This window comes from Nostoc sp. FACHB-152, from assembly GCF_014697475.1.
In the GTDB taxonomy this organism is placed as follows: Bacteria; Cyanobacteriota; Cyanobacteriia; order Cyanobacteriales; family Nostocaceae; genus Nostoc_B.
Map to the genome: position 1 here is coordinate 115,344 of NZ_JACJRV010000007.1, position 57,671 is coordinate 173,014.

50 protein-coding genes (2 of these 50 cut by a window edge) are annotated in these 57,671 nt (G+C 41.2%); 19 read left to right on the forward strand and 31 right to left on the reverse strand.

What is annotated here, in order from left to right:
• Both H6G76_RS08980 and recF read left to right on the forward strand, forming a co-directional pair.
• Positions 1 to 2,730, forward strand: partial view of a cation-translocating P-type ATPase gene (locus tag H6G76_RS08980; protein ID WP_190698622.1) — the 3' portion only. Its footprint begins 132 nt before the window's first position; the window shows 2,730 of its 2,862 coding nt (coding positions 133-2,862); its start codon lies beyond the left edge, outside the window; its stop codon occupies positions 2,728 to 2,730.
• A 146-nt stretch (positions 2,731 to 2,876) separates the two neighbouring features.
• Positions 2,877 to 4,043, forward strand: a complete 1,167-nt coding sequence (gene recF, locus H6G76_RS08985; protein ID WP_190698865.1) for a DNA replication/repair protein RecF — start codon at positions 2,877 to 2,879, stop codon at positions 4,041 to 4,043.
• Positions 4,044 to 4,050: 7 nt separating this feature from the next.
• On the opposite strand, the gene H6G76_RS08990 is transcribed toward recF, so the two are convergent.
• The gene (locus H6G76_RS08990) at positions 4,051 to 4,218 is read right to left on the reverse strand and encodes a hypothetical protein (protein ID WP_190698624.1); all 168 of its coding nucleotides are present in this window, start codon (positions 4,216 to 4,218) and stop codon (positions 4,051 to 4,053) included.
• A 50-nt stretch (positions 4,219 to 4,268) separates the two neighbouring features.
• On the opposite strand from H6G76_RS08990, the gene H6G76_RS08995 reads away from it, so the two are divergent.
• Positions 4,269 to 4,685, forward strand: coding sequence for a hypothetical protein (locus H6G76_RS08995; RefSeq protein WP_190698626.1), 417 nt, complete (start codon positions 4,269 to 4,271; stop codon positions 4,683 to 4,685).
• A gap of 214 nt (positions 4,686 to 4,899) precedes the next feature.
• Here the strand turns inward: H6G76_RS08995 and H6G76_RS09000 are convergent, their stop codons facing one another.
• Entirely contained in the window at positions 4,900 to 5,358 is a 459-nt protein-coding gene (locus H6G76_RS09000) for an MgtC/SapB family protein (RefSeq protein WP_190698628.1), read from the reverse strand.
• Positions 5,359 to 6,030: 672 nt separating this feature from the next.
• Here H6G76_RS09000 and H6G76_RS09005 point away from each other — a divergent pair.
• Complete coding sequence (locus H6G76_RS09005; protein ID WP_190698630.1) at positions 6,031 to 8,364, forward strand: putative PEP-binding protein; 2,334 nt, start codon at positions 6,031 to 6,033, stop codon at positions 8,362 to 8,364.
• A 166-nt stretch (positions 8,365 to 8,530) separates the two neighbouring features.
• On the opposite strand, the gene H6G76_RS09010 is transcribed toward H6G76_RS09005, so the two are convergent.
• From H6G76_RS09010 to petN, 13 genes are all read right to left on the reverse strand, one after another.
• Complete coding sequence (locus tag H6G76_RS09010; protein ID WP_190698632.1) at positions 8,531 to 9,373, reverse strand: hypothetical protein; 843 nt, start codon at positions 9,371 to 9,373, stop codon at positions 8,531 to 8,533.
• A gap of 48 nt (positions 9,374 to 9,421) precedes the next feature.
• The gene (locus H6G76_RS09015) at positions 9,422 to 10,597 is read right to left on the reverse strand and encodes a hypothetical protein (RefSeq protein ID WP_190698634.1); all 1,176 of its coding nucleotides are present in this window, start codon (positions 10,595 to 10,597) and stop codon (positions 9,422 to 9,424) included.
• 183 nt (positions 10,598 to 10,780) lie between these two features.
• Positions 10,781 to 10,963: a hypothetical protein gene (locus H6G76_RS09020; RefSeq protein ID WP_190698637.1), complete on the reverse strand. Its 183-nt coding sequence runs from the start codon at positions 10,961 to 10,963 to the stop codon at positions 10,781 to 10,783.
• A gap of 212 nt (positions 10,964 to 11,175) precedes the next feature.
• Positions 11,176 to 11,847, reverse strand: coding sequence for a DUF1361 domain-containing protein (locus H6G76_RS09025; protein WP_190698639.1), 672 nt, complete (start codon positions 11,845 to 11,847; stop codon positions 11,176 to 11,178).
• A 507-nt stretch (positions 11,848 to 12,354) separates the two neighbouring features.
• Positions 12,355 to 13,494 carry a hypothetical protein gene (locus tag H6G76_RS09030; RefSeq protein WP_190698641.1) on the reverse strand — a complete coding sequence of 380 codons (1,140 nt, stop codon included), beginning with the start codon at positions 13,492 to 13,494 and terminating at the stop codon, positions 12,355 to 12,357.
• Positions 13,495 to 13,658: 164 nt separating this feature from the next.
• On the reverse strand, positions 13,659 to 15,563 hold the full coding sequence (locus tag H6G76_RS09035; RefSeq protein ID WP_190698650.1) for an iron uptake porin: 1,905 nt from the start codon (positions 15,561 to 15,563) through the stop codon (positions 13,659 to 13,661).
• A gap of 191 nt (positions 15,564 to 15,754) precedes the next feature.
• The gene (locus tag H6G76_RS09040; RefSeq protein WP_190698868.1) at positions 15,755 to 16,228 is read right to left on the reverse strand and encodes a hypothetical protein; all 474 of its coding nucleotides are present in this window, start codon (positions 16,226 to 16,228) and stop codon (positions 15,755 to 15,757) included.
• A 196-nt stretch (positions 16,229 to 16,424) separates the two neighbouring features.
• Positions 16,425 to 17,189 carry an energy-coupling factor ABC transporter ATP-binding protein gene (locus H6G76_RS09045; RefSeq protein WP_190698651.1) on the reverse strand — a complete coding sequence of 255 codons (765 nt, stop codon included), beginning with the start codon at positions 17,187 to 17,189 and terminating at the stop codon, positions 16,425 to 16,427.
• A gap of 31 nt (positions 17,190 to 17,220) precedes the next feature.
• Positions 17,221 to 17,889, reverse strand: coding sequence for an energy-coupling factor transporter transmembrane protein EcfT (locus tag H6G76_RS09050; protein WP_190698653.1), 669 nt, complete (start codon positions 17,887 to 17,889; stop codon positions 17,221 to 17,223).
• Positions 17,882 to 18,805 (reverse strand): energy-coupling factor ABC transporter permease, encoded by a 924-nt coding sequence (locus tag H6G76_RS09055; RefSeq protein ID WP_190698655.1) that lies wholly within the window; start codon positions 18,803 to 18,805, stop codon positions 17,882 to 17,884. Before H6G76_RS09055 ends, H6G76_RS09050 begins: the two co-directional genes overlap by 8 nt.
• Before the next feature lie 558 nt (positions 18,806 to 19,363).
• The gene (locus H6G76_RS09060; RefSeq protein ID WP_190698666.1) at positions 19,364 to 22,483 is read right to left on the reverse strand and encodes a GAF domain-containing protein; all 3,120 of its coding nucleotides are present in this window, start codon (positions 22,481 to 22,483) and stop codon (positions 19,364 to 19,366) included.
• Between the two features lie 203 nt (positions 22,484 to 22,686).
• Positions 22,687 to 22,860, reverse strand: a complete 174-nt coding sequence (locus H6G76_RS09065; RefSeq protein WP_190698669.1) for a hypothetical protein — start codon at positions 22,858 to 22,860, stop codon at positions 22,687 to 22,689.
• 7 nt (positions 22,861 to 22,867) lie between these two features.
• Positions 22,868 to 22,957 (reverse strand): cytochrome b6-f complex subunit PetN, encoded by a 90-nt coding sequence (gene petN, locus H6G76_RS09070; protein ID WP_083468698.1) that lies wholly within the window; start codon positions 22,955 to 22,957, stop codon positions 22,868 to 22,870.
• Between the two features lie 283 nt (positions 22,958 to 23,240).
• On the opposite strand from petN, the gene H6G76_RS09075 reads away from it, so the two are divergent.
• The 6 genes from H6G76_RS09075 to H6G76_RS09100 all read left to right on the forward strand — a co-directional run bounded on the left by H6G76_RS09075 (position 23,241) and on the right by H6G76_RS09100 (position 28,192).
• Positions 23,241 to 23,687 (forward strand): hypothetical protein, encoded by a 447-nt coding sequence (locus H6G76_RS09075; protein ID WP_190698672.1) that lies wholly within the window; start codon positions 23,241 to 23,243, stop codon positions 23,685 to 23,687.
• 57 nt (positions 23,688 to 23,744) lie between these two features.
• Positions 23,745 to 24,308, forward strand: a complete 564-nt coding sequence (locus tag H6G76_RS09080; RefSeq protein WP_397333657.1) for an exonuclease domain-containing protein — start codon at positions 23,745 to 23,747, stop codon at positions 24,306 to 24,308.
• A 345-nt stretch (positions 24,309 to 24,653) separates the two neighbouring features.
• Positions 24,654 to 26,036, forward strand: coding sequence for a cytochrome P450 (locus tag H6G76_RS09085; RefSeq protein ID WP_190698677.1), 1,383 nt, complete (start codon positions 24,654 to 24,656; stop codon positions 26,034 to 26,036).
• A gap of 91 nt (positions 26,037 to 26,127) precedes the next feature.
• Positions 26,128 to 26,466: a carbon dioxide-concentrating mechanism protein CcmK gene (locus H6G76_RS09090; protein ID WP_190698870.1), complete on the forward strand. Its 339-nt coding sequence runs from the start codon at positions 26,128 to 26,130 to the stop codon at positions 26,464 to 26,466.
• Between the two features lie 64 nt (positions 26,467 to 26,530).
• A complete protein-coding gene (locus H6G76_RS09095) occupies positions 26,531 to 27,697 on the forward strand; it encodes a pyridoxal phosphate-dependent aminotransferase (protein ID WP_190698679.1) in 1,167 nt (388 codons plus the stop codon).
• A gap of 57 nt (positions 27,698 to 27,754) precedes the next feature.
• The gene (locus tag H6G76_RS09100; RefSeq protein ID WP_190698683.1) at positions 27,755 to 28,192 is read left to right on the forward strand and encodes a secondary thiamine-phosphate synthase enzyme YjbQ; all 438 of its coding nucleotides are present in this window, start codon (positions 27,755 to 27,757) and stop codon (positions 28,190 to 28,192) included.
• 209 nt (positions 28,193 to 28,401) lie between these two features.
• Here the strand turns inward: H6G76_RS09100 and H6G76_RS09105 are convergent, their stop codons facing one another.
• From H6G76_RS09105 to H6G76_RS09115, 3 genes are all read right to left on the reverse strand, one after another.
• Entirely contained in the window at positions 28,402 to 29,202 is an 801-nt protein-coding gene (locus H6G76_RS09105; RefSeq protein WP_190698686.1) for a PD-(D/E)XK nuclease family protein, read from the reverse strand.
• Between the two features lie 101 nt (positions 29,203 to 29,303).
• Positions 29,304 to 29,477, reverse strand: a complete 174-nt coding sequence (locus H6G76_RS09110) for a hypothetical protein (RefSeq protein WP_190698688.1) — start codon at positions 29,475 to 29,477, stop codon at positions 29,304 to 29,306.
• 111 nt (positions 29,478 to 29,588) lie between these two features.
• On the reverse strand, positions 29,589 to 29,828 hold the full coding sequence (locus tag H6G76_RS09115; RefSeq protein ID WP_190698691.1) for a hypothetical protein: 240 nt from the start codon (positions 29,826 to 29,828) through the stop codon (positions 29,589 to 29,591).
• Between the two features lie 547 nt (positions 29,829 to 30,375).
• On the opposite strand from H6G76_RS09115, the gene H6G76_RS09120 reads away from it, so the two are divergent.
• Positions 30,376 to 33,921, forward strand: a complete 3,546-nt coding sequence (locus H6G76_RS09120) for an NB-ARC domain-containing protein (RefSeq protein WP_190698694.1) — start codon at positions 30,376 to 30,378, stop codon at positions 33,919 to 33,921.
• 68 nt (positions 33,922 to 33,989) lie between these two features.
• Here H6G76_RS09120 and H6G76_RS09125 read toward each other — a convergent pair whose 3' ends face one another.
• Both H6G76_RS09125 and def read right to left on the reverse strand, forming a co-directional pair.
• A complete protein-coding gene (locus tag H6G76_RS09125; protein ID WP_190687843.1) occupies positions 33,990 to 34,193 on the reverse strand; it encodes a hypothetical protein in 204 nt (67 codons plus the stop codon).
• A gap of 10 nt (positions 34,194 to 34,203) precedes the next feature.
• A complete protein-coding gene (gene def, locus H6G76_RS09130) occupies positions 34,204 to 34,767 on the reverse strand; it encodes a peptide deformylase (RefSeq protein WP_190698695.1) in 564 nt (187 codons plus the stop codon).
• A 279-nt stretch (positions 34,768 to 35,046) separates the two neighbouring features.
• Between def and H6G76_RS09135 the strand changes: the two genes are divergently transcribed.
• The 3 genes from H6G76_RS09135 (at position 35,047) to H6G76_RS09145 (ending at position 39,081) form a co-directional block, all read left to right on the forward strand.
• Positions 35,047 to 36,558 (forward strand): AAA family ATPase, encoded by a 1,512-nt coding sequence (locus tag H6G76_RS09135; RefSeq protein WP_190698698.1) that lies wholly within the window; start codon positions 35,047 to 35,049, stop codon positions 36,556 to 36,558.
• Between the two features lie 137 nt (positions 36,559 to 36,695).
• Complete coding sequence (locus H6G76_RS09140) at positions 36,696 to 37,166, forward strand: SH3 domain-containing protein (protein ID WP_190698701.1); 471 nt, start codon at positions 36,696 to 36,698, stop codon at positions 37,164 to 37,166.
• Between the two features lie 388 nt (positions 37,167 to 37,554).
• Positions 37,555 to 39,081 (forward strand): peptidoglycan-binding protein, encoded by a 1,527-nt coding sequence (locus tag H6G76_RS09145; protein WP_190698704.1) that lies wholly within the window; start codon positions 37,555 to 37,557, stop codon positions 39,079 to 39,081.
• 43 nt (positions 39,082 to 39,124) lie between these two features.
• On the opposite strand, the gene sbcC is transcribed toward H6G76_RS09145, so the two are convergent.
• Positions 39,125 to 42,151, reverse strand: a complete 3,027-nt coding sequence (gene sbcC, locus H6G76_RS09150; protein ID WP_190698706.1) for an exonuclease subunit SbcC — start codon at positions 42,149 to 42,151, stop codon at positions 39,125 to 39,127.
• 569 nt (positions 42,152 to 42,720) lie between these two features.
• The gene (gene leuS / locus H6G76_RS09155) at positions 42,721 to 45,345 is read right to left on the reverse strand and encodes a leucine--tRNA ligase (RefSeq protein WP_190698873.1); all 2,625 of its coding nucleotides are present in this window, start codon (positions 45,343 to 45,345) and stop codon (positions 42,721 to 42,723) included.
• 79 nt (positions 45,346 to 45,424) lie between these two features.
• Between leuS and H6G76_RS09160 the strand changes: the two genes are divergently transcribed.
• Positions 45,425 to 45,892 carry a gamma-glutamylcyclotransferase gene (locus tag H6G76_RS09160; RefSeq protein ID WP_190698709.1) on the forward strand — a complete coding sequence of 156 codons (468 nt, stop codon included), beginning with the start codon at positions 45,425 to 45,427 and terminating at the stop codon, positions 45,890 to 45,892.
• 17 nt (positions 45,893 to 45,909) lie between these two features.
• Here the strand turns inward: H6G76_RS09160 and H6G76_RS09165 are convergent, their stop codons facing one another.
• From H6G76_RS09165 to H6G76_RS09175, 3 genes are all read right to left on the reverse strand, one after another.
• Positions 45,910 to 46,536 (reverse strand): anti-sigma factor, encoded by a 627-nt coding sequence (locus H6G76_RS09165; RefSeq protein ID WP_190698712.1) that lies wholly within the window; start codon positions 46,534 to 46,536, stop codon positions 45,910 to 45,912.
• Between the two features lie 158 nt (positions 46,537 to 46,694).
• Entirely contained in the window at positions 46,695 to 47,351 is a 657-nt protein-coding gene (locus tag H6G76_RS09170; RefSeq protein WP_190698875.1) for a sigma-70 family RNA polymerase sigma factor, read from the reverse strand.
• Positions 47,352 to 48,040: 689 nt separating this feature from the next.
• Positions 48,041 to 48,265, reverse strand: coding sequence for a hypothetical protein (locus H6G76_RS09175; RefSeq protein ID WP_199337309.1), 225 nt, complete (start codon positions 48,263 to 48,265; stop codon positions 48,041 to 48,043).
• Positions 48,266 to 48,474: 209 nt separating this feature from the next.
• Between H6G76_RS09175 and H6G76_RS09180 the strand changes: the two genes are divergently transcribed.
• Complete coding sequence (locus tag H6G76_RS09180; RefSeq protein ID WP_190698715.1) at positions 48,475 to 49,248, forward strand: L,D-transpeptidase; 774 nt, start codon at positions 48,475 to 48,477, stop codon at positions 49,246 to 49,248.
• A 138-nt stretch (positions 49,249 to 49,386) separates the two neighbouring features.
• Here H6G76_RS09180 and H6G76_RS09185 read toward each other — a convergent pair whose 3' ends face one another.
• From H6G76_RS09185 to H6G76_RS09210, 6 genes are all read right to left on the reverse strand, one after another.
• A complete protein-coding gene (locus tag H6G76_RS09185; RefSeq protein WP_190698718.1) occupies positions 49,387 to 49,932 on the reverse strand; it encodes a late competence development ComFB family protein in 546 nt (181 codons plus the stop codon).
• A 109-nt stretch (positions 49,933 to 50,041) separates the two neighbouring features.
• Positions 50,042 to 50,950, reverse strand: coding sequence for a M23 family metallopeptidase (locus H6G76_RS09190; protein WP_190698721.1), 909 nt, complete (start codon positions 50,948 to 50,950; stop codon positions 50,042 to 50,044).
• A gap of 382 nt (positions 50,951 to 51,332) precedes the next feature.
• Entirely contained in the window at positions 51,333 to 52,304 is a 972-nt protein-coding gene (locus H6G76_RS09195; protein ID WP_190698724.1) for an AEC family transporter, read from the reverse strand.
• Between the two features lie 323 nt (positions 52,305 to 52,627).
• Positions 52,628 to 53,335 (reverse strand): DevA family ABC transporter ATP-binding protein, encoded by a 708-nt coding sequence (locus H6G76_RS09200; protein ID WP_190698726.1) that lies wholly within the window; start codon positions 53,333 to 53,335, stop codon positions 52,628 to 52,630.
• A gap of 69 nt (positions 53,336 to 53,404) precedes the next feature.
• The gene (gene devC, locus H6G76_RS09205; protein WP_397333656.1) at positions 53,405 to 54,580 is read right to left on the reverse strand and encodes an ABC transporter permease DevC; all 1,176 of its coding nucleotides are present in this window, start codon (positions 54,578 to 54,580) and stop codon (positions 53,405 to 53,407) included.
• Positions 54,581 to 54,666: 86 nt separating this feature from the next.
• On the reverse strand, positions 54,667 to 55,863 hold the full coding sequence (locus H6G76_RS09210; protein ID WP_190698728.1) for an HlyD family efflux transporter periplasmic adaptor subunit: 1,197 nt from the start codon (positions 55,861 to 55,863) through the stop codon (positions 54,667 to 54,669).
• A 382-nt stretch (positions 55,864 to 56,245) separates the two neighbouring features.
• On the opposite strand from H6G76_RS09210, the gene H6G76_RS09215 reads away from it, so the two are divergent.
• The 3 genes from H6G76_RS09215 to H6G76_RS09225 all read left to right on the forward strand — a co-directional run.
• Positions 56,246 to 56,863: a TetR/AcrR family transcriptional regulator gene (locus tag H6G76_RS09215; RefSeq protein ID WP_190698730.1), complete on the forward strand. Its 618-nt coding sequence runs from the start codon at positions 56,246 to 56,248 to the stop codon at positions 56,861 to 56,863.
• Between the two features lie 343 nt (positions 56,864 to 57,206).
• Complete coding sequence (locus tag H6G76_RS09220) at positions 57,207 to 57,449, forward strand: DNA-binding transcriptional regulator (protein WP_190698732.1); 243 nt, start codon at positions 57,207 to 57,209, stop codon at positions 57,447 to 57,449.
• A gap of 57 nt (positions 57,450 to 57,506) precedes the next feature.
• A protein-coding gene (locus H6G76_RS09225; RefSeq protein WP_190698734.1) for a VWA domain-containing protein crosses the window boundary here: on the forward strand, positions 57,507 to 57,671 show its 5' portion. It continues 1,665 nt past the right edge of the window; the window shows 165 of its 1,830 coding nt (coding positions 1-165); it begins with the start codon at positions 57,507 to 57,509; its stop codon lies beyond the right edge, outside the window.

Below are 57,671 nucleotides of genomic sequence, written 5' to 3' on the forward strand. Positions count from 1 at the left end.
TACGGCACCAATGAATTAGAAGAACACGGTGGCCGTAGTGCTTGGGAGATACTGCTAGATCAGTTCAAAAACATTATGTTGTTGATGCTGATTGCAGTGGCTTTTATTTCCGGTTTTTTGGATTTTACCGCTTGGCAAGCTGGTGAATTAAAGCCAGGAGAAGTGCCATTTAAAGATACAATTGCGATTTTGGCAATTGTGATTCTCAATGGCATCCTTGGTTATGTGCAAGAAAGCCGGGCGGAAAAAGCTTTAGCTGCACTCAAACAGATGGCTTCTCCCTTAGTGCGAGTCATCCGCGATCGCAAACTGTTGGATGTAACAGCTAAAGAAATCGTTCCAGGAGATATCATGCTCCTGGAAGCAGGGGTGCAGATAGCCGCAGATGGACGCTTAATCGAACAGTCCAATTTACAAGTACGAGAGTCAGCACTGACAGGTGAAGCGGAAGCTGTTAATAAACAAGCAAATTTACAACTACCAGAAGACACATCTTTAGGCGATCGCCTGAATTTAGTCTATCAAGGTACAGAAGTTGTCCAAGGGCGCGGCAAGGTTCTGGTGACAAACACTGGCATGACAACAGAACTAGGTAAAATTGCTGAGATGTTGCAGTCGGTGGAGAGTGAACCGACACCGCTACAACAACGAATGACCCAACTAGGCAATGTCTTGGTAACAGGTTCCTTGGTTTTGGTGGCGATCGTTGTTGTTGGCGGTGTCATCCAAGCCGGAGGTTTTAGCCCCCTCAAGGATTTATTAGAAGTTTCTTTGAGTATGGCGGTGGCGGTAGTTCCCGAAGGTTTACCCGCCGTTATTACCGTTACCTTGGCATTAGGAACCCAGCGCATGGTACGTCGCAATGCCTTGATTCGTAAATTGCCAGCAGTAGAAACATTAGGTTCAGTCACTACGATTTGTTCTGATAAAACAGGCACACTGACACAGAACAAAATGGTGGTGCAATCTATATTTACCAACAACAAAACTTTTAAAATCACAGGAGAAGGTTATGCTCCTGTTGGTGATTTTCAATTAGATAGTCAAAAAATTCCCGTTGAAGATTATGCTGAAATCCCAGCGTTGTTAGTTGCCTGCGCCGTTTGTAATGACTCAGTATTGCAAAAAGAAAAAGGCGAATGGGCAATTTTAGGCGACCCCACCGAAGGTGCATTGGTGACATTAGCCGGAAAAGCTGGCATTGAAAAAGACCAGTGGAACAGTAAGTTACCGCGTGTGAGTGAATTTCCCTTCTCCTCAGAACGCAAACGCATGAGCGTGATTACTCAGGTAGAAGAAGTAGCCACAGGGGAACCATCATTAACAGGGATTGATCCAGCGATCGCAGGTTTTGTCAACTCTGAATCTTACCTGATGTTTACCAAAGGTTCACCAGAGTTAATTTTGGCGCGTTGCACACAAATTCGTTTAGGTACAAACACAGCACCTCTGACTGAAGAACAACGCAGTCAAATCCTAGCAGCAAACGACCAAATGGCAAGTAAAGGCTTGCGGGTGCTAGGTTTCTCTTACAAAGCCCTGTCAGCAGTACCGCCAGAAGGCTCAGATGAAGAATCTGAGAAAAATTTGGTTTGGCTGGGATTGGTGGGAATGCTAGATGCACCACGCCCAGAAGTGAGGGACGCAGTGGCAGAATGTCGCCAAGCAGGTATTCGCCCAATCATGATTACAGGCGACCACCAGTTAACAGCACGCGCCATTGCTACCGATTTGGGAATTGCTCAAGAAGGCGACAGAGTCCTGACTGGTCAAGAATTGCAACGCATGAGCGACCAAGAACTAGAGCAACAAGTTGACTTAGTAAGTATCTATGCCAGAGTTTCCCCAGAACACAAACTACGGATTGTGCAAGCATTGCAACGCCGGGGTAGATTTGTTGCCATGACAGGCGATGGTGTTAATGATGCCCCAGCCTTAAAACAAGCAGACATCGGTATTGCGATGGGCATCACTGGTACTGATGTGAGTAAAGAAGCCAGTGATATGGTGTTGCTAGATGATAACTTTGCGACAATCGTTGCCGCTACTAAAGAAGGTAGAGTTGTTTACACCAACATCCGCCGTTTTATTAAATACATCTTGGGTAGTAACATCGGTGAAGTTTTAACGATTGCCGCCGCACCTATCTTAGGTTTGGGTGGCGTTCCTCTCACACCATTACAAATTCTGTGGATGAACTTGGTGACAGATGGTTTACCAGCCTTAGCCTTGGCAGTGGAACCACCAGAACCAGATGTGATGAAACGTCCACCATTCAGTCCCCGCGAAAGCATTTTTGCTAGGGGTTTGGGTTCTTACATGATTCGGATTGGGATTGTGTTTGCGGTTATTTCGATTATTCTTATGGCTTGGGCATATCGCCATTCTCATGCAGTCACAGGGCCAGAACTGAGCCAGGATCGTTGGAAAACAATGGTGTTCACAGCCTTGTGTATTGCCCAAATGGGTCATGCGATCGCAATTCGTTCCAACAATCAACTCACCATTGAAATGAATCCCTTTTCTAATCCCTATGTACTAGGTGCAGTTGTGGTGACGACGATTTTGCAACTGATGCTTGTTTATGTTCCACCCCTGCGCGATTTCTTTGGCACTCACTGGCTACCGCCTACAGAGTTGGCGATTTGTTTTGGTTTTAGTGCCTTAATGTTTGTCTGGATTGAAGCTGAAAAAATCTTCTTCCGTTTAATGGGTAAGAGGACTGTGTAAAACATGGGAATAGGGAATTGGGAGTAGGGAATAGGAGATAATTTTTTCTCAACTAACCTAGGTTTCGCCAGTTGTTTTAGGTTGGGAAACCTACCCAAAACACTGGCTTACTATTGACTATTGACCCTTGACCCTTGACCAAATTTATGTATCTCAAAACTTTACACCTGAGACAATTTCGGAATTACCATGAGCAAAAAGTTGAGTTTGATGCTGCCAAAACAATTTTGGTAGGCAATAACGCTCAGGGTAAGTCGAATTTGTTGGAGGCGGTAGAGTTATTGGCGACATTGCGATCGCATCGGGTGACACGCGATCGAGATTTAGTTCAAGATGGAGAAACCTTTGCCCAAATTAATGCCACCCTAGAACGAGAAATTGCCCTTACTGATTTAACATTAACCCTCCGCAGTAATGGTCGCCGCAGCGTTGCAATTAATGGCGAGACAATACGCCGGCAAATGGATTTTTTGGGTGTTCTTAACGCCGTACAATTTTCTAGTTTGGATTTAGAACTCGTGCGCGGTGGCCCCGAAGGTCGGCGCAATTGGTTAGATACTCTGTTAATTCAACTTGAACCTGTTTATGCCCACATTTTGCAGCAGTATAACCAGGTATTACGCCAGCGCAACGCCTTTTTAAAAAAACACCAAGACTCAGCACATAGTATTTCAGAAAATCAATCCCCTCAAGCCAGTAAGCCCGTCCAGGCGGCTGGTGCTTCAGAACTCGCTTTGTGGAATGCACAGTTAGCCACCACAGGCACTAGAGTAATTAGAAGACGCGATCGGGCTATTCAAAGATTAGCTCCTCTAGCAGCTGCTTGGCACGCCAGTATTAGTGGCAGCACAGAAATCTTAGAAATTAAATATTCACCAAACGTTCCTTTATTACAAACCCAACCAGAAGAAATCCAGCAAGCTTTCTTAACTAAAATTCAGCAACGTGCCGTAGCCGAACTGTACCGAGGTACTACCCTTGTCGGCCCTCATCGAGACGAAGTAGAATTGACTATCAATCAAACACCGGCTCGGCAATATGGTTCTCAAGGTCAGCAACGAACCTTAGTCTTAGCCCTCAAACTCGCAGAATTACAGCTAATTGAAGAAGTCGTTAAAGAGCCTCCACTGCTATTGCTTGATGATGTCCTAGCCGAATTAGACCCATCCCGCCAAAATCAATTGCTCGACACTATTCAAGACCGTTTTCAAACCCTAATCACTACTACTCACTTGAGTTCTTTTGATTCCCAGTGGTTAAATTCTTCACAAATCCTGTATGTGAAAGCAGGGCAAATAGTCAATGGTCAATAGTCAATGGTCATAAACAAGGGTGTAGGGTATGGGGACACCCCGTGCCTGAATCTTGTTTCTTTGTTGCTCCGCCACTGGAAACAAATATTTCTGTCTCTCCACGACTAAAGTCGGGGGCTTCTGATGGGGTGCGTAACTGAGTTTTCCCTACACCCCACACGCCGTTTTCGGTCAAAATAACCGATGATAAATCACAAATGAAGAATGACAAATGACAATTCATTTATGCAAAAAACAAATCACATATTAGCTCAACATGAAATTGCATCACTAGGTGCATCATTACGACCAATTGAGCAAAAGCTATTAAAACAAAGCCGTAAAGAAGGGTATACCAAAATTTGGTTCCAAGGAGAAGAACCTTATTTTGATGTGTTTTTTGAATTTGCTCGTGAAGAAATAGTTTGGTTCCAATTTACTTTGCGTGGGAAATCGGTTTCTTGGGATATCCAAAAACCAGAATTGCAAACAGGCAATACTAATGAATTATGTGATGATGTTAGTTTCTATGCAGCTAGTAAAACTATAGAAAATGATAACCAAATAGATGGAGAATTTATTAATTTGGTAAAATCTATTTTAGAAACTAGAGCAGAAGACAAGGTTTTTGCTAAAGCATTAGCATTGTTTAAAAGAGACTAGAGTTTAGAGAAGAAGAGAGTAAAATTTTCGGCTTTTACTAGAGGATAAGTAACAGATGAAAGATGACTCAGTTAAAAGCTTTTTTGTCTCTAAGTTTTATCATTTACCGATGTTCTCAATACCTGGGGTATTGTTTATTAGTCAGCACTTGTTCAGATCAGCTACTTTGGAGAAAAACTCACAAATAAATCTGAAAAACTTCCTTTCCTAGCCGCTAGCCTCTAACCTCTAGTCTCTTAAAAAGATATAACACTAAAAAAATTAAGATAGCAGCTATTAATCCTAATTGCCATAAACCACACCCGGCAGTAATTCCTAAAGCAGCTGAAGCCCAAATAGCTGCTGCTGATGTCAGCCCGTGAATTTCAGCACGTTGTGATTGTTGGGAAGATTCGCGGACAATTTCTCCAGCACCAAGAAATCCCACGCCTGCTGCAATACCTTGAATTACACGACTGAGAGCATCAGCGTTGGTTTCTTGCATACCTGCTTGCAAAGGGATGAGTGTAAACAAGGCAGAACCAAAACTTACCAGCATATGAGTTCTTAAACCTGCTGGCTTATGTCTAATTTGGCGTTCTATACCAACAACCCCTCCTAGCAACAAAGCTAGGCATAGCCTAAAGATGATGTTTAGGAAATCATTTGGCGCAAGGTAGTAAGGATTTAACAATGACGTTTTGAGAAAATAGTGATACTCTATTTTAGAAATAAGTTGTACTAGTGCAATCCTATCTGAGTTGTAAAAAATATTCTTTTTAACGAACCGCAAAGGACGCATAGACGCACTTTACTCGGCTTCCCGTTCGCGCAGGGTCTCCGTTAGGAGAAGGATAGGGCAAGAAGAAGGAGAATAAAGAGAAGAAAAATAATTTCACGAATGATTTAGGACTGCTATAGTGCAATTTGTTCAGATCTATAGCATTTACGAATCCGCTATTTCTACTAGAATAGCTGGAATTAAACTGAAATTTTATGGCAATATTAATAATCTATACTAATGGCACAGAAGTAAAATTTATAGACTAGTTATTTGAATGTTATAAGTGTTTAATAAGTAACATTTTAACTCAAACTTATAAATTTAGCCATAAACGCAATACTTAAACGCTGTATATATATTTAGGATTTTCTAGGATAATTGCACAAAAAATCTCAATTTATTAAGGGGTGAAATTACTGTTAAACCTAGTGTAAGTAAGAATTAATGATAACTAGGTGAGCATCAATAATCGTAAATAGAAAGAACTTCGCTCGGCAGATAATCTTAGTAAATTCCCTCTGAGCATTGAACTAAAAGAATAGCCTGGATTGGCAAATTGACAACTGATAAAAAATAAAGTGAGTGGAAAAAGTCTACTGGCTCGACCAAATTAAACTGCAAGACCGCGCCAAAATAGGTGACAAAGCATTTTACTTAAGCAGAATTGTGCAGCGTGGCTACTCTGTTGTACCAGGTTTTGTAATTTCAGCAGAAGTTTTGCGACAGTTTCTAGAAACTATTAACAGTTCAGAGTCTTTAGCTGCGGATTTGCCTGATTCTTCGTTGCACCTTGATGTAACTAATTGGCGACAACTTCAACTAGTGGCGGGTCGCTTACGTCAAGAAATTATGGCTGCGACTGTACCGCCACATTGGGTGAGTAAAGTTGTCACAGCAGCTAGAGAATGGCAAAGCAAATATTTAATTTTGCGACCATCTGTTTCAGTATCAAATGCTGGGCAATGGGTACGAAGTACACCTGGGTTAATGGAGTCGATTTTTTGTGGTTGCGATGAAGATGCGATCGCCTTAGCGTTAAAGCGCACCTGGAGCCAGCTATTTCGCGCTAAAAGTTTACTTTATTGGCAACGATTAGGAATTGACCTACAACAAATTAATTTGGCTGTGTTAGTGCAACCAATCCAAAATGCGATCGCCAGTGGTTCACTCAATGTTGATTCCTCTGGGTGGACAATTGAAGCAACTTGGGGATTAGGAATGGCACTGACCAGAGGTGAAGTTCTGCCAGATATGTACTATATCCAACAAGAAACAGGTATTGTCTTAGAGCGACATTTAGGTAATAAGTTGCTGGCTTATCGTCTAGATGATGGAACTGAGAAATCAGATCCATCTATACTCCAGTCAGTACTGACATATGAGGACACCACCCTAGTAGCTCACTTAGTTACAGAAGACCAACAAAAACAATACGCTTTAACAGAGCAAGACCTGCAACGACTGATTGCGTTGGGGAATCAATTGGTAAGTGAACTGGGCAAAACTTTTACTGTTAAATGGACGATCTCTGATGCAGAGCCAGTTTCCCATCTTCAAATCACAGAAGTCAGCACTCCGCCATTAGCAATTCCTAATTTACATTTAATCAAAGGTCTAGGCGCAGCCACAGGACGGGTCACAGCTACGGCTTATGTAATTAATTCTCTAGAAAAACCCGAAAATATTCCTCAAGGAGTTGTGCTTGTCGTCCCTGCGATCGCACCTGATTGGTTATCTTTGATGCATCAAGTAGTGGCAATTGTGACCGCGCAAGGTGGATTGACGAGCCATGCTGCAATTCTTGCCAGAGAATTAAGTATTCCTGCTGTCGTCAGTGCAAAAGATGCTACAACTTTAATTCAAACTGGAGAAAAATTGCTTGTGGATGGTGACAGAGGAGAAGTTTATCGTCTGAGAGAAAGCAAAACCAGCAATGGCGAGAATCAGGTAGTAAATTCCACTATCCCCGCCTTCTCCTCATATCACCCTGTTAATCAGGCTACTCTACCCATGATTGCTACTCAACTACTGGTTAACCTGAGTCAACCTAGTTTAATAGAGCGATCGCAAAACTTACCTGTTGATGGTGTGGGATTGTTACGCTCAGAATTAATGTTGTTAAATATCTTAGAAGGGCGACATCCTAGTACCTGGGTTCTAGAGGGTCGTCGGGCTGATTTGTTGGAGTTATGGTCACAGCAAATTATGCAATTTGTTCGGGCTTTTACTCCCCGCCTAGTTTTTTACCGTTCCCTAGATTGGAGATTTCACGAGTTTCCCTCGCTGAGTCATACTTCAGCATCTACGACACATTCGATTTTGGGCGATCGCGGCACATTTAGTTATGTCAACAATCCCGCAGTTTTTGAGTTGGAATTGGCAGCTTTAGCAACTGTGCAGAAAGCTGGATACAGTAATTTGCGGCTGTTATTACCATTTGTGCGGAATGTCTCTGAGTTTACCTTTTGTAGGCACAAAGTTGAGCAAGCAGGGTTAACTCAGGTTTCACAGTTTCAATTGTGGATCATGGCAGAAGTACCGAGTGTATTATTTTTATTACCAGAGTATGTCAAAGCAGGTGTAGCTGGCATTTCGATTGGCACGAATGACCTCACACAACTGTTGTTAGGAGTAGATCGAGAACAAGGACAGCTAACAAAAATATTTGATGAACGCCATCCGGCAGTTATGGGTGCGATCGCGCAACTAATTCAGATGGCAAACAAAGCTGGCATACCCTGTTCAATCTGCGGTCAAGCACCAGCACTGTATCCTGAAATTATCGATCAACTAGTGGAATGGGGCATTACTTCCATTTCTGTAGAACCAGAAGCAGTAGAGCGAACACACCAAGCGATCGCTCGTGCCGAACAGCGTCTACTATTAGCAGCAGCGCGCCGAAAAATTAATTCGTAATTACTAATTCGTAATTCGTAATTATAATTATAAATTAGTAATTATTTAGTTAAGTAGCTCAACCTAAAAAAACAGAAAATTTAGCGCAACGCACCATTATGATATCTGGAACTCAACTTTCTTAATTACGAATTACGAATTACGAATTACGAATTACAAATTGCTATTACTTGATATAGCCAGTTTCGCGGAGAAACTTGCGTACATCAGCAAAATATTGGTTGCGTTGGCGCAGCCCGCCGGAGGCATCGCTTTTTGTATAAGCTTGTCTTACTCGTTTCCAACCATCCTCTCCTTGACCGAGTAAATACTTATCTGCTATGTACGCAGCTAAAAATCCTTTACCATCATCACCTTGCTGGCGAATCTCGGTGTAAGTTTTCCATAAATCTGCGGCATGGCTATAAATTAACTTGGGATAACGGCGAGTCACATTTACCATCTTGCCTTGGCGATATTGCCAAATTTGCAGAGGATAAGCCGAAGCAGCATATGCTGTAAAAGCATAGGCAAAGCGATCGTCTCGACTCTCAAATTCTAGTAATCCGTCTTTGTCTACATCATTGAATCGATAACCACCATTCCCCCACTCATGACGAATTTGAGCGTACTTTTGGGATTTTTTGTCATAGCGATAAATCAAAGAATAAGTACAGCAGTGTGCGCCGCCTGTAAAGAAATCGGCAACTATTTCTGGTTCTTTGTCACCGTCCAAATCTACCACTGGTAACTTATTTTCTTGCTCGTTGAAATCTCCAACAGGCCGATCATATTCACTTTCTTGAGGCAGTTTTTTATCTAAAATCGTTTTACCGGCTCGGCTAATTTGCAAACGTACATTTTTATATTGATATTCCTCAGGCTTGTCATAAGATATCTCTGCACGAACATTGCCTGATTGCCCAGCAATAGTCTCTGCACTACTTGGCTGGGCAAGTACAGCCATTTGGCTAAAAACAGCTAAACCGATAAAAGATTGACTCAGCAAAGCACGTAGATTATTCAGCATAAGTGTTGTATATAGCTTGTTCAACTGTATACAACACTACAGAAATCATCAATATCGAAAAATTGCGGCCACCTGTGCTTGGTTTGGTATTTTTTCTGGTTCTACTGCGTAAACCTTACCACCATTGAGAATAGTGTGAATTGCGGCAAAATCTAACATATCTTCATCATCTGGCTCTGGTTCTACGTGGATATCTACATTCATCGCCTCTGGGTCAAACTTGCCCCAGATTTGTTGCCCTACAGGTACAAACAAAGTATCAACTCTTTGGTAGTAAGCCGCAGAAGCAATTTCCTTGAGATCACTAGAAGCTGTCCCAGTACCTTCCCCAGCCAGTTGTTGATAGAGTTCCATTGCTTGCTGTTCTGTCTCATGGAATAGAGGCTCGACAATTTCCCAAGCGTCCGCGTGTAATTCGTCAGCTTGAAAAAGTTCTGGTCTGCGGGTGATGCCTTGTTCTAATAAATGGCTATAAGTATTGGCTTCGCGGTAAATGGGATGCAAATAATCTACACCAGCCAAAATTAGTGGTGCTGTTTCTTCACGGAGTTTTTCATGAAGTTCAGAGTTGACTATGTGGAAGAATTGCAGAATAGCTTCTTGGTGTTGATCTCGGTCTGGGCTTCCCTGTCCGTGAAATGCACCTGGCTGTGAGCGCGAAAAAGGACTAGTATTGCTGCCTTTTTGGCTGGCAATGCGAAATTGCCCATCTTTAGCAGTTTCGTCATATAAAAGAGCTTCATCTAGGCTCTTAGGCAGATTTTCTAGCTCTACCTCATTCAGTCCAGAGCGTGTACCTTCAAAAAATTTCAAATCTTGTTGGCTTAAAGCCAAAACGTAGAATTTGCCATCATTATTCATTAAATGTAGTAATGGCTTAATGTGGAAGCGATCGCTCATAACTACCAATTCTTGAAACTCCATTGGTAGTTGATAATAATGAAATACTTCAGGAGCAATAAAAATAGCTAAACCGTGGTCTTGATGTTCCCAAAACTCAGCTTTATCAAGTTCCATCGCTGGGCCAAGAAACTCACTGGCTTCTGCTTCGCTCATTTCCATCGCTTCTAAGCGTGCTTGAGCTTCGCGGATTAAATTTTTAAACCGAATGGGATTTTGCCGAATCTCTGGCCCTGCCTTTTGCATCGGCATATACAGAGAAACACAGGGTTTATCAGTATGTTCAGTTAAATTTCTGAGTTCATCAATAGATAATAGGGTCATATTATAAAACTCCTATCTAAAGTCATGCAATTTGCATCATTTAGATTTATTTCAGAACTAGGAGCCAGAAAATTCATCTTTCTTTTGGTAAAAAAAACTACCGCTTTACCATTCTTTAGATGGATAAATAGGTATGGCAGGAGGTAGACGTATTATTATTGATTATTTTTAGGATTTTCGCTTTCAGAATGCCCTAATACCGTTTAACCCAATACGGTACGGATAAGCATTTTGAACTAAGAATTGTTTTGGGGAAAAGGTGAGCCAGCGACGGGTACGTAGGGGAGCCACTGCGTTGGACGGGTTTCCCGGCTTGTTCGCGTAGCGTCTCCGATTAGGAGAAGCACGTGGCGTGGTTTCCCCCATGAGCGACTGGCGTTAGCGAGCTTGCGAGCGTCACCCCGAAGGGGTTACTGGGTTTTTTCTTCCCCTTTCCCTCTTCGCCTTTACCCTTCAACCGAACCGTATTGCCGTTTAACCCTTCACCTGGTGATGAATAGCGATTGAAGATAAAAAATACGCCTAGTTAAGGCGTATTAATTCAAATATATATTTACACTCTGAGTAATATTTTGCATTTATCCGGCATTGGGCGTGTCAGTATTACCTGAAGGTAAATTTCCAGGGATTCTACATTGAGATGGATGCACAAAACCTAAACTTACGCGTTTCATAAGCCAGTGCAAACCAAGGAGAATCACAAAAGTAGCTGTAATAATTACTAATGGCTGTTTACCAAGAAGTTCTTCTACACCTTTAGTTAATAAGGCATCAGGTTGAGTAATAAAATCCCAACTGTTAAACCGCAAAAACCTGCCCCAATAAATCCCAATAGCACATAGGATATGGGTCATTAATTCAACTCGAAAAATCCATTGACTTTTGCCAATGCGGTGTAAGTAGTAACCTAAATTTATTAACGATATAACATAAGCTTCAAACCCAGCGATAATTACCAGCAAATAGACGGGTATCAGTACTAAAGTAATCATCCATACTGATTGGATTGTGCGGATATCATCTATGAGATGAATGACATCAGTTAATAAATATGGTGCATTTGGTAAAAAAGCATAGAATACGATAAAACCTAGCCACCAAACCCAAGAGCGACCACGTTTAATGCGAAACAGCCAAACACTTAAAGCCAAAGGTATAAAAGCTAGAAACAGGTTCCACGTCATCCAATCCATGTTGATGCGTAAAACCTGTAAAACTCTAGCTATTAATTCAATCAATTCTTCTTTCATAAAGATTCACTGGCAAGATGTGTGATTGATGTAGTTGAGTTCTATTGTTTTAATTTCAGTGATTTGACTGATAAGTTGGGAAATTTATAACTGTGAGATTTTTAGTATATTCTCTGTTGAGGTTTAAAACTCTAACGCTAGGCAGATAAATAAAGTATCTATTATAAATCGCCTCAAACTGATTATACAGGTTCTTTCATTTCATACTTCAGACTTGATATTTTTCGTACTAGTATAACTAGAAATTTATCAAGTATAAATCCTACAGAAATACTGGAAGTTTGGGCAGCAAACTGCTACTCAACTTCCAGTATAATTTGATTCTAGGAGGTCGTACTTTTTTTCGTCTTGATTTAGATACAACTACCTTTTGAGGTATTCCTGAATAGTTGAAAATGTAATACAGATAAAAGGCTAGTACACCACGGCGGAAATAAGCAAACCATTGAAAAGTCCTGAACAGCTTATTCCATAATACTTTTGACTTTTTACTTCCGCCTTGCGGTACTAGCGTATCAGCACTCGACTGCGGGGGCCAATTGCTTGTTTAGCAGCAGTAACTTGTGGGCGACAATTAAAAGAATTTTGATGGCAAATGTTGGCAGCGACGGCAGAAACTTCTAAATTTAGGGCATTAGTGGTGAGGGAATGCCCACTACTAAACTCCATATTAGAATCGGTCGAGGGCGACGGATGATTAGATTGACTAGTGTTAGCAAGAACTTGATTAAATGTACTACCACTATTAGGTTGTGTAGGAGTAGTGGCGATCGCACCACTATTTACTGATGCTGTTACTGGCGTACTGGGAACTGGTGTGGGAGTAGTTGCGATCGCACCACTATCTACGGATGCTGTAACTGGCGTACTGGGAACTGGTGTAGGAGTCGGATTAGTAGTGACTACAGGCGTAGTAGGAGTTGAGTTATTGTTATTGCTGGGAGTGATGGGGGTGGCGTTTGCAGGTACGGTAATTGTCAACCTCACTAAAGGAGTATTTTTCATCTGATAAGTGGTGACACTTGGTTTGCCTGGAATATCAGATCTATAATCAAATACCGTTGGACTTTCACCACCGTTGCGATCGCTGTATCTTGGCCCTTGTCCATTCAGTTGAAAAGTACCTTGATATTGCTGACCAGTTTTCGGGTCAGTTACAACACCAGTGTAAAAAGCTCTGGTTAACCCAAATTCATCTTGCACTACACCTTGAAAAGAAGTGTTGGGGATTTTGCCTTGATATGTAAAGGCTTGTAATTGACCACCAGACAGTGCAGGTGAATTCAAAATACCATTAAAAGAAATCACTGGGATGCCTTTAAAGTCAACAAAGTAACGCAAGCTACCATCTGTACGAGTTTCTACCTTGACATAATTTGACTGATAGACTGGTACATAATTTGGCTTGTTCCTATAACCTATATTGCGTTGATACACACCTTGGGAATCAGTATCAATGCGAGTCACTCTGTTATTAAAATTAGGATTAAAACTAGGAAGTTGCAGTGTTCCTGATAATGTACCAGTGCTTTGAATAATTAGTTGAGCCGAAGCATTAGTTGCCCCAAAGCCGAGGAAAGCTGCTGCTAACCCGCTACTACCCAAAACTGCACAGCTTAACTTTGTTACTGATGGCTTTAATTGCATAAAAAATTTGCTCCTTAATTAAGCATGAAAAACCACACGCGTAGGAGTCCTACAGCGTGAGAAAAAAGTTTAAAATCTGCTTACTTAAAGTTGCTGATAGTTAGGAGTAAGGAACACGGGGTAAGGGTTTCAACCCTTGTATTTACATTTACATGAATACGGAATTAAAACCGGAAAGTCGCTCTCAATGCGCCAACTATCAGAGTGTCATTAGCAGCGTTGTGATCGGAATTAAAAATAACTAATAAACCCGGTGTGAGAGAAAGATTTTTATTTAGCTGGGTACGATAAAAAAGTTCTAGATGTAATGATGTATCAGTACGACCGCCAACTTTTCCCCCATCAGAAAAGTTAGGGAAATTATAGCCATCGGGTAAGTTACTAGAAGTAATTTTGGGTGGTTGTCCGACGAGAACGCCGCCTAAATTGCCATTACCGCCCAAATTTGGCAATGCAGCAAATACCATCCAGTTAGTTGTTTCGACGCTACCAGAAAGATTGACTGGCTTGGAATAAGTAAAACCACCCCAACCGCCTAATTGCAAGTTCTCGTTAACGCGCCATGCCACAGTAGCACCGACAGCGTGGGTATTAAAAGCTGTAGTAGGTGCGAAAGGTGAAATTAATTGAGCGTCACCAATACCAGTGCCGAGTAAATCATTCGGAGAGTGGGAATATATGTAATGTATGCCAACATCGATATCATCTGTAGGTGCAAAAGTCAGTTGTGCGCCTGCGGTATATCTGCCACCAAATAAGCCGCCAGCATTGCTATTGCCGGGAAAACTGGGAATTTCAGCACTATAAACTCCTTGGAAGCTGATGCGATCGCTAATTTCCCAGTCAAAACCTATACCGCCAGTACCATTACCAATATTCAAAATTGGATTACGCTGACCAAACTGCGAAATTGCCCCATCGCCAGAACCCTCTAAGGGATTAATACCACGAAAGGTAGTTGCTGGATTTACACCTGCTGTACCAACGACAACTCCCAAGTTATCGGAGACTAAAAATCGATAAGACAAATCATTAATTACTACATTATTATCTGTGTTTGATTCAAAACTTAATCGCCCCATGTTATTAAAAACCGATGAGGCGTTAGAACCTAAATTTCCGGCTGATAGCCCTGTAATTAATAAATCTTTCCCTGTAAAGGAAGTTGCTAAAGTTAATTGCACACTATTGGTGAAAGTTAGATTTGTCTTACCTTGACGTTCTGGCACGCCGTCTCTGGGAAACAAATCAACATTCGTGGTATTTGTGCCTTGAATACTGGAAATAGCTTGACCAAATAATCTGGTTGTTGTAGAAAACTGATGCTTTTCCAATTCATTAGTTTTGTTTTCTACAACATCTAGACGCTGCTGTAATTCCTGTAATTCTGAATAAAATTCAGTTTGTAAACTTTGTATTTTGCTTAAATCTTCCCGACTAATAGTATTAGCCTGATTATTAATTAATTCCTGAATTTGGTTTAAGCAAAGATTTAAACTATGAGCAAATTCATAACGCGTTACACTTTGATTTCCCAGATAAATGCCATTTGCATTTCCGGCAATACAGCCGTAGCGTTCAATTAAAGACTGTAATGCACTAAAAGCCCAGTCCGTGGGTTGTACGTCATCTAGTTGCGAAACAGATGTCACTTGAGACATCTGCTCATCAGATGCAGAGAATTCTGGTGCGGCGGGAGATTCTGGGGCAATTGGCAAGTAGGGAGATGGAGAAAGTTCTGATGTGGTTTCTGGTGCGTGAGTTGTAGCTGATAGCGGCACAGAAGGTTCAGCATCAAGTGAAGCAGAACTAATATTTGTCCGAATTTTTTTTAGTAGATTTTGATACTTATAATTTGCAGGTGCGGCAGTAACTGGGGAAGTGCTATCAAGAGGCATGAATTCCGGCGAGATGGTTTCAGCAACTGGATAAATTTGCGAAAACTTTTCCTGTGTTTGCTGCGGTGATATTTGTTCTGGCGGAATTACAGGCTGTTCTGGTAAATTATTGGGCGGCGATGTTTGCCCAGATGTCAATACGCCTAACATCAGTAGGCTTATGTCAGTCATGGTATATGAGTTAACAAACACTAACATTTCTTTAAACGAAGCTTGTTAGTGTTATTCAGGATATTTTTGTATAAAAAGTTATAAAAAGTCTGAAGTGTGAAAACATCGTCTTAGATGGGGTGTTGCGCTTGGCGACAACACACCCTATTTCTACACATTTCAGACTTTAGACTTCACACTTCATACTTCATTTAAGGCTGACTACAGTATTTATCCATTTCTCGGATTAATGTATCTGATTGCTTGCCAGTAGTTTTTGCAACTGCGGTTAAGGCGGTATCGATTTCGTTTCTGGCCTTTTGCAGTTTTTCCCTACCAGATGGCGAGGGTTCGGCTGATTTAGCAACGGCTAAAGCGTTACCTGCCTTGGCGATCGCTTGGCTGATGCTATCAAAAACCTTTTGAAAACGACTTTTATATTCTTGAAGTTTGGGGTCGGCTAACTTCAATTCATCTAAAGAGGTGTTGATAGCTTTTAAATCTTTAGATAGTTGCAAGCTAGTGATTGCTTGTTTACCTTTATTTTGATCAATCAGCGCATTGCCTTCATTGACAACTTGAATTAAACGCTGACACTGAGAGATTTTATTTTCACAACCAGTAACTAATAAAGCAATACTTAGACTAACAGGAGCAATAAAAGTATATTTACACCACACAGATATTAATACCCTACCAGCAATAAAATTCAAACAATAGTAACTACATAATTCCCTAAATTATAGAAATTATTGCAGGAATTTTATTGGTAGTAGAAACGTAGCATTGCTACGTCTCTACATTTGGGGGAATGGCGAAATTTCATGGGGTGTAGGGGTATGAGAGAAAATCCTCACCATACACCCTGTACACCCAGTCCATTTACCAATCTACTGGCAAACCCAATTGTTCTAAAGCCTCGCCATTTTGCAACAGTGGTTGAATCTGGCTATCTATATGAATCCGACCACCGGAAAGTACCAAAGCGCGTTGAGTTACTTTTCCTAGCCAATGTAGTTCGTGTGAAGCTATTAACATTACCTGCACTGGCAACTTTAACAACACTTGGGCTAAGTGTCGCCGCCATGCCGGATCAAGACCATTAGTTGGCTCATCTAAAATTAGAATTGTTGGTTCTAAAGCTAAAATCGATGCGAGGGCTGCTAGTCTTCGTTGCCCTCCGGAAAGCTCGTGGGCAGAACGATTTGCATAGGCTTCTAGACCAAAATCTGCTAATAACTGCCTTGCTTTATCAATAGCAGTAGCTTTTGGTACGCCGTAATTACGCGGCCCAAAGGTAATATCTTCGAGGATGGTAGGCATGAAGAGTTGATCGTTGGCATCTTGAAAGCTAAAACCGATGTAACGACGTACTTGGGGTAAATTTCTCGGTTCTACGGGGATACCATTAATCAAAATTTTCCCGGTTTGCGGTTGTTTTAACCCGACCAAGTTTTCCAGTAAGGTACTTTTACCAGAACCAGTCGCGCCCATTAAAGCCACGCGATCGCCTCTATTTAAACTAAAGGAAATATTGTGCAATACTGACTCTTGATTAGGATAAGCATAAACTAAGTTCTGTACCTCAACGACGGCAGCGTTGGGGTGATAAGTGGAAGTTCCAGGATTAGAAGTTAAAGATTTCAAAATTTACAACTCAATATTCACAACATTTCTGTTATCTGGTAACAGCACCGGGAAGGTGGGAACTTAGGGTTAAACAAATAGCTATCGCCCAAGTTATTAACAACGCAAAACGCTCTTGTGGTCTGAATGACGCATCGACTGGCAATTGTCCTTGATAACCACGAGTTACCATTGCGGCATAAACTCTCTCGGCTCTATCTAGACTACGCAGGTATAAACTGCCAATCATGGCTGCACTGGCGTAGCGTAGCCATCCCGAAGTACCAGTTAGACCTCGTAGTTGCGCGCTACGGATCATTTGTGTCACCTCGTCTACCAAAATCTCCATATATTGCCCAGCTAACAGCAAGTTTTCTTTGATAGCAGCTGGTACAGGTAAACTTTTGAGGGCAATACCAAAACTGTGCGGCGGTAGGGTTAACAAAAAACTATTCATTGCAATCAGGCATACCAGAGAACGCAACAACAAAAAGCTGGCTCTCTCCCATCCCAAGGGCAATGCTAATAGCGAAAGAAAAATCAACTCTGTACCGACTAATCCTGCCATACGGCGTATTGGTACACGTAACATACTTGCCCATAACAGTGCGATCGCACCATACACACCCAACCAGGGCCAAGCATGATATTTCAATAAAGCTGCCCCCACCACAATCACTAGGGACAGATGTAAACGTAACGGTAAAGCAAATTTAAGCATTATTTGGTTTCACTACCTTGGCAATCCCAAAGGCAATTGCAAAGCAAACCGCAGCACCCAAAAGTCCTGCGATACTGGTGCCTATTGTCCCTAGGCCTTTAATACCGTAGTCAGCAAAGGGTGTCGGTATATTTACACGTATGTTGTCAGCTAAGTGAATAAAGCCTAAATTTTCAGCCACCCTTTCCAAACCGTCAGGCCATGCTGAGGCAAAAAGTGACAGCACACCGGCAATTAAAAAGATACTAACTACCGGAACCAACCATCCTTTAAATTCCGCTTGCTCTCCTGGTAACAAATCTGGTCGTGCGGCGATGAGATAAGCTAAAACACCACCAGTGATTAATCCTTCGCCAATACCAATCAAAATATGCACGCCAGTCATCGCTGGTAATGCTATGGCTATGGGTGCAGTTCCAGAAAGGCCTAATTCAATAGCACAAGCTATGGCAGCTACCACGACACTTATGCCAGCCCCTATCCCCGCCGCTAAAGGTAAACGCCTTTTGGAACCACCAAGCAATCGGTGCAAAGTTTGAGTTAAAATCCAGCCTACCCAAACACCAATTACGGCCATGTTTAAAATATTTGCTCCCAAGGCGGTAATACCACCATCGGCAAATAGTACAGCTTGAATAATCAAAACCGTGGCAATAGACAACATCCCCGCCCAAGGGCTACCTAAAACGATCGCGGCTAAGGTTCCCCCCAACAAGTGACCGCTAGTTCCTCCTGCAACCGGAAAATTGATCATCTGGGCAGCAAAAATAAAAGCAGTAGTTAAGCCCAATACAGGCGCGCGCCGCGTACCTAAAGCTGCTTGCGATCGCCCAGAAGCAATCACTAGTGCGATCGCACTTACCAAACTCGTCGCCCCTACTACTGGCCCAGAAACAAATCCATCAGGAATATGCATGATCTGCCCCGTTTTCAATGTGTCTACTCACACAATTAAATCAATATAACTACTGTATTTATATTAATAAAAAACAAAATTTTCTGGCTTTTTACAATGCCCTGGTAGGGGATTTTTCCTATTCCTTAAGGAAGATTGACAAGCAAATTTACGTTAATTATTTTTGTTATTTACTACGTTTAAGATTTTGTTAACTTTATTTAGAATTTAATATTTAAATTAAGCTAAATCTTCAGAACTTCAGAAAATTATGTAATTAATAAATGCTGATATTTAAGCGATGAAAGAGGGACTAGGGCTAGAGGCTAGGGGCTAGTATTTTGACTCAGCACTTGTCATTTAGAGAGTAGGAGGCAGAAGTAAGTACAGCAATTTGCTATCTAAATAAGATATAAATACAGAGGAATTCAAAAAAGATATTGTTTTGCTCTCTACTGCCTACTGCCTTTAGATATAGCAATCCTAAATCATTTGTGAACAACAACATACCCGACTTATCAAAGAAGTAGGGTATCTGAGCCTTTTCATTTTCACAAATCAACTAGGATTGCTATCTAACTAATGATGGACAGGAATTTCTAGGCAAAATTCACAGCCTTGTCCGGGTTGAGAAACAAAGTTGAGTTTGCCACGATGCTTCTCTACAACAATTTGGTAACTGATGGATAGCCCTAAACCAGTGCCTTGCCCTGGTTCTTTGGTGGTAAAAAATGGTTCAAAAATGTGCGATCGCAATTCTTCTGGAATACCACGACCATTATCCGCTATGCGAATTTGAATAGTATTTCCTTGTGTAACTTTTGTGCGAATCCAAATTTTTGGCTTGTCAGTCATTGTGCCATGAGCCATTAAGTCTTTCAGCGTATCAATAGCATTGTTGATGATATTCATAAATACCTGATTCATCTGGGCGGCATAGCAAGTGACTCGCGGTAAATTACCATATTCCTTAATTACTTCAATAGCTGAAGAATTTCTATCTGCTTGTAACTGATGTTTCAGAATTAACAAAGTACTCTCAATACCTTCATGTAGATCAACAGGTTTCATTTCTGCTTCATCTAGCCGTGCGAAGGTGCGTAATGACAAAACTAATTCAGAAATTCGGTCTGCTCCCATCGTCATAGAATTCAGCATTTTGGGCAAATCCTGAGCAATAAAGTCTATGTCCAGTTTTGCTGATTGTTCTCGAATTTCTGCTCTTGGTTTGGGATAATATTTTTGATACGTTTGTAGCAATTTTAGGATATTGTCTACGTACTCAGACAAATAAGTGATATTGCCGAAAATAAAACTAATAGGATTATTAATTTCGTGAGCTATGCCGGCCACTAGTTGTCCTAAACCAGCCATTTTTTCACTTTGAATTAACTGGCTTTGAGTTTGTCGCAATTCTTTGAGAGTTTGTCTAAGTTCTTCCTTTTGCCGTTGAGTTTGTTCGAGTAATTCTGCTTGTTGGAGTCCTACTCCTAACTGATTACCAATTTGTACTAACAAATCTACTTCATCTTCTTGCCAGTCACGCGCTACTGTGTTGTGATATGCAGCTAATAAACCCCACAGTTTATCGCTCTGAAAAATTGGCACAATCATATATGAGCGAGCTTCCATCAACTGGCTCAAAGAAATGTATTGATGAGCATCTTGATTTTTATAAATATCTCTAACTACAAGAATTTTTCCTTTAGCAAGGTCTCCTCCTTGGGTTTCTTGTAGGTAGTCATTAGCAATTACACTCAAAAGTTTGCGTACTGAGTCCCAACCAGGGGCTACAGACTCAGCCACAAATTCACCACTCCAATCAGGGCGGAAACGATAGATTGTCACCTGATCCACTTCTAATAGTCGCTGGACTTCTCTTGTACTGGTGACAAAAATTGTGTTTAAGTCAAGAGATTGGCGGATTTTCTCGACTGTTACAGCTAATGCTTTTTCTCTTTCTGTAGCTTTTCGTTCTCGTTCAGCCGCTTTAGCTAGTTGTTCAGCTTGCAATTGCACTTGTTTCAATGTTTCTGCTTGCTGTAATGCTACTCCTAGCTGTATCCCTACTTGAGCTAGTAAGTTGATTTCTTCATCTTGCCAATAACGGGGATGAGAGTTTTGATAAGCTACCAACAACCCCCACAGCTTTTCACCTTGGGAAATTGGTACAAACACTTCATGGCGGGGATATTTGCCAGCTTGTGTTTCTTGTAGCAACACGCGTTCTGTAACAGGCTGGGGTTTTACAATTGGAGTCCAACCATCGACAATCGAATCAGCAACAAATTCACCACTCCAGTCAGGGTAAAAGCGATAAATTGCTACTCGCTCTACCTGTAAAAGTCGCCTAACTTCTTGGGTAGTGGTTTTAAAAATAGCGTCAATATCTAGCGATTGACGGATTTTTTCAACGGTATTTGCTAACGCCCTTTGGCGTTCAGCAGCTTTGCTAATTTCTGCTGCTTGAAGCTGCATTTGCTGTAAAAATTCTGCTTGTTGTAAAGCTACACCTAGTTGAGTACTAACTTGGGTGAGTAAGTAGACTTCATCTTCTTGCCAATCGCGGCTGCCACTGTTTTGATATACTGCCAATAACCCCCAGAGCTTTTGACCGTGGTAAATGGCAATAATCACGTAAGCTCTGGCCTGATAGCTTTCTAAAACTTTGAGGTAGCAATTAGTAAAACCATAGTCATAAACATCATGACAAATGCGGTATACTTCACCTCTGGTGAAGCGTCCACCCTCAGTATCTTGTAAGTAAGTATCCATCACTGGGGTTTGGGCTAATTCTTTAACGCTACACTCGCTGACATTATCTTTTAATTCCGGTTGCTGCGACTGTTCGTTAATCAGAGAAATCCAACCCTCTGCTACTGATTCAAAGACAAATTCACCACTCCAATCGGGATTGAAACGATAAATAGCGACGCGATCTGTATTTAACAACTGGCGAATTTCTACAGTGGTAGTGCGGAATATACTTTCTAAATCTAAAGATTGGCGAATTTTTTCGACTGTGATGGCGATGGTTTTTTGCCATTCAGCTGCTTTTGCTCTAGCTTTTGCTTGTGCTAGTTGTTCCGATTGTATTTTTACTTTTTCAAGGTAATCAGCTTGTTGTAAGGCAACTCCCAGATGGGCCGCGATGAGTTGGACAAACTCAATTTCCGATTCTTCCCATTGTCGAGAGTTACTACATTGATGAATACATAACAATCCCCATAACTCTTTACCTTTCATCAGGGGAGCCGCGATGTTAGCCCGTATTTGAAATTTTTCTAAAAGCTGGATGTAACAATCACTAGCACCAGCTTGATATATGTCGGCTATTGCATGAATTCGGCCTTGCTGATATTTAACAGCATATTCGGCAGCAAAGCAGTGATCGTGTAGTTTGGCTGCTAGTGCCGAAACCCATCCTAAGCCTACATCTTCGTAGATAATTTCCCCTGACCATTCCAACTCAGGATTAAAACGAAACACACCCACACGATCAGTTTTCAGCAACTGTCTGACTTCTGTGACTGTAATTTTAAAGATGGTGTCTATATCTAGTGACTCTCGAATACGGGCAATCACACCAGACAAGGCTTTTTGTTTTTCACTCTGATCCGGGCAGAATGTAATGTCTGGCTGATATTCGGATTGCTGAGAATTCAGTTGCATAGATTTTACACTAAAGGAGTTTTCCATGCCCAGGCGGACTTTAAATAACGAAAGTCTTCTACCTTAGAATTCCCTCACCGAAGGAAAAGGTAACACGCTGTGAGGACGCTTTATTTCAACTTTACTTATGCTGTTCGCAGGGAAAGCAATATTTAAAATCTAGATAAAATATTGCAGGGATGCGACATTAGCGATCGCATCCCTGCATCAACATAATTTAACTGCGCGTCTTACCGCTTTTTGGATGATGTTTTGGGTGGTGTGCGTCGCTGTTCGCGTTTTTCGGCTTCTCGAAGACGGCGATCGCGCCACTCTGCCACCGTCAAGTAGCCAACACCACCGGTTACTGCTAATAACAGCACCAGCGCAAGTAAAGCCAAAATACTTAGAAATGGACTTTCCACGATTAATCTACAGTCCGTTACGTCCCCAAACTACCATTGCAATTGACCAAGTAAACACAACTAAGAGTGATACCCATCCCAATGTCAAAATTCCCATAGTCTTAACTTTGCAATTAATTACGAAAGGTTTCTAATATTTATCATACCGGGAACGGTGAAGTCTGAAGTGTGAAGTCTGAAGCCTAATACTGTTTCACTTTAAGTTTGATACAAATAGACCGCAGGGGAGCAGAGGGGCAAAGGAGAAATTATTTGTATCATTTATAGAGTGAAATGGGATGGGCTTCGCTTTGGCACAAGGGTCAAGTGTAAAGGTTTCTTCTCCCCTTCTTTCACTGTTCCCCCTCTTCAATCCTCTTCTTCCCACTCCCCATTTTAAAATGAATGGAATTTCAGATACACAGTTGATGGCTGAACGGCTAGAGTCTCTCAAGGCAGCAATTATCGGCGGTTTATCGCTGGGTGTTGCTTGTTTGCTGACTAATTTGTGCAATTCTCTCGTGCTGGTAAAGTATTTTGATATACTCACAAGTCTGCAATTTACAGTTAATTTGCACTGGTTAGTAAGTTGGGCGATCGCTGGTTTTTCTGGTTTACTATTTGGTGTCACTTACCGCTATATCATCCGCCAAGACACAAACCCACAACTAAAAGCTGGCGGGGTTTTGGCTTTTGGCTTGGTGCGGGGGTTAGCACAGATAGATGCTGGCTGGAGTTGGTCTTTTGTAGTGCTGGCACTTGAGAGTGTGTTGTGGTTTGTTGTAGCTGCGATCGTACTTGATGCTGCTATCCGCATCGGCTGGGTTAAAGCTTTTCCTTCGGCTTAATCATTTCACTGTATTATGTATACTACAATGAAAGTATTTTAACCCAACAAAATTTATATGGATATGCCAACATCCCATTATTATCTGATAGTCGATTTAGAGGCGACTTGCTCTAATGATGGTAGTATTCCTAGCCATGAAATGGAAATCATTGAAATAGGTGCAGTGATGCTGAATCGAAAAACCTGGGAAATTGATTCCCAGTTTCAGCAATTTATCCAACCAGTCAGACATCCACAACTAACTGCTTTCTGCACTGAATTAACTACTATTCAGCAGCCAGATGTTGACCAAGCACCAAAATTTCTAGAAGCTATAACTCAATTCAAAGCATGGATAGATTTATTTCCTAATTATATTTTTTGTTCGTGGGGTAACTACGATAAAAAGCAATTTTTACAAGATTGTAACTTTCATCATGTGCCTTATCCATTTGCTTCAGAACATATAAATATTAAACAGGAGTTTTCTGATTATCTAGGCTTATCTAAAAGGTTTGGTATGAGCCAAGCGTTAGATATGTTAGGTTTAGAACTGCAAGGCACACATCATCGAGGTATAGATGATGCTCGTAATATTGCTGCTATTTACCGAAAGATAAAAACTCAAAAAGCTATCTGATGAAGTTATCAGCCAGAGGATAATTATAGATTAAATAATATATTGAAAAATTATATAGCAATCCTATTTGATTTATGAGAAAACACATAGATTTGACATCAAAACAAAAAGTCATATTTTATTCAGACTTGGCGATTTCTAATCGCCCAATTACTTCTAAATTTCTCATGAATGATTTAGGATTGCTATATACTATTTACAATTTGATGTTGAATTCCCAATTGTTGGCAAAAAGGTATAATTCTTGAGGATTTTGCTTTGAATAAAATCATTAAAAAAAGTTACACTGCATATTAAGGGAAATATTTAACCTGTTGTAAAACAAATTTGCAAATTAAACGATAAATGCAATTACCCAATCTTCTCCAAAGTCCTGCTTTTATCCAAAGATTACAGTGGGTTGTTAATCCTATAGGATTCATGGAAAATGCTGCCAAGCAATATCCTGACCTTTTCACGACTCAAGTGTTGGGTTCTCAGCATCCGCTCGTTTTTGTGAATCATCCGCAGGCGATTCAAGAGCTTTTAACTAATGATAGAAAAAAATTTGCCGCGCTGGGAAAGGAAAATAGAATTTTACAACCCTTACTGGGCAATTATTCTATTGTTATGCTAGAAGGCGATCGCCACAAACAACGTCGCCAGTTGGTTATGCCTTCCTTTCATGGAGACCGAATGCGAGCCTACGGTCAGTTAATTATTAATCTGGCGGAAAAAGTCTTCAATGAATTACCAAAAAATCAACCATTCTCTGCTCGGAGTGCTATGCAAGAGATTTCCTTGCAAGTTATCCTCCAGGCAGTTTTCGGCATTTATGAAGGAGAGCGTTGTGAAAGGCTAAAGCGTTTGCTGACGTTGATGTTAGATGTGTTTAAATCCCCTTTAAGTTCGAGCTTTCTGTTTTTCCCGTTTTTACAGCAAGATTTAGGCGTATGGAGTCCTTGGGGTAAATTTGTGCGGGATAGGCAGGAAATAGATAAATTAATTTATACAGAAATAGCCGAACGTCGAGAGCAAGACGATCCAAATCGGATTGATATCCTCTCGCTACTCATGTCAGCACGGGATGAAGCTGGTAATCCCATGACAGATGAAGAATTGCGTGATGAATTGATGACTTTATTGTTTGCTGGCCATGAAACTACAGCAACAGCAATGGCCTGGGGACTCTATTGGGCGCACCATCTGCCCACAGTTAAGCAAAAGCTACTTCAGGAACTAGATAGCCTTGGTGATTCCCCAGATCCCATGAGTATTTTCCGCCTACCTTATGTAACAGCTTTTTGTAATGAGACTTTGCGGATTTATCCCGTAGGTATGTTGACCTTTGGTAGAGTAGCCCAACAACCAGTTGAATTGATGGGATATACTCTAGAACCTGGTATGTCAGTATGTGGCTGTATGTATTTAGTCCATCAGCGTGAAGATTTATATCCTCAACCAAAGCAGTTTAAGCCAGAACGCTTCCTAGAACGCCAATTTTCTAACTATGAATTTATGCCGTTTGGTGGTGGGGTGCGCCGTTGTTTAGGTGAAGCTCTAGCTATATTGGAAATGAAGCTAGTATTAGCAACAATCTTGTCAAAATATCAACTTACACTAGCTGATAGTCAAGCAGAATTACCTCACCGACGAGGTATTACTTTAGCACCAGCGCGTGGTGTTCAAATGGTAATGACAGGAAAACGTGCGCCTCAACAATCTCCAGTTAGTTTGGCAAATGCCTAATTGTAGAGACGTAGCATTGCTACGTCTCTACATTAATGCAGGAAAATGGTATTACTGTCTTACAACCACAATTGCGAATTCTATTAGCAGCATGACACTGGCATTAGGCATGATCGAAATTTATGGCGTTCCCACAGCTATAGAAGTAGCAGACGCTATGTGCAAAGCTAGTCGTGTTATGCTTGTCGGCTATGAAAATACTGATTTAGGACGAATCACAGTCCTAATTCGCGGAGAAGTAGGCGAAGTAAATGTGGCTGTAGCAGTAGGTTTAAAAGCAGTCTTACGAGTCAATGGTGGTGAGTTACTTTCTCATCACATTATTCCTCGTCCCCATGAAAATTTAGAATATGTATTACCGATTTATCGCAGCAGCGATGTAGCACAATTCCATGCAGATATCCGTTTTCCGCCTCCTTTATCTGCGTAAGCAAGGATGAAGTGTAAAGTTTTAGCCTTCTGGCTGTTGACAAATAACAAATGACTATTGACAAATGACTAAATTCATCTCGCGGATGCAGGCGGTGCAGTCACCGATAATTCCTGTGGTTGGGGAACTGATTCAAAACTCTCCGGGAACGATTTCTCTAGGACAGGGTGTGGTTTCTTATAGTCCACCGCCAGAAGCGGTAGAAATTTTGCCGAAGTTCCTAGCTGAACCGACAAATAATCTTTACAAAGCAGTAGAGGGAATTCCCCTTTTATTAACGGCACTGACAGCAAAGTTGTCAAGCTTCAACAAAATTGAAATTAAAGATGATAACTGCATTGTTGTGACAGCCGGAAGCAATATGGCTTTTATGAATGCCATATTAGCGATTACTTCTCCTGGTGACGAAATTATCCTCAACACGCCTTACTATTTCAATCACGAAATGGCAACTACAATGGCGGGTTGTCGTGTGGTGTTGGTGGAGACTGATGAAAATTACCAGTTGCGTCCAGAAGCTATAGCCGCAGCAATTACGCCCAAAACACGTGCAGTTGTCACAATTTCGCCGAATAATCCGACGGGAGTTGTCTATTCAGAAGCCGCTTTGCGCCAGGTAAATCAAATTTGTAGCGATCGCAATATCTACCATATCAGCGATGAAGCCTATGAATACTTCACTTATAACGGTGTCAAACATATTTCACCCGGTGCATTTTCTGGCAGTAACAATCATACAATTTCGCTTTTTAGTCTTTCTAAAGCCTATGGTTTTGCTAGTTGGCGTATTGGTTACATGGTAATTCCCAAACACTTACTTATCGCTGTCAAAAAAGTTCAAGATACGATTTTGATTTGTCCGCCTGTGGTTTCTCAGTATGCAGCTTTAGGTGCTTTACAAGCCAAAAATGAGTATTTGCAGGAAAATATAGGAGAAATTGCCAAAGTACGCGATTTAGTTTTAGACTCTCTCAACTCTCTGCAAAATTTGTGTACTGTTGTCCCTGCTGACGGTGCTTTTTATTGCTTCCTGAAAGTGCATACTCAAATGGATACTTTTGAGTTAGTTAAACAACTAATTCAAGAACACAAAGTTGCAGTGATTCCCGGTACAACCTTTGGGATGGAAAGAGGTTGCTATCTGCGGGTTGCTTATGGTGCGCTAAACAAAGATAAAGCAAAAGCCGGTATTGAAAGATTAGTAAAAGGATTGCAAAAAATAATAATATAGCCACAGATGATATCCGCGTTCATCTGCGGTTAAATATTAAGAGCCAAAATAGAGCAAATGCCCACTATTCATCACTTAATTGAAATCCCCACTGAACCAAAAATTAATATTTACAACATCACGCCACAAATAAACGATTTAATTGCCACAACATCAATTAAAAACGGTCAAGCTTTAGTTTTTTCTCGTCATACAACAACAGCTTTGGCAATTAACGAGTATGAAGTGAGATTATTAGAAGATATTAAAGTATTTCTGCAAAAATTAGCTCCTGAATCAGACCGCTACTTACACAATGACCTACATTTAAGAGATGTACCTGAAGATGAACCGATGAATGCACATTCTCATTTGTTAGCAATGATGCTAAGTACAAGTGAAGTAATTCCAATTGTGGATGGGAAGTTGGCTTTAGGTACTTGGCAATCTGTATTGTTTTTTGAATTAGACGGGCCGCGTAAACGAACTGTATCTGTACAAATCTCTGGAGAGTAATTTACAGCAGGCAATAGGCAATAGGCAATAGGGTTATAAGTCTTCTAGTATATGGCTGTGTTCTTAAAATTCGTAGTTTATTTACCTGCAATCTGCTGTATTTTTGTTGAAGCCTCACTGTGCTGAAGCCACGGTGATTTTAATTAAAGATATACTAAATTTACGCATTTATAATGCCATCAAAAACTATGTAAATACAACATTGTTATTTAAAGGGAAATTTCTTGAATACTATCAATATTTGGTAATGAACCTTTTGTACTTTCATCAGTAGCTTGTGTGCGCTGACATCGAATCGCAAACTGGCAGCGATCGCAAGCTTTACTACTCTCGACTACTTGCGGAAATGGCTGACCTTGTTGGTAGAGTTCTAGCCAAGTTGTGAGATTATTTAACAGTTGGTTAAGTTTTTTTGCTGTCTGTTGGTGCTGTCTATTACTATAAGTAAATTTAATATTTTGTGGTCTACCTTCTGTTTGCACAAACCAATATGCCATCGAAATATTTTCTGGCAAGTATTCACTAGTCTCAGCTAAGACATACATATAAAGAAGTGTTTGCCAGTTTCGTGCTAAATTGCGTTTATCTGGTGGTTTAGGATAGGTTTTCCAGTCTAAAATTTGTGCTTGCTGATGATCGGCAATTAATAAATCGTAAATAACCGTTAGCAAATAGTCTTGAACTTGTAGGGTGCGATAGTGTTCGCTTTCTCGAAAGGTTTGGTTATCTGTTGCAGGTGTGATAATTTCTGGGGCTGCATTCGCAAAAGCAGATATCCAACTTTGAAGTTTAGCATCTGCTTGCAAGAGACTATTAATAGGTAAACCCATTTCTCGCTGCTGCATTAGCAGGTGAAAGCGACTACCTAAAGTTTGCTTTTCCTCGTGTTCGGGATTGGCGGGAGAATTAAGTTGTTCTAAATAAGTATGCTGAAACTGACGCGGACAACGTTCTAATAAATTAAGTTGTCCTTGAGATAGCCTAAGTAAGTAAGTAGGTGTTGATAGCATTCTTTTATTGTAGAAGCGATCGCAGTCATAGTAATTCTGAAAAGTTAGATCCCCGACTTCTTCAAGAAGTCGGGGATGTGAACATCTGCTACATAGCCTGTTTACTGTTTGTCTTTAGGCTTGTGAGAACCAAAACTGTAAACCATAGCTATTTTCACAAGATCAAAATATGCTGGATGATTTTCTTTGTTAACAATTGCTAAAGAAATTGACCCAGCCACTAAAATCACCAAAATTGGCGATAGTGTGTATTTATGAGATTCGTTGTTTGACATAACATCATCTCCTATTGATATGCCTTTGGCTAAGTAACAGTTAGCCAAAGGCAATTAACTAAGTTTGTCTTGTTAACTAGGGATTGCAACCTTAATTAAGTTGACAAAAAATTAACGCCACGACTCAAGAATCATTGCAATCATCAGCAGACATAACAAGAAGGCTACTGACCTCAAGAACCATAGCCATAAACTTGGCCAGAGTAAAAATTGTGTAATTGAGGCTGTACCAAAAACGTGAGAGATTACCAATGCCACTGCTAAACCAAGTGAAAACCAAAGTAAATACTTTAATCCTTGGCATACCAACTTAAAAAGCAGAATTCGCTCGTTTTTGAGATTAGTTTTCATGATTTTTGTCCTAATTTTGAGAGTTCTAGGGCATAAGCGTACCCGCGATAACTCTAAAGAAGGAGCAAATGCTTAAAGCTTGGCTCCCAACCAGTCAAGGCACGCAATAGTCCTACCAATCAATGCCAACAACCGTTGTTGAATTATTCAAATATTTGTGATGATGAAGATGAAACTCCTCGAAAAATTGCAGGGTATTTGAGAAATCCTTTCTTTAGATGCTCAATGCGCGTGATGACAGATAACGCACACTACGCGCATTAATACCTAAATGGTCTTTACAAAAGTTACAAACTTTTAAGTTGATGCTTTTAGCCTTTGTCTTCACCTCTTACTCACTAAGTTTCTTGACAAGCAGTGGCTAAAGTGACTTAAGTTACTTTCAACTGATTTAAACTCACTATAAAGTAACTTAGTGAGGTAGTCAAGGTAATTCTGATAAAATTATGCACAAAGGCATACATAAAAATAGATGAAGCGTGGGTTTTTACAGACTATTCCTCACTATGTGAGGTAACATTGGTTTGAAGTTAATCTGAGAGTGTGTATGAGTGAGATTCCTGAGCAGGTTCTTTTGGCATTAGCCCAAAAACGGAGCTTGTCTATCAGAGAGCAAGAGGTGTTTTTATATGCAGTTGAGGGCAAATCACCAAATGCGATCGCCAAAGAAATAGGTATTAGTGCTGAAGCTGTTCGTAAAAGATTAAGTGAGGTTTACAAAAAATTTGAAGTGAGTGGTGCTGGCCCTGGTAAGCTCACTAAGTTACAACAAGTGATTATCAGCGATTATCAAGCCTCTTCCCTGACTACCGAAAGAGTTTCCGAGCAAAAACGAGATTGGGGAGAAGCACCAGGAATCTGCTTTTTTTACGGACGGACTGGAGAACTTTCCCAGCTAACCCAGTGGCTTGTTAAAGATAAATGCCAACTGGTAGCAATTTTGGGTATGGGAGGAATTGGTAAAACTTCCTTATCTGTAAAGTTGGCATTAGAAGTACAGACTGATTTTGAATATTTAATTTGGCGGAGTCTTCGCAATGCTCCCCCAGTCAACGAAATGTTGGCAAATTTGATTCGATTTTTATCCGATGAGCAAGAAACAGATTTACCAGAAAGCCTAGACAATAGGATAAGTCTACTAATACATTATTTGCGCGATCGCCGTTGTCTTTTGATATTAGACAACGCCGAGACAATTTTACAAGCAGGTGTCAGCAAAGATTCCGGCAAAGAACTGAGTGCTGGACAATATAGAGATGACTATACAGGATATGGTCACTTACTAAAACGGGTAGGGGAAGAAATACATCAAAGCTGTTTAGTACTAACTTCTAGAGAAAAACCGCGAGAATTTGCACCATTAGAAGGCGATGCTTCACCAGTTAGAACATTATCTTTAACAGGTTTGGGAGAAGCCGAAGGTCAAGAAATTCTTAAAGATAAAAGTATATTTGGCTCACCACAAGACTGGGCAACATTAGTAGGAAATTATTCTGGTAATCCGTTAGCTTTAAAACTCGTTTCTGAGACAATTAGAGAATTATTTGGTGGTGATATTCAAGCTTTTCTTAAAGAAGGAGAAATTATTTTTGGTGATACGCGGGATTTATTAGAGCAGCAATTTGAGCGCACCACAGAGCTAGAAAAAGAAATTATTTATTGGTTGGCAATCAAGCGAGAATTAGTTTCTTTAGAAGATTTGGTCAATGATATTGTACGCCCGTTGACCAAACGAGAATTATTAGAGGCACTCGAATCTTTACGCAGGCGATCGCTCATTGAAAAAAGTGTAGCTTTATTCACCCTACAACCTGTAGTGATGGAATACGTCATCGACAGATTAATCGAGCAGGTTTGTCAAGAAATTACTACAGGCGATATTTCTTTATTTATGAGCCATCCTTTAATGGAAGCTACAGCTAAAGATTATGTCAGAGATATTCAACTTCGGCTGATTATCAAACCCATTAAAGATAGATTAATTAATATTTTTAGAATATCCAGGAATCTGGAATCTAAATTGAGGCAAATTCTCGACAATCTTAAGGATAACTTTTCTATTCAACCGGGATATGCAGGCGGAAATATATTAAATCTTCTGCATCAATTACAAATCAATTTAAGTGGCTATGATTTTTCTGAGTTAGCAGTTTGGCAAGCCTATTTACAAGGTGTAAACCTACACAAAGTTAACTTTGCTTATGCGGACTTATCTAAATCAGTTTTTACACAAACATTATGGCCGATTTTGTCAGTTGCTTTAAGTCCCGATGGAAAACTTTGTGCTATTGGTGATGCCAACAATCAAATTAAATTTCTACAAGTTGGCAATGGTCAGCCACTTTTTTCTTGTAGTGGTCATACTAAATGGGTTAGGTCAGTTGCCTTTAGTAATGATGGTAAGTTACTAGCAAGTGCCAGTGATGACCAAACAGTGAGATTATGGGACGTTCAAACTGGTAAATGTATTGCTATTTTACAAGAACATACTAGCCGTGTTAGGTCGGTGGCCTTTAGTCATAATGGAAAATTACTAGCCAGTGGTAGCGACGACCAAACAGTCAAGCTATGGAATATTCATCACAGTAAATGCCTTAATACCTTGCAAGGTCATGAGAGTTGGGTATGGTCAGTGGCTTTCAGTCCCGATAATCAAACTTTGGTGAGTGGTAGTGACGACCAAACAGTGAAGTTATGGAATGTTCACAACGGTAAATGTCTTAACACCTTGCAAGCACACATCCGTCCAGTGTGGTCAGTAGCTTTCAGTCCTGATGGCAAGTTAGTAGCTAGTGGTAGTGAAGATCAAACCGTAAAACTCTGGAATGTTAGTGATGGTAAGTGCTGTAAGACCCTGTTTGGTCATACCAATTGGGTATGGTCAGTAGCCTTCAGTCCCGATGGTAAGTTACTAGCCAGTGGTAGTGAAGACAAAACCGTAAAACTCTGGAATGTTAGCGATGGTAATTGTCGGAAAACCCTATCTGGTCATACTAATTGGGTCAGGTCGGTGGCTTTTAGTGGCGATGGAAAATTACTAGCCAGTGGTAGTGAAGACCAAACAGTAAAACTTTGGAATGTGAGCGATGGTAATTGTTTAAAAACTTTGCAAGGATATATTAATTGGGTGAGATCAGTTGCTTTTAGCCCTGATGGTAAGCTACTTGCAAGTACGAGTAATGACAAAACTGTAACATTGTGGGATGTTCAAGTTGGTGAATGCCTCAGAACCCTGCATGGTCATAGCAGTTGGGTGAGGTCAGTTGCTTTTAGCCCTGATGGTAACTTCCTAGCTAGTGGTAGTGAAGATAAAACAGTAAACATTTGGAATGTTCTCACTGGTGAATGTCTCAAAACCTTGCAAGAACATACTAGTTGGGTGCAGTCAGTGGCTTTTCATCCTAATGCCAATATTTTAGCCAGCAGCAGTGATGACCAAACTATAAAATTGTGGGCTCAAAAAACTGGTGAATGTCTCAAGACGTTGACAGGACATAGCAACCGGGTACAGGCGATCGCGTTTAGTCTCGATGGTAAATTACTGGCAAGTGGTAGTGAAGACCAAACAGTAAAATTATGGGATGTTGCTACTGGTGAGTGTCATTACACCATGCTAGGTCATACTAGTTGGGTGAGGTCAGTTGCTTTCAGTCCTGATAGTAAATTACTGGCAAGTGGTAGTGAAGACCAAACAGTAAAATTATGGGATGTTGCTACTGGTAAGTGTCATTACACACTGCTAGGTCATACTAGTTGGGTGAGGTCAGTTGCTTTCAGTCCCGATGGTACATTACTAGCTAGTAGTGGTGATGACCAAACTGTGAGGTTGTGGGATGTCTTAACTGGTGAAGATTTAACAATATTATTTGGACATGGTGACTGGGTGTGGTCAGTCGCATTTAGTCCAGATGGTTTAACCTTGGCTAGTGGTAGTCAAGATGAAACTATCAGGATTTGGGATCTTGAAACACAAGAGTGCCAATTAACACTCAAGGCTAAAAAACCCTATGAAGGGATGAATATTACTGGTGTTACGGGGCTAACATCAGCCCAAAAAGAGACATTAAAAGCTTTAGGTGCCGTAGAAAAGTAGAAAAATAAAAGGTAAAAGGGTGAAGTTTGATTTGATTTCATCCTTTTACCTTTTTATGTACCTGATGCTTATTTAATGTTAGCCCTTGCGTCCCTCACTGCGGCAATAAAAAATAATCCTGTCAGAGGAATACTTAATCCCAAGATAATTGCAGTAGTTTGGAAGCCTAAATCTGGTTGTCCATAACTGAGTTCAAACACCGAACCGACGGCGGCGATCGCTGTTATGCAAGACCCAGCTAGAAACAACCCGCTTTTTGGAGTTAAATACACTACTAGTCCCCTATGCTACTGGTTTCACTGCTTGATACGAGAAGCCATTTTTAGATAACTCCTGTGCCAAAGTCAAGGAATTCTCTACCCGGTCTACAAAGACTACACCGTTGAGGTGATCCATCTCGTGTTGAATACAGCGTCCGAGGAGGTCGTCAGCTTTTAATGTCTTGGGACGACCATATTCATCTTTATAAGCAACTTCCACTACTTCTGGACGCTTTACATCCATGTAAACGTTGGGAATACTCAAACATCCTTCTTGAGCGACGCAAATCTCTTTGCTTACTTGCTTAATTACAGGATTAATTAATACCAGTGGTGGATTTGCGGGATTATCTGGTTCGCAGTCGATAACGATTAATTGTTTATTAATTCCTACCTGGGGCGCAGCCAAACCAATGCCATCACTGCTGTACATAGTTTGCAACATTTCGCGTACCAGCTGACGCAGTTCGTCATCAATTTTTGTAATGCGTTTTGCAGGTTGACGCAACGCGCGATCGCCCAGATAGTGCAACTTCAACGGCGGATTTTTTAACTTTTTTTTCTCAACAGCAATTTCGGAGGGCATGATTTTTTCGATGGCTCAATTGTGCAAATTCCAACTATCTCAATTCTATCAATCCCAGTTAAAACTCATATTTTTACTCTGAAACGCCCTCATCAATGAATTGTATGAATTAGCAAACCTTTGCTTACCTTTGCTCTGACCTCAGCACTCCTCTGCGTTTAAAAACTCTAAAATTAATTTTACGTAATCAAAAATCAACAGCTTGGCGGAACTTATAGCTGATTGGTTATAGAAAGTTGTACATTGCCATCAAGAGCAACTCACAACTAACAGCTAGATATGAACTTCCGTGACGAGTTTAAATTGCTGCTACGCGCCCGTTACCCTTTAATTTATATTCCCACCTATGAAGAGGAACGGGTAGAAGCAGCCATCCGGGAAGAAGCAGCTAATCAAGGTAATCGCCCTGTTTATACTTGGGATTTTGTCGATGGCTACCAAGGGAACCCCAATGATGCAGGTTTTGGGCGACGCAATCCTTTACAAGCTTTGGAATTTTTAGAAAAATTACCAGCCTCAGCCCCCGCAGTATTAATTTTACGAGACTACCACCGTTTTTTAGAGGATGTAGCGATCGCCCGCAAACTCCGCAATTTTGCCCGACTCCTGAAGTCACAACCGAAAAATATTGTTCTGTTATCCCCCCGCATCGCCATTCCTGATGATTTAACCGAAGTTTTAACAGTTGTCGAGTTTCCCTTACCCGCCGCACCGGAAATTAAAACCGAGATCGAACGCTTACTTCAAGCCACTGGTAACTCACTTTCTGGGAAGGTTTTAGATGACTTGGTGCGTTCTTGTCAAGGGCTGTCTATGGAACGCATTCGGAGAGTTTTGGCGAGAGCAATTGCTACTCACGGCGAATTGCAACCAGAAGATGTAGATTTAGTTTTGCAAGAAAAACGCCAAACTATCCGCCAAACTCAAATCCTCGATTTTTATCCCGCAACGGAGCAGATTTCTGACATCGGTGGATTAGATAACCTCAAAGATTGGCTATTACGGCGTGGTGGTTCATTTACAGACAAAGCGCGTCAGTATGGCTTACCCCATCCCCGTGGCTTATTGTTGGTAGGTATTCAAGGAACGGGGAAATCGTTAACAGCCAAAGCGATCGCTCATCACTGGCATTTACCTTTGTTACGCTTAGATGTAGGGCGGTTATTTGGCGGTTTGGTGGGTGAATCAGAATCACGCACACGTCAAATGATTCAGGTAGCAGAGGCCCTTGCACCCTGTATATTGTGGATTGATGAAATAGACAAAGCCTTTTCCGGGCTGGGTAGCAAAGGCGATGCAGGCACAACCAGCCGGGTGTTTGGGACTTTTATCACTTGGTTAGCCGAAAAAACCTCACCTGTATTTGTTGTAGCTACAGCTAACGACATCCAAGCCCTACCGCCAGAAATGTTGCGAAAAGGGCGGTTTGATGAAATTTTCTTTGTCGGTTTACCTAGTCAAGAAGAAAGAAAAGCCATTTTTAACGTTCATTTATCCCGATTACGCTCGCATAATTTGAAAAGCTATGACATTGACAGATTAGCTTATGAAACACCCGATTTTTCTGGGGCAGAGATAGAACAAACACTCATTGAAGCCATGCACATTGGCTTTAGCCAAAACCGCGATTTCAATACCGATGATATTTTAGAAGCCGCCAGTCAAATCATCCCCTTAGCGAGAACGGCTGTCGAGCAAATTCAAAAACTGCAAGACTGGGCGGCCGCTGGGAGAGCGCGTCTAGCCTCAAAACACAGCCCCTTGAGTGATGCCTTTGGCAAGCTACGCTAAAGCATTTCAACAGCATTAGAGTAAAGGGAACAGGTAACATATCTCCCTATTGCCTGTTACCTTTCATCCTTCACACTTGACTATTGACCATTGAACGTTGACCATTGACTATTGACTATTGACTATCTAATTTAACTATGCTTTCTGGTTTACTAAAGTTAATACTAGGTTTTGTGCTAGCGATCGCTGTGTTGTTAGGTACAGGTTTGACAGTAGCACTTTATTTCGTGAATCGAACTGCTATACCCCCAGCCAAGCCAACATTTGTTAACGATAACCCCGCGTATAAAAAAGAAACTACTAAAGAAGCCAAAGCTGAATCCACTTCTGAGCCTACGCCAGAATCCTCCCCAACTCCAACTCCTAGCGAAACCCCAACTCCCGATGAATTGCCACCCGGAGCTTATCAAGGACGTGTTACTTGGTCTGAAGGTTTAAGTTTACGTGCAGAGCCAAATCAGAGTTCTGAAAAGGTCGGTGGAGTAACTTTTAATCAAAAGATTATCGTTTTAGAAGAAAACCCAGATAAAACTTGGGTCAAAATTCGTCTCGAAGGTAGCAAACAAGAAGGCTGGGTAAAAATCGGTAATATCGAACGTACCAACTAAAGTCGGAAGTAAAAATAAAATTACGTAAACAAAAAGATCCCCGACTTCTCAAACAAGTCGGGGATCTGAGCCTAAAATATGGGGTTATTTACCCTAAATCTAAAAAATACTTAAAATCTCCATAACAGCCACTATCAACACTGAGTAAAAGTGGTATATTTTTATATATTCATTTATTATTAAACTTAGGTGTAATAAAAGTTCTAATTTATCTTTACTCATCGTTAATTACGAGCAAAAATTCTTGCACATAGCCAGAAAACTATTTGCCCTTAGTGATGTAAATACTTATTACTTCCTCTATCACTAGTTAAAAGATAAGTCTGAAAACTTATTTACTCCTGCCTAAATCAGGGAACTGTCATCACCAAAAACTGAGTTAAAAATTATGGAAGCCATTGGTTATCTTCATATTGCCTCTGCCTACGAGGTAGCTGAAAACATCGAGGTTGTTCCTATCAAATTGGAATTGAAATTTTTGGAATGGCCTAAGCTGTCTAGTGTAGCAGCCATGCGTCTTTTATCTGTTACACTAGCGATCGCACTTTTGAATGTAGCTAACCAAGCGATAGCACTCCAGCAAGTAGGTACTCGTGGTACAGAAGTAACATTTATTCAACGGTGCTTAAAAAATTTAGGTTATTTTAATGGCCCTGTAACAGGTACATTTGCTAATTTAACCCAGAGGGCAGTAACTCGTTTCCAACAAGCTAAGGGGCTGGCTGTTGATGGAGTAGTTGGTAATAATACTCGCCAAGCTCTGCAACAATCCTGTCAAAGTGGAACCCCTAGCCCAAATACCAATGGGCAATTGCGCGAAGGTAGTAGAGGACAAGCTGTAGCTCAACTACAACAAAATTTGCGTCAGTTAGGCTATTTTAATGGGCCAAGAACTGGTTATTTTGGCTCCCAGACACGCCAAGCCGTTATCCGGTTTCAACAAGCTTCGAGAATACCTGCTAATGGAATTGTTGACAGTAGAACTGCCCAAGCACTACAAAGTAACTTGAATGTAGGTGGTGAATATCCAGTTTTGGCTGAAGGTAGCCGCGACCCAGCAGTCACCAGGTTGCAACAACGTCTGCGGGATTTAGGCTACTTCAAGCAAAATCCTACTGGGTATTTTGGAAACGTTACCAAAAATGCTGTGGCTGCATTTCAGCGCAAAGCGGGCATACCTGGAACTGGGGTTGCTAATTCCCAAACTTGGGATGCACTCTTGAATACTGCCCAAGTTCCAGACAGACCTAATACTAATACTTCATCTCAACAAGTTAGAGATGTGCAACAACTTCTCTTAGATTTGGGATACTACAATGGCAATGTCACGGGTACTACTGGCACTCTGACGCGGGATGCGATTGTGCAGTTTCAGCGAGATAATGGGCTAACTGCTGATGGCGTGGTCGATAGCCAACTTGTAACCGCAGTACGTAAAGTTTGGACAGCAAAATATTCTAATCAAAATCAACCCACCAGGACAGTTCTCTCTACAGGTGCAAAAGGAGAGAATGTCAGGACAGTTCAACAGCGACTATCAGAATTAGGTTATTACAAGCGCACTGTAGATGGTGTTTTTGGCGACTACACGAGAAATGCTGTATCACTATTCCAAAAAGAGTATCGCATCAACCCCACTGGTAGAGTAGATGGGCAAACTTGGCAAGCTTTAGGTTTCGATAATTCTGTCACTGCAATTCGTCCGGTGAGCAATCGCTATTATGTAGCCGCAGTACCAATGCAAAATATCGATACCCTCGACAGAGTGCGTCGCTATGTACCCAATGCTTTCTCTGATGTCTCCATGTCAGGAAATTATGTGAATGCAGGGGCATTTAGCGATCGCTCCGTCGCCGAAAACCTCACCAAGATGTTGCGTTCCAAGGGGTTAAATGCAAGGGTACAGTCTATTTAGTGTCATTCGTCATTGGTATTGACTATTGACCATTGACTTTTGACTAAACCGACAACCTGATCTGTGAACCTTCCTGGCTTTTATTCACCTCAATTCGGGCTTGGAAGGCTTCTTTGAGGTGGGGCATATGAGTGACTGTGAGGATGCAGGCAAAGTCGGAGGCGATCGCATTGATAGCGGCTATTAGGCGATCGCATCCTTCTGCATCTTGTGTACCAAAGCCTTCATCGACAATTAGCGTTTGCAACGCCGCCCCCGCCCTCTGTGCTAATAATTTTGCCATTGCCAAGCGAATGGCAAAGTTAATTCTAAATGCTTCGCCACCAGAGTAAGTTTCGTAAGCCCGTGTTCCCTTAGCATCGGCAATTAATATGTCTAAGGTGTCTATCAACTTGGCATTCTTCTTAGTTGATTTGCCACTACGTCCTGCTCTTTGTGTAACAAATTGTACGTGCAGTTGATTGGCACTCAAACGTGCTAATAGTTGATTTGTCTCTGCTTCTAGTTGCGGTAACACATTTTCAATCATCAATGCTTGGATGCCATTTTTACCAAAAGCTTGCGCTAACTCGTGGTAAACACGATACTGCTTTTTACAAGCTTGCAACTGTTGTTGTTGTTCTTCGTACTGAACTTGCAAAGTTTCTAATTGATGCGCCAGTTGTTCTAAACGTCCCAACTTGGCGATTTGTTCATCTAATTGTCGCCTGCGGATAGCTAATTGTTGTTCTAAAGCTTGGATTTGCTCAATTGGGTTGGCTGACTGCGCTAATTGCTGCACAATTTCATCAATTTGGTTGGCAAGTTGTTGTCGCTCGTTCACCCTTGCATTTTTAGAAACTTCCAACTCTTGCAATCTGGCTTGCAATTGCGGATATTGCTGTTGGGCTGACAACAACTGTTGATAGCGTAACTGCCATGCTTGGGCTTGGCGGATAGATTGGCGTAAGTTGTTGTGTTGCTCTGAACTGTAAGCAATTTCGGCTATCTGGCGTTCTAAAGCTAAAACTTGTCTAGCACAATCAGAATCAGTTTGCTCTTGCTTGATTTTGGTTTGTAATTGAGCAATAGCCGCTTCTAATTCTGGTTTACGGGCTACTAGTTGAGTTTGGCGTTTGAGCGCATCTTTGATTTGCCCTTGTTTAATTTCTGCCCACCGCCATCTTTCAACTTCACTCCGCGCTAAGGCATGGTCTTGCTCATTGTAATTTAATTTTTGCAGATATTCTTCTACTTGCTGTAGTTCTGCTTGTTTGTCTGGTGCGTAATCACCAGTGTGGAGCGATCGCTCTAAATGTTCTCTTTCTGCTGCTAGTTGTTGTAACTGTTCTTCTGCATCACTGGTTGATTCTAGTTGAGCAGCTAATTGTCCTCGCTGTTCTCGCAAAGAGTCATAAGGGGATAGATTTTGCGATACTTCTCGATATTTCTGTCTTAGTACTTGAATTTCTCGATCTGTACAAGCCAATTGTTCGCGGAATACCCACAATTGTTCCTCAGTGTCTTTGTACTCTGCTTTGGTTTTATCAGCAACACGATTCCAGTGATGCTCATCCAAAGGACGTTCGCACAAGGGACAAACTGCATCAGGGTTGCGAAGCATTTGCAATTTTTGATCTAATTCGCCCAATAACCTTTCATATTCTCGTTGCTGGGCTTGCAACCGTTCAATAAAGTGTCTTCTTTCCTGCCCTTTTTCTTGAATTCGTTGCAGATAAACTTTGTCTTTCTCCATTTGTTCAATCTGCATCGCCACCGCCATGACTGCTTGTTGCAGTTGTGGTTGGCGTTGAGAGGCGCGTTGCAGTTGGTTTTGGGTAGCTTGTATTTGTTCTAATCTTGCTACTAAACCAGCTTGAATTCTATCCAAGTGAATTTGCAAACTTTGTCGCTGTTGCAATAACGGCGAAACTTGCATTTGCAGTTCATCCAACTGGGTAACGCGGCGACGGGCGGCGTTGAGTTGTCCTAAAGCAGCTTCAACTTCCCCTGATTTACTCAGAGTATGTTGAATTTCTTGTTCCTGCTGTGCTAAAGCTTCAAGTTGGGCTTGGGCTTGTTGCAGTTGTCTTTCAATTTCTTGAACTTGCTTAGATAGTTGCTGCTGTTTGTGTTGACGGAGTGCAGTGGCGCGGGTGTGTTCTTCAAATTTGGCAGCAAAAGCTTCTTCTTGAGCTTGTAGACTTTGGTAATGGGCGTAACCTTGTTTTATTTCCGCTTCTTGATTTAAGATAGCTACCAACTCTGCAAGCTGCGTTTTAACTGTTGATTGTTCTTGATGGAGGCGATCGCAATCTTGCGTTAAATTTTGATATTGTTGCCTGACAAAGCCCAGTTGTTGTTCCCAATTTTGCCTTTGGTGCTGTACAACCTGCAAACTTTGCAATTGAATATTGTCGAAAGCTTGCACCTGTTGCAGTTGATTGAGTTGAGCTTCTAATTCTGTCCTTTGAATTTCTGTTGTTTCGCGTTGTTGCAGTTGGCTTTTAATTGATTCCAAAGAACGCTCTAATTCTTCAGTTCTGGCTTTAAATTGGCGGGAAGATTCTTTGGCTCTTTCCTCTAAATCATCATACTGCGTCAGCTTTAACAACTCTGCCAAAATTTCCTTACGTTCCGTCGGGCGTTTGAGCATGAATTCATCAGCACGACCTTGACGCAAGTAAGCAGAATTAATAAAAGTATCGTAATCTAACTTGATGTGTTCTAAAATCAAATCCTGTGTTGCCCGTACTCCTTTGCCAGTGAGGGGACGAAACCCAGAAGGTGTTTCAATTTGAAATTCTAAAACGCTAGTTGAACCGCGAATTCTTGTGCGAATGATGCGATACTTTTGTTGGTTAATTTGGAAGGTGAAATCAACACGAACTTCTTTTGCACCGGAATGGATGACATCATCTTCGGTTGAAGCCCGACTTTCACCCCAAATTGCCCATGTGATAGCTTCGAGCAGAGATGATTTACCTGCTCCATTAGAACCAGAAATACAAGCCGTATGCAAACCACGAAAATCTAAAGTAGCATCACGGTAACTAAGAAAGTTTTTGAGGATAAGTTGTACTGGGATCATTGAGGCTATAGCGCCACATCTACGATTTACTTTACGAGCAGTACAGATGCACTCTTGTTAGTTTAACTAGGTGATTACCAGGATTCTAGTATTAAAGTCCGTATTTTTACGAAATTTAACAATATTAACGTGAGTTTGATAGAACGAAAAAAGAGTAGGAGGTAGAGCAGGTAAATTTTTGGGGTAGATGTCAAGGGAAGGTTTTTGAGATAAATAAGTGTATGCAGCTAAACCAGCCATCAAATTGACCAAGAAGTTAAAGACGCTACGATGACGAGAATTGTAAAAAACAACATAGCAACATCAAACACTAAAGCATCAGTTCCACAAATCTTGTATAGCTGACTAAATAGTCTCAGCTTTTTTCTGGGCTTTTTTCAACCCGTCGAACTCACGTTAACATTAGTTGTTGATATTAGGTGTAAGGATAAAAGGGTATAAGGTGTAAGAGTTTTGCTCCCCTATACCCTAATAGGGTTTAGTTAGGAATTCTCCTTTGTTTCCTTTGCGGTAGCCTGCGGCAAGCCGCTAGCGCGTCTACGTTAAAAAAAACTGAACTGTATTAACCCTTAGGCAACTACAAAATTCACTAACTTTCCAGGCACTACAATCACTTTTTTAATCTCCTTACCTTCCAGATGACGCTGCACAACTTCAGACTCACGGGCGAACTTCTCCAACTGGGCTTTATCGGCTTGTGCTGGAACTTGAATATCAGCCCGCTTTTTGCCGTTAACCTGAATCACCAAAGTGATTTCATCAGCTACCAAAGCCGCAGCATCAAAGGTCGGCCAAGTTTGAGTATGAACTGAATCTTCATTACCCAATAAATGCCACAACTCATCAGCAATGTGTGGTGCAAACGGCGCAAGTAAAACAATTAAAGTCTGAATACCTTCTGCATAAATGGGTGAATTTTTGCAGCCAGCATCAGTTAAAGAATTACTCAACTTCATCAATTCGGAAACAGCCGTATTGAATTGATATTCATCTTCTAAGTCTTCCGTGACTGCCTGGATAGCAGTGTGAATTGCCCGACGTAACTCTTTTTCTGCCTTACTCAAATCAGAAAGTTGCGCTTTTTTACGAGATACTCCAGCCGCTACGTAATCTGTTACCAAACGCCATACCCGATTTAAAAAGCGGAATTGTCCTTCAACGTCAGCTTCATCCCACTCTAAATCTTTTTCTGGTGGTGCTTTAAACAAGATGAACATCCGCGCTGTATCTACACCATACTTGGCAATTACATCTTCAGGTGCTACACCATTGCCTTTAGATTTGGACATAGTAGCGTAAAGACGTTGCAAAGGTTCCCCAGTTTGCGGGTCGCGGGGGTCATCGGGGTTAACAAGACCAGAGGGAATCCATTTATCTTTACCGCCCTTATTGGGATTCAGATAAGTTAAACCCTGTACCATCCCTTGAGTTAACAAACGCTCAAAGGGTTCGTCAAAGTTTAACAAGCCGCGATCGCGCAATACTTTAGTAAAGAACCGCGAATATAACAAATGCAAAATCGCGTGTTCAATACCGCCCACGTACTGGTCTACTGGCATCCAGTCGTTAGTTTTGCTGGTGTCAAATACCTGCTGTTCGTTCTGTGCGTCAGTAAACCGCAAGAAATACCACGACGAATCAATAAAGGTATCCATCGTGTCAGTTTCCCGCTTCGCTGGAGTACTGCAAGTTGGGCAAGACACATTTATCCAGCTTTCTAACTGTGCTAACGGTGAACCACCGCGTCCAGTAAATTCGACTTCTTCTGGTAACTGCACTGGCAAATCTTTGTCGGGAACTGGCACTATGCCGCAGTTAGGACAGTGAATCACCGGGATGGGTGCGCCCCAATAGCGTTGCCGAGAAATTAACCAGTCGCGCAAGCGGTATTGAATGCGTTCTTTGCCAAAACCTTGTTCTTGGGCATATTTAACTATAGCGGCCTTGGCATCTACAGAATTCATCCCAGTAAACTGCCCAGAATTAATTAAAATTCCGGCTTCGGTATATGCTTGGTTATATTCAATCTGAACAAGTTGTGTCACTTCCTCACCCTCGGATGCCGCCGGAGTTAAATCAAACCCAGCGACATCTTCGGGCGCAGCAATCACAAACTCTATCGGCAAATCATAAGTCTGGGAAAACTTGAAATCCCGCACATCATGGGCAGGTACACCCATGACCGCCCCAGTACCGTACTCATACAGTACATAATCAGCAATCCAAATCGGTACTTCTTCCCCTGTAAACGGGTTAATCGCTTTACCACCCGTAGGTATGCCTCGTTTGGGTTTATCTTCCGCAGTCCGTTCCAATTCGCTTTGATGAGAAACTTCTGTAATAAAAGCTTCTACGGCTGCTTGCTGTTCTTTGGTAGTGACGCGCTTGGTTAAAGGATGTTCTGGTGCTAATACTACGTAGCTAACACCATAAACAGTATCAGGGCGAGTAGTATACACACCGATTTTTTCATCAATCCCAACTATGGGAAATTCTAAGTAAGCACCGGAAGATTTACCTATCCAGTTAGCCTGCATCAACTTAACGCGTTCCGGCCAACCTGACAATTTATCTAAGTCGTTGAGCAATTCTTCGGCATAGTCGGTAATCTTTAAAAACCATTGCCGCAACAATTTACGCTCAACTTTCGCCCCACTGCGCCAAGAACGCCCTTCGCTGTCAACTTGCTCGTTTGCCAATACAGTTTGGTCAATGGGATCCCAGTTGACTGCTGCTTCTTTTTGATAAGCTAACCCTGCTTGCAAAAACTGCAAGAAAATCCATTGAGTCCACTTGTAATAATCAGGCGAACAAGTAGCAACTTCAGTATCCCAATCAATACATAAACCAAGACGCTGTAACTGCTGCCGCATTTGGGCAATATTTTGGTAAGTCCACTTGGCAGGCGGAACACCTCGGTCAATAGCGGCATTCTCTGCTGGAAGTCCGAAGGCATCCCAACCCATTGGGTGTAGTACCCGATACCCTTGCATTCGCTTGAGGCGAGCAATCACATCGGTAATTGTGTAATTACGGACGTGACCCATGTGTAGGCTGCCCGATGGATAGGGGAACATGGATAAGGCGTAGAACTTTGGCTTATTACTTTCTGTAGGGGTCTTATCTAAGCCAAGTTCTAACCATGTTTTTTGCCATTTTTCCTCAATTGCTGCTGCGTTATATCGGGAATCCACCGAAAAATCTCCTACTGGACTGTTATCTTGTCTGCCTCCATATTGTAGATGATGGTAAGCAAAGGATAAGAAACTCAGGATGACTGAATCAAAGGTCAAATTTTCTGAACCACTGCGGGTGTTTGTTTACGGTACGCTCAAACCTGGTGAAGCTAATTATCAAAGATACTGTGCTGATAAAGTAGTCAAAGTTAAAAGGGCAGTCACACTAGGCAAGCTATTTGCTTTGCCGATGGGCTACCCTGCAATGACACTAGGACAAGATCAAGTTCACGGATATTTATTTTGTTTTTCTGACCCAGAAGTTTTATCCGCTTTGGACTATCTGGAGGATTACCAACCTACTAGACCGATGTTAGAAAACCTTTACAATCGCCAACAAGTTAAAGTATACGATCTACAAGGCCAATCCCTTGGTTGGGCTTGGGCTTATTTCATGACCTTAGAGCTTGTTGGCAAATTCAAAGGAATTCTGCAAGCTGATGGTTGGTGGAGTGGCTGCGGTTTAACAGCCAAGGAGCGTTATGAGTTTGAGAAACTACCCTAGCCTCTAGCCTCTTTTGATTAGTTAAGATTTGGTTCAATCTTTTCTAGTTTAGGCTGTTTGAGATGAGTTTGCTTTGCTGGAGAAGTCTCGGCTTTAGGAATTTCAATGACTGGTTTGTTTAATGCCACTGCCACCATCAAAGGGTGAGTCGGAGCAGCAGGGGTTTGTGCTGTTGGTGTCGTTTCTACTTCTACTTGTGGTTTTTGAGCCAGTTGTGGTGTTCTATACTCACTTCCTGGCAGCAAACCGGAAACTACGCTAATAACACAAGCCGCAACAGCCGCGCCCCCAAATGTCCAGGCTAACCGTGAACGACGACGCAAACGTATAAATACTTTTTCGGCTGTTACTTCTGACGATTGGGCTGGGGTTGGTACTGGTAGGGTTCGTAAACCTTGCCGCAGCTTTAATAATCTGGCATACAGGCACTGAACAGAAGCATCATTGGCAAGCCATTCTTCTACTTGCCTACGTTCTGTGGCGGTCACCTCTCCATCGAGGTAGGCACTCAATAACTCGAAGCGATCGCGCTTCACCATATCCATAGTACCCGTTGATTCATTAGGATGTTGATCCATTCCTGCTGACAAATTTTTAGGAGGTTGTAAAGGGGAACGGTCGGAAAACGAAGAATCAGTAGTCATTTTAACACTATTACTAATTCATACACGGGTAAAATGAGCCAACAATATTTAATACATTCATAATTTTCCTCCTGACAGCAGCAGCACTAAGATTAATTTATAACTATTGTTAATCAATACTTAAATTATGCCACTCACCTATGGTTATAGGCTGTGATTTAAATATCTAGATAACCTTGCAACTGAGCTTGCAATCTAGCTCTGGCTCTGGCAATTCTCGACTTCACCGTTCCCAAGGAAACCCCTGTGATTTCGGCGATTTCTTCATATGCCATGCCTTCGATTTCTCTTAACACAATTGTAGTGCGAAACACTTCTGGTAAATCGGCGATCGCTTCTCGCAATTGTTCGTAAAATTCCCTAGTGGTCAGTGCTTCTTCTGGCCCTGGGGTATCTCCGGCAATTTCCCAGTCTATTTCGCCATCATCTAATGTACGGGGGGCATCTAGCGATAAGGGAGCTACAACCCGCTTGCGTTTGCGCAACTCATCGTAAAACAAGTTTGTGGCAATCCGGCTTAACCAACCCCGAAATTTGGCGGGTTCTTGTAATCGATTAATATTTCGATACACGCGAATCCAAACTTCTTGTGCTAAATCGGCTCTGTCTGGCCAATCTGGAGCTAGGTGGTATAAAACCCGCTCAACTTGGGTCTGATAGCGGCGCAGTAGCTCCGCAAAGGCAGCACGATCTGGTCGCAATCCAACTTGACAGCGCAAAATAAGATCGTGATTTGAGAGTTTGTCAACTTGCACCGATGCTTCTGGATACTTCGCATCAACCGTTGACCAGGATACAGCAATCGATTGACTCATAGATCGTACTGGCATTAAATCATCCCTTCCTATTAGACCTGCTATCTTGCTGGTTGTTCCTGAGTTAGGTGCCGGATTTAGGATTGGAACACTGAAGTATACAATTTAGATAATTCTCTTGGCTTAAAAAACAGTGATAATTTTTATTTTTCTAGATATTTAGCTATTTCAGCCGGATAATGCCATATTTACATTCAGGGCAATTTCACGTATATTTGTGCGTCTGATAACAACTGACTATTTACGCTTGACAAAAAATGTAAATTATGTACTAGGTATTTAGCAAAGAGCAGACTCTAGGTGAAAGAGCCTAAACAACTGAAACACTCTCGCTTGGGATTAAAAATCTGAGTTTGTTGACAGACAAACAGCGAAAATTTTTTAGCTTCTACTTTGAATACTGAATTGATATTCGATCAGCCGTTAGACTGTGTAGATATCGTAAAGCCTTCACTAAGGGTAGAGTAATACCAATTCTCTAAAATGAGGCAACAGATGAAAATCAGGCAAGTCTTACTGGAACTAGATTTCTTAATTGCGATCTTCTAGCCTGCGAGCGTCATGGCGAATTAGTAGAAAATCTTGGGACTGGTAATTGTTGCCAGACAGCAGAAAGCTCGCAGAAATTCATAATTATTTATTATGAGTTAGAAATTATGAAATTATGCTGGCATCCTTTAAGAGGAATGTTATTTTTCCGGTCTAGTTACCAGAATAGTGAGTTTTTCTGGATGTTCCTGATAAATAGCATCCTTATTAGCTGGATCTGGTAAGCGAACTTGAAAAAAGAAATTAATGGAAAATGTGATTGTGATTGCTAGTAATAGTTTTTCAAACATGGATTTTCTCCCGCCCACACCATTAATGATTGATTGCTGCACTTGGAGAGTTCTAAAAAAAAGCCTGAATGGCATAAGCCTGATTTTGGCACTTCGCAAAAATAAGGTTTTTCACCAGAAGTTTTTTTTGCTGAGACATCCGTATAGGCTTAGTCTGCCCAGAATTGTGGGTAAGTTTGTAAGGAAACAGATAAGTATTTATGAAGTCTTGATAATTGAATGATGAGTACATTCAATTATGGAAAGAGATTGGATCTGTCAGGGATAAACAATAGGCGATCGCAATGGTAAGAAATGAATTTGTAGCGCGTGTAGTCATGTTTCTCTGTTTTGGTACAGCGATATTATCGCTAGCTGTCCATTGGCGCGTTACTACAACGCAACAACAGTTTGATAGTTCAGCCTCCACTCAGGGAAATGTTCCTAGAGGTTTAGGGGAAACAGCCTTTGGCGCGTCTACAATTGCTGGTGAACCTATCCCAGGAGGAAATCTTCAAGGAACTTCTAAGTTAAAGTCCTCTGATATCCAGCCTCATAATAATTCGGGTACAGTGAACCAAAATGTAGCGATAAACACTGATATACCCAATAATCGTAATACTGATGAGCAGCCAAAATCCTTTTTTGCCCAACTATTAGATCAACAAAAAACTTCTAATAAGCTGGGGACAAAAACCCAAGTAATAGTTGATCTAAGCGATCGCCGCACTTACGTTTATCAAGGCGATTTGGTTATAGCCAGCTACCCCATTGCTATAGGTAAGAAAGGATGGGAAACGCCTGAGGGTACTTTTGAAGTGATGAATATGCAACATGACCCAATTTGGCAACACCCAATTACTGGTAAAGTCTTTCCGCCTGGGAATGATAGTCCGCTTGGCGATCGCTGGATTGGTTTTTGGACAGATGGACGTAATCAAATTGGTTTTCACGGCACTCCAGATATCCATCTGTTAGGGGCTGCCATTTCTCACGGATGTTTAAGAATGCGTAATGCTGATGTCCGGTTGTTATACGACCAAGTGAAAGTTGGCACACTGGTGACTGTGCGTGATTAATCAAGGGTCAAAAGTCCATAGTCAAAAGTCCATAGTCAAAACAGATTGACCAACGACTATTGACCCTTCGGGTTCACCAGTTGCTCATGGGGGAAACCCCCAAGACCGCACTGGTTCACCAATGACTATTGACCAAATTTATTTTTGTTCAAAGCTAGGTGCGTAAACTTGAAGTAAGGTACTAACTTGGCGCAGAACTTCATTACCAGTGTTTTTAGCCAAAACTGGTGTTCTGTTGTCGAGTGTGGGTTGGTCGAGGTTGCGACGGATCGCTTCACTGACTTGTTGGGAAATTAATTCTTGTAGTTCGGCTTTAGCTCTTAAACTCTGATAATTAGCACCTTCTTCTGTGGTGGCATACAAAGGTGGTAAGCGGTTGAGGGCATAGGCGGCAATATCGCCTACATCTAAGGAACTTTCGCTGGTAGCTTCGATTTCTGCTACACGCGCGATCGCCTCAGTCAATACCAATTCTTCCATGACGTTAATAAATTGTTTGCGAGGCACCGCCACTACCTCACCAGTTAATAGCGCGCCCATTAATCGATCTAGCGCCATGTACTCTTCTATCGAAAGTTCGGATGCATTATCACAAATTCGCCCAACTTCTGCTTCCATTGCCGGCGTGAGATAACCATCCTGGAGAGCTTGTTCTACAATTTTTTCAATACTCATAACGCTCATCTTTTTAAGCCACCCAAGTAAGGTAGGGACGGTACTAATTCAATTTATTCTGCCCAATTATCAGCGCACAATATACAAAATTATGCACATACGCTATCAATTATTTTTTCTATTCAAAGACCTTGTTTCGCCAGGGTACTGGGTCAACAGATTGCCCGTTGACATATAAACCCCAATGCAAATGCGGCCCTGTAGATGCACCTGTTGAACCCACTCCGCCAATTAATTGACCAGCTTTCACTAAATCGCCTTCCTTCACGTTAATGCGACTTAGATGCATAAATATGCTTGTCACGCCTTGACCGTGGTCTATGCCTACTACATTACCGTGAACTCGGAAGCCTTGTGATACTTTGCCAACCAATGCAACTCGCCCAGAGGCTGGGGCAGTTACAGGCGAACCTGCGGCTCCTGCGTAGTCAACGCCACGATGATAGTAGTCTGTTGCAAATTTACCATTATAGTAACGGCGCACGCCATAAATTGTGCTAATCCTGGCTTTACTTGGGGCTATAAACTTACCATTCCAATATTTTTCTGGTGTTTGTAAGGCTTTAAATGCTGCTACACGCTTGAGTTCATATTCGGTGGCTCCATCAGCAGATTTCCCTGGTGGTAGAGTAATGCGTTGTATAGGGAATTTCCGAGGGCGTACTTTCACTGCCAAATTTTTGACTTGACCATCCCCAAAAATTTTCACAGTTCTGGTTCCTGCGGGTTCTAGCGGAGTTGTGGGGATAAATGCTCGATATTTATTTGGTGCAACGGCAAAGGCTGGGTAGGCTTTTTCGCCAACAGTTATTTTTGGTTGGTTGGCATCATTTTGGCTATCTACATCAATGATTACAGATAGCGTATCTCCTAACTGAGGATTAGTGGGAGATACTTGCACTTGCAAAGCTTCTACAGGCAATGCCAAGGTTACGGGTAAAAATGTTAATATTCCCAAGAACAAATTTGTGGTATTGCGGCTCACTTGCCTACTTTGAGAACTTCTAGCGCGATTATCGATAGTCATAATAACTAATAGAACAATCCTTTACTTTTGCTGACAGACAGACTATGCGATAAGTACTAGGGTTCCTGAACCACAGCAGATAATTGTAAATACATAATATTCTGATATTTGATGGTTTTAATAGATATTCTAGGCAATAATATATACTTATTTTTAATTGATCGCCAATGATAATCATTAACTTTAATATATGTTAAACCAATCAACACTTGTGGCTTGTATAGAAGCCTGAGACTTAAACCTCTACATTTTGTTAAAGCGATGGCAAGACCCCTGGGAAGGGTATTCTAAATTTTGAACTGCTAATTTAGCATCTTAAAATTTCGATATCTCAACCAGAAAAAGGTTTATCCACAATTATTAAGTTTGTTAAAGTAGAACATCAGCCAAACCATGCTAGCCAAAAAGGTAATGCGATAAATAATCCTACAAATGTTAAGGCAATACTGCTAGCTAATAAGTTACGATCCAAGTCATAAACTTCTGCCAAAATTAACACAGAAAGACCCGTTGGTGTTCCAGACATTAACACTAAGATAAGCCTGTGTTCACCAGTTACCCCTAAAAAAGTTGCACCTAATCCTACTAATATAGGAACAATAAATACTTTTAATACGCTGGCAACAGAAGCAATCTTTAAACTTTTCCAGCCTGTGATTGTTCTTAGGCGCAAACCTACAAGTACCAAGGCTAAGGCAATCACTACCCAGACAGCTTGTTCTAATCCTGATTCTACTATCGCTGGCAACTCAATAAACTGAGTACTTAAGCCCAAAAAAAATGTCCACAAACTCGGAACAGTTATTAAATCTCGTAATTGAATCCACCAATGATTATCGGTGTGACTCTTACCAAAATAGCTAGCAATTAAAACAGCTATGCCATAAGTCCCTACAACGTTGTTAGTCACACTGAATAATACTGCCCAGTCATTGTTTGTGGGACTAGTTAATACTTGTGTGAGTGTTAATCCTACAAAACCCGTATTGCCTAAGATTGTAGCCAGAATAAAACTGCCTAAACTGGCTCGCATAAAGGGAATGTCGATCGCCAACTCGGAATTTGCTACATCTGGCTGTTGTTGTTGGCTTTTGAACCATTGTAAACCTTGCCAAATACATAGTGCTAAGACCAGACTCAGCAATAATACTCCAATTGCAACTCCAGGTATGAGTACGCCATGAGATAAGTCAGTGTGACGTGCCAAAACCAAAATTTGTAATGGTACTCCTACCCAGTAAAGTCCATTACCTAGCCACTTGAAAATTTTATCTGGGGTGAATTTAGATATTAAGAGTCCTATACCTACCCAAATTAGAAATGGAGTATAGGCATGAATCAGGCTGTCAATCATTGTCACGCGGCACCTTGGTTGAGGTGTCAGAATGGTTGCTGTTGCTCGTAAACCAGCACAGCCTTCTTAATTATTATTGAAGGTGAACCTTTCGTGACTTTTTGTGTAGAAAAAATTTAGCGATCGCTAGGCAACTGCCATGAAAGTACAGCGTGATTTGGCATAGATAAATAAAAAAAGGTAGGAAGCCCTACCTTGAACCCAAAAAAAAGCATTTTGTAACCAAATACGATATTTACTCTTACATATAGGTGTGACGGCAATATTGCAAACTCACGACAAACGTATGAATAATTACTCAATTTAACTAAATGCTGATTTTACTAGCATTTGAGCATTTTACTTCCTGCTGCTTGCACAAGAGAGCCGTCCTCCATATGAACGATGCGATCGGCAATGTCTAAAATGCGGTTGTCATGAGTCACCATCAAGATGGTGCAATGCCTTTCTTTAGCTAGTCTTTGCATAAGGTTCACTACGTCTCGGCCTGATTGACTATCAAGGGCGGCGGTTGGTTCATCGGCTAAGACGATTTTAGGGTAACTTACCAAAGCACGAGCGATCGCTACTCGCTGTTTTTGCCCTCCCGACAGTTTATCAGGATAATAATGTAGGCGATTACCTAAGCCTACCTGCTCTAGCATCCCAGTTGAGCGGATTTGCATCTCTTGTGGATCAATGTGCTGATGCAATTCCAAGCCCATTTTGACATTTTGGAGTGCTGTTAAACTTCCATGCAAGTTATGAGCTTGGAAAATATAACCATTATGGCGGCGTATCTGTACTAATTGTTCTGCGCTGGCACCGCAAAGTTCTTGCCCTAAAACTTGTAAGCTGCCAAACTGTGAAGATCGCAACCCACCAACTAAGGTTAATAGAGTCGTTTTTCCTGACCCAGATGGCCCTGTCAATATAATAATTTCACCAGCATTAATCTCTAAGTTGATATTAAATAATACTTGTTTACGTAATGTGCCGTAACCAAAATAATGGTTGAGATTATAGATAGAAATAATGGGTTTGCTCACCATGAATAATTTGTAATTAAATCGGTTTTTGATGCTTATTCGCTACAAATGAAAAATGACCAATAACAATTTTTAAAACATATCAGCAGGGTCGGCAGATTGCAGCTTGCGTGTAGCGATTATTCCTGAAATAGCGCACATAATAAAAGTTAAAATTATGACTTGCACGCCTCTAATTAAAGTCATATACATTGGTAAATTTGTGGCAGCACGAGTTATCTGATAAAGTCCCAAAGAGACTACTACACCAGGTAGAAAACCTAAGAGTGCTAAAATTAATGCCTCTTCAAAAACTATGCTTAGTAAATAGTAATTGCGATACCCAATAGCTTTAAATGTGGCATATTCTTTTATATGGGCATTAACATCTGTAGAAAGGACTTGATAAACAATAATTACTCCTACTACAAAACCCATTGATACACCTAAGCTAAAAATAAATCCTATGGGTGAATTTGTTCGCCAAAAGTTATTCTCAAATTCGATAAATTCGGCATGAGTTAGCACTTTCACATCATCTCGAAGATGTGCTTTTAATGCTGTTGTCACCTGTTGTGCATCGTAGCCAGGTTTTATCTGAATCAAGCCCAAGCTGATACTGTTGGATTGTCTTCTAGAAAATATTCGCAAAAAGTTCTGATCGCTGGTAATCAGGCTACCATCTGCCCCAAAGGAAGCACCAACTTTAAATAATCCCGTTATTTTAATTGTGCGCTGTTCTATTTCTGTGGTGAGGATTTGACCTTGATCAATTTGGGCGATCGCTTGTTGATATTCGCCTCTCGCACCGCGATCAAATAGGACATTATCAGGTAGTTTGAGTGCCTGTAATTGTTGGTTGACATCGGGTAAATCAAAGGCTGGCTTATCTGGATTGAAACCGATAACTAACACTCCTGTTTCAAGTCGCGTTTGGGGGTTCTTCCAGATACTATTACTGAAATACATTGGTTCTGCTGATTTTACGCCCGGTACATCCATCGCTTGGTACAATCGCCGTCGCGAAAACGACGACATACTTTGTAGGTTACGGGCTTGAGGACTAATTAATACGATGTCTGCTTCTAAACTCCGATGCAGTCTAGTATTACTGTCATACAGTGCAGTTTCAAAGCCAAGCTGCATGAACATCAACACATCAGCAAACGCAATACCTGATAATGCCACCAAAAGACGACTTTTTTCATGACTCAGTTGCAGCCATCCTAACGGTGTTCGTCGCTGCATTTGTTTGATTAATCCCATCATAGTTAAGTGCTGAGTGGAGAGAGTTAACAAGTAATAAAAATCGTCTGTTTCCTGTAACCTGTAACCTGTAACCTATTCCCTCTTTGTCAAATTTCGATTACTACTTTGATTTGCATGTTGCTGAGGCTGGCAGATTTTTTGCTGGATGCTTGATCTAGGTGGATATACACTTCTACGACTCTGTTATCAATGTTGCTAATGGGATCGGTATTAACTAGATTCTGCCGCCGTACTTGTAAGCCTTTGCGTTCTACTGTTCCCTGCAATTCAATCGGTAAAAAATCACCAACTATTTGCACTTTCTGTCCTGGACTGATTTTGCCAATATCACTTTCGTAAACTTCAGCTACTGCATACATCTGATTTGTCTGTCCAATATCGGCTATCCCATTGTTGTCTACTAATTCTCCTGGACGGGTGTGGATTTCAAATACTTGACCATCTTGGGGCGATCGCACGTAAGCTTGTTGTAGATTTGCTTTAGCTCGATTCATCGTTGCGATCGCACGGCTAACTTCTGCTTGGGCTGCTTCTACATCGACTTTCGGGACTTCGGTAATTTTGTCTAGTGTGGCTGTGGCTTCTTTGATTTGCTGTTGACTAGCCGCTTGAATGCGCTTTAATTGGGCTTGGGCTTCTTGTAAATTTTTTTGGGCAGTTTCCAGGTTTAAGCGTTTGCCATCTCTTTGGGAGGCAGCAATTGCACCTTCTTGATAAAGTGCTTGATAACGCTTGTCTTCTGCGGCGGCGTTTTGGACTTCGGCTTGTAAGCGGGCTACTGTGGCAGTTTGGGCAGCAATATCACCTTGACGTTCTGCTTCTAGACGGGCAATTGTCGCTGTTTGGGCAGTCACTTCGCCACGTTTTGCCCCTGCTTTGATGCGGTTGAGGTTGGCTTGGGCTACTTTTACTTGTTCTTGTGCTTCTTTAAATGCTGCTTCTAAGCGATCGCGATTGTCTAAAATGGCAATTACTTGCCCTGCTTTTACCTTATCCCCTTCATTTATTAATAGTTGTTCTACTCGACTAGGTTCTGTGGATGTCGAAGCCGAGAGTTTAATAACTTTTCCTTTGGGTTCAATTCGCCCTAATGCTGTGACTGTTTTAATTTCTGACTGTAGTGATGCTTGTATTTGTGTCTTTTGATTAGCAGCTTCTCGAAATTTTAATACCGTAAAAATACTGCTGCCAATGACAGTTAAAGTTACAAGAATCGCTATAAAAATTGGTGGACGTAAAATCGATAGAAACGATATGGAACCGTCTAGCTTTGAGTTTTGCACAATAGCATACCTTTGTAGCAATTCCAAATTGGTTTTTAAATCAGGGAAAAAATAAATTTTGGTAAATGTCTTAACCCAGTTTGGATGTATAGCTAAATGCAAAGAGATTAAAGCATATGAAGCTTAAATATCAGGAACAGTAATGTTTTTACCTCCTGCCCTCTGCCGCCTGCCTTCTGCCTTCTGATGTAGATGCTCAACGGGGAATGACAAAACTAAACCGTATAGTTATATAATTTGAATTATACTAAACCGATTAGTTTAGTCAAGCGATCGCCAAACAGTATTAACTATTTAAAGGCATAGCTGGCTTTACTTTCGAGTAAGTTGTTACAGCTAAAGAAAATTTTCAGACTGTTGGCAAAATCAGGATTATTGCAAAATGGCACGTCCAAGAGTGGGAGAAACTGACCGTTCTAATTCGACAGAGAAAGTCGAAAAAATTCTGCAAGGGGCAATGCAGGAGTTTCTTGCCCACGGCTATGCAGCTACTAGTATGGATAAAGTAGCAGAGGCAGCAGGAGTTTCTAAAGCCACGGTATACAGCCATTTTCAAGATAAACAGGGTCTATTTCGGGCATTAATAGAGAAACTGGCAAGAAAGCGGTTTCAGTCAATTTTAGGGACGTACCCTCTCCAAGGAGAACCTTATATTGTGTTGCGGCGGCTAGCAAAGACTGCATTAGATCAGATGGTTAACGACCAGGAATATCAGGCATTTGAACGGTTGTTGATGGGTGAGTCAGCCAGATTTCCCGAATTAGCCCAAGTTTTTATCGCTAGCATTGCCAAACCAGCGATAGATACTATCAGTAAATATTTAGCATCGCGTTCTGAATTGAATATACCTGACCCAGAGGCGACAGCTAGAATACTTATTGGTTCACTGGTGCATTTTGTGATGACGCAAGAGATTATGCACGGTAAGAATATTATGCCAATGGAGAGCGATCGCCTGATTGATGCCTTAACCCATCTCATTGTTAATTGTGCTGAATAACTTTCAACAAATACAGGCAATAGGCAATAGGTAATAGGCAAAAGGGCAATAAGATAAGAAATTGTATTTCTTTGATATTTTGCTAGTGCGTCACCGCGCTAGTGACAGGCACACATCCTGAAAATTTAAAGTTTTGCCTGAATAAAACTTTATGTCAGTATACAAATTACCTACAGTATACGTACTCTTTCTATATATTTGCTGTTTAAATATATAGCCTATATGTATTCATAGAAAATCTACTGAGTAGTATAAAACACGTGACAACATCAATTTAAGCAGTTAATATATAACTTGATATATCACTTGTTATATCCATCGGATTAATGTGATGGAAAGTTGAATGTCAATTTCAAAAAAAATAATAATTGAACAACCTAAAGTTGGGCAACTTATCCAAGATATTAGGCTGTTAATGGGACTAACTCAAGAAGAATTTGCCCTAATTCTTGGTGTAACTTTCCCAACTGTAAATCGTTGGGAAAATGGACACACTAAGCCTTCAAGACTGGCTGTAAAGCAGATTGAAGGTTTAATAGAAAAGTTAGGCGAACCAGGCGATATTCTTTTGTCTAAATACGAATAGACAGATGATTTATAAGATTTGGAGAGTCATAATTTATATGGCTGGAGATTTGTATTGATGAGTTTTAAAAATTTAAATTATTGGTGGAGATTTAGCTCGTTACCAAGAATTTTTGTTTTGGCTATCATGTTATTTTCTCACATTGATAGCGCATTTGCTCAGACGGCTAAAGGTGGGATTGACTGGATTGTAGTTGTAGACACTTCTGCTTCTATGCGGGGC

Coding starts and splice junctions, on each gene's coding strand:
- H6G76_RS09095 (WP_190698679.1), top strand. CDS start 26,531: ATGACTAAATTCATCTCGCGGATGCAGGCGGTGCAGTCACCGATAATT.
- H6G76_RS09025 (WP_190698639.1), bottom strand. CDS start 11,847: ATGAAAGAAGAATTGATTGAATTAATAGCTAGAGTTTTACAGGTTTTA.
- devC (WP_397333656.1), bottom strand. CDS start 54,580: ATGATGGGATTAATCAAACAAATGCAGCGACGAACACCGTTAGGATGG.
- H6G76_RS09110 (WP_190698688.1), bottom strand. CDS start 29,477: ATGTCAAACAACGAATCTCATAAATACACACTATCGCCAATTTTGGTG.
- H6G76_RS09085 (WP_190698677.1), top strand. CDS start 24,654: ATGCAATTACCCAATCTTCTCCAAAGTCCTGCTTTTATCCAAAGATTA.
- H6G76_RS09105 (WP_190698686.1), bottom strand. CDS start 29,202: ATGCTATCAACACCTACTTACTTACTTAGGCTATCTCAAGGACAACTT.
- H6G76_RS09195 (WP_190698724.1), bottom strand. CDS start 52,304: ATGATTGACAGCCTGATTCATGCCTATACTCCATTTCTAATTTGGGTA.
- H6G76_RS09075 (WP_190698672.1), top strand. CDS start 23,241: ATGAATGGAATTTCAGATACACAGTTGATGGCTGAACGGCTAGAGTCT.
- H6G76_RS09100 (WP_190698683.1), top strand. CDS start 27,755: ATGCCCACTATTCATCACTTAATTGAAATCCCCACTGAACCAAAAATT.
- H6G76_RS09185 (WP_190698718.1), bottom strand. CDS start 49,932: ATGAGCGTTATGAGTATTGAAAAAATTGTAGAACAAGCTCTCCAGGAT.
- H6G76_RS09145 (WP_190698704.1), top strand. CDS start 37,555: ATGGAAGCCATTGGTTATCTTCATATTGCCTCTGCCTACGAGGTAGCT.
- H6G76_RS09135 (WP_190698698.1), top strand. CDS start 35,047: ATGAACTTCCGTGACGAGTTTAAATTGCTGCTACGCGCCCGTTACCCT.
- sbcC (WP_190698706.1), bottom strand. CDS start 42,151: ATGATCCCAGTACAACTTATCCTCAAAAACTTTCTTAGTTACCGTGAT.
- H6G76_RS09015 (WP_190698634.1), bottom strand. CDS start 10,597: ATGACCCTATTATCTATTGATGAACTCAGAAATTTAACTGAACATACT.
- H6G76_RS09180 (WP_190698715.1), top strand. CDS start 48,475: ATGGTAAGAAATGAATTTGTAGCGCGTGTAGTCATGTTTCTCTGTTTT.
- H6G76_RS09165 (WP_190698712.1), bottom strand. CDS start 46,536: ATGACTACTGATTCTTCGTTTTCCGACCGTTCCCCTTTACAACCTCCT.
- recF (WP_190698865.1), top strand. CDS start 2,877: ATGTATCTCAAAACTTTACACCTGAGACAATTTCGGAATTACCATGAG.
- H6G76_RS09115 (WP_190698691.1), bottom strand. CDS start 29,828: ATGAAAACTAATCTCAAAAACGAGCGAATTCTGCTTTTTAAGTTGGTA.
- def (WP_190698695.1), bottom strand. CDS start 34,767: ATGCCCTCCGAAATTGCTGTTGAGAAAAAAAAGTTAAAAAATCCGCCG.
- H6G76_RS09010 (WP_190698632.1), bottom strand. CDS start 9,373: ATGCTGAATAATCTACGTGCTTTGCTGAGTCAATCTTTTATCGGTTTA.
- H6G76_RS09020 (WP_190698637.1), bottom strand. CDS start 10,963: ATGGGGGAAACCACGCCACGTGCTTCTCCTAATCGGAGACGCTACGCG.
- H6G76_RS08995 (WP_190698626.1), top strand. CDS start 4,269: ATGCAAAAAACAAATCACATATTAGCTCAACATGAAATTGCATCACTA.
- H6G76_RS09220 (WP_190698732.1), top strand. CDS start 57,207: ATGTCAATTTCAAAAAAAATAATAATTGAACAACCTAAAGTTGGGCAA.
- H6G76_RS09190 (WP_190698721.1), bottom strand. CDS start 50,950: ATGACTATCGATAATCGCGCTAGAAGTTCTCAAAGTAGGCAAGTGAGC.
- H6G76_RS09090 (WP_190698870.1), top strand. CDS start 26,128: ATGACACTGGCATTAGGCATGATCGAAATTTATGGCGTTCCCACAGCT.
- H6G76_RS09080 (WP_397333657.1), top strand. CDS start 23,745: ATGGATATGCCAACATCCCATTATTATCTGATAGTCGATTTAGAGGCG.
- H6G76_RS09060 (WP_190698666.1), bottom strand. CDS start 22,483: ATGGAAAACTCCTTTAGTGTAAAATCTATGCAACTGAATTCTCAGCAA.
- H6G76_RS09170 (WP_190698875.1), bottom strand. CDS start 47,351: ATGAGTCAATCGATTGCTGTATCCTGGTCAACGGTTGATGCGAAGTAT.
- H6G76_RS09035 (WP_190698650.1), bottom strand. CDS start 15,563: ATGACTGACATAAGCCTACTGATGTTAGGCGTATTGACATCTGGGCAA.
- H6G76_RS09055 (WP_190698655.1), bottom strand. CDS start 18,805: ATGCATATTCCTGATGGATTTGTTTCTGGGCCAGTAGTAGGGGCGACG.
- petN (WP_083468698.1), bottom strand. CDS start 22,957: ATGGGAATTTTGACATTGGGATGGGTATCACTCTTAGTTGTGTTTACT.
- H6G76_RS09030 (WP_190698641.1), bottom strand. CDS start 13,494: ATGCAATTAAAGCCATCAGTAACAAAGTTAAGCTGTGCAGTTTTGGGT.
- H6G76_RS09140 (WP_190698701.1), top strand. CDS start 36,696: ATGCTTTCTGGTTTACTAAAGTTAATACTAGGTTTTGTGCTAGCGATC.
- H6G76_RS09175 (WP_199337309.1), bottom strand. CDS start 48,265: ATGCCATTCAGGCTTTTTTTTAGAACTCTCCAAGTGCAGCAATCAATC.
- H6G76_RS09215 (WP_190698730.1), top strand. CDS start 56,246: ATGGCACGTCCAAGAGTGGGAGAAACTGACCGTTCTAATTCGACAGAG.
- H6G76_RS09160 (WP_190698709.1), top strand. CDS start 45,425: ATGACTGAATCAAAGGTCAAATTTTCTGAACCACTGCGGGTGTTTGTT.
- H6G76_RS09200 (WP_190698726.1), bottom strand. CDS start 53,335: ATGGTGAGCAAACCCATTATTTCTATCTATAATCTCAACCATTATTTT.
- H6G76_RS09050 (WP_190698653.1), bottom strand. CDS start 17,889: ATGCTTAAATTTGCTTTACCGTTACGTTTACATCTGTCCCTAGTGATT.
- H6G76_RS09120 (WP_190698694.1), top strand. CDS start 30,376: ATGAGTGAGATTCCTGAGCAGGTTCTTTTGGCATTAGCCCAAAAACGG.